Source organism: bacterium (genome assembly GCA_026129405.1).
Classification (GTDB): Bacteria; Desulfobacterota; Binatia; order DP-6; family DP-6; genus JAHCID01.
Genome location: JAHCID010000003.1, coordinates 276,905 through 332,178 on the forward strand (window position 1 = coordinate 276,905; position 55,274 = coordinate 332,178).

Here is a 55,274-nt window from a genome sequence, read left to right on the forward strand (position 1 = left end):
CTCCCGCGAGGAGCGCCTCGCCGAGCGCGACCGGATCGCGGGCGGTGTCGAGCGGGTCGACGATCGCGTAGAGCGGCGGGAGGGTCACCCGACGGAGCCGCCCGGCAGGCGGCGCAGCGCGATGCCGAGCTCGGTGATCTTCTTGCGCAGGGTGTTGCGGTTGATGCCGAGCATGTCGGCGGCGCGCACCTGGTTGCCGCCGGCCCGCTCGAGCACGACCTCGAGCAGGGGCTTCTCCACCGCACCGATCAGCGCCGTGTAGAGGTCGCGCGCGCCGTCGCCGTCTGCGTCGAGCAGCTCGGCGAGGCGCCGGCGGACCGCCTCCTCGAGGGGCAGGATCTCGGTCGGCGCCGGGCGATGCGGCGTGGCGAGGACGAAGTCCTCGGGGACGAGCGTGCGGCCCTTGGCGAGGACCGCGGCGCGCAGGAGGGTGTTCTCGAGCTCACGGACGTTGCCCGGCCAGGAATGGCGAATGAGCATCTCGCGCACCTCGTCGGTGACGCCGACGATGTTGGTGCCGAGGTCGCGGTTGATCTTGTCGAGGAAGAACTCGATCAGCTCCGGAATGTCCGCCTTCCGCTCGCGCAGCGGCGGCACGAGGATGCGCACCACGTTCAGGCGGAAGAAGAGGTCCTCGCGGAAGCGGCCGCCGCGGACGGCGGACTCGAGGTCCTGGTTCGTGGCGGCGACGATGCGCACGTCGGAGCGGATGAGATCGCGGCCGCCCACGCGTGTGAACTCGCGCTCCTGCAGGACCCGCAGGAGCTTCGCCTGGAGGCCGAGCGGCATGTCGGCGATCTCGTCGAGGAAGAGGGTGCCGCCGGCGGCGGCCTCGAATTTGCCGATGCGGCGCTCGACGGCGCCGGTGAAGGCGCCGCGCTCGTAGCCGAAGAGCTCGCTCTCGAGCAGCTCGTTCGGGATCGCCGAGCAGTTGAGGGCGACGAAGGGTCCCCGCCGCTCGGAGTGATAGTGCAGGGTCTGGGCGACGAGCTCCTTGCCGGTGCCGGTTTCGCCCTGGATCAGGACGGTCGCGTCGGTCGGGGCGGCGCGGCCGATGATCTTGTAGACCTCCTGCATGGTCGGCGTCCCGCCGATCACCATCTCGTGGCGCTGGCGGAGCTCGCCGCGCAGGCGCTCCAGATCTTGCGTCAACCGGCGCAGCGAGAGGGCGCGCGTCAGCAGCGCCGCGACCTGCTCGAGGTCGAAGGGTTTCGTCAGGTAGTCGTAGGCCCCGCGCTTGGTCGCTTCGATGGCGTTGCCCATGGTGTTCTGGGCGGTCATCACGATGAAGAGGGTGTCGAGGCCGTCCTCACGCGCGCGGCTGAGCACGTCGAGGCCCGAGAGGTCGGGCATACGGATGTCGACCAGCGCGACGTCGAAGCGTCGTTCGCGAAGCGCGGTGAGCGCCTCGGTGCCGCTGCCGACGCTCACGACGGTATGCCCGCGCTGGGCGCAGGCGCGCTCCAGCACCCAGCGGATGGAGTCCTCGTCGTCGGCGACGAGGATGGTGCCGGTCGGCTCAGGTTCCGGGTTCGACATGATCCTCACTCACGGGGAGGGTGACACGAAAGACGCTGCCGCCGGTCGGTCCGGGCTCGTGGGCGATGGCGCCCCCGTGCTCGCTGATGATCCGGTGGCAGAGGGCGAGACCGAGCCCGGTGCCGCGGGCCTTGGTCGTGAAGAACGGGGCGAACAGGTTGGCACGATGCTCCTCGGCGACGCCGGGCCCGTCGTCCGCGATGCTGACGGCGAGGAACTGGCTGCGACCCTGACGCCGCCGCACGTGGTAGCGGGTGTCGAGCCGCGTGGCGATGACGAGACGTCCGGCCCCGGCGAGCGCCTCGAGGGCGTTGCGCACCAGGTTGAGGAACACCTGGGTCAGCTGGGCGCGGTCGCCCTGCACCGCCGGCAGGCTCGGATCGAACTCGCTGCGCAGTTCCACCGCTCCCCATTCGGGGGCCTGACGCTGGAGCGATACGACGTCGTTCAGGATGCGGTGGATGTTCACGGCCTGCATCTGGAGCCGCGGCGGGGTGGCCAGGCTGCGCAGCTGCTCGACGAGGCCGTCGAGCCGCTCCACCTCGCGGACGATGATCTCCGTACATCGGATCTGCTCGGGGTCGGACAACGACGCCCGCAGGAGCTGCGCGGCACCCTTGATCCCGCCCAGCGGGTTGCGGATCTCGTGGGCCAGGCCGAGGGCGACCGTGCCGAGCGCGGCGAGGCGATCCGCACGCCGGGTCGTCTCGTCGAGCGCCCGCTCGAGGGTCAGGTCGTGGAGGACGAGGACCGCGCCGCTGACCGTCCCGCGCTCGTCGTAGACGGGCGCGCAGGCCCCGCTCACCCGCACCTCGGTGCCGTGGACACGCAGGGTGCCCTCGCTGCGCCGGGCGAAGCCTTCGGCCAGGGTCTGGCGGGCGGTGTCGGCGAGCCACTCGGCCCCCTTCCGACCGCCGAAGAGCGTCGCGACCGCAACGCCGATGCCCTGGGACGCCGCAAGGCCCGTCATCTGCTCGGCGGCGGGGTTCATGTCGCTCAACGTGCCCTCGGCATCGAGGACGATGACCCCGTCGCTGATGCTGGCGAGGACGTCGGCCCAGCGCAGGCGCTCGGCCTCGACCCGCTCGGGGCCGGACGGCGTGGGATGACCGGAAGGGGCCGTCACTCGTCCCCACCGGCGCCGTCGTCGCTCGCTCCGGCGTCGTCGCCCGACTCCATGTCGTCGATCATGGCCTCGACGTCGTCGCCCCCGTCCTCGCCCAGCTCCTGGCCCATCTTGCGCATCCAGCGGGCCACGCTCCGCGGGTCGTTCTCGTCGATCCCACCCAGCGCGGAGTCGTCGGACAAGGCGTCCAGGCGGGCCTCCTCGGATCGCACCATGGCGAAGCGCGACATCAGACGGTGCAGGCGCGGGCTCCCGCAGTGCTCGCAGGTGGCGTCCACGGTCTCGCCGACACGCAGGGTGAGCACGGTCACCTTCCGGCGGCAGTCCTCGCAGCGATACTCGTAGATCGGCACCGGGCGAAATTATAGCGTCCCGCGGGGGGGAGGCCAGTGACGGCTCGGCCGCCAGGGCCGGGGCTACTTCGCGGCCTTCGCGGAGAAGCCCCGCTCGCCGTAGCTGAGGGTCGCCTTCTTGCCGTTCAGGACCGTATCGAGCACCACCTCGCGGCCCCAGAGCCGGTGAACGTAGCTCAGGGTGCGCTCGGCGTACTCGAGCTGGAGGTCGCGGCCGTCGTGGACGTGGCCGAGCAGGAGCGTGCGGCTGCCGGAGAAGTCGGCGTCTTCCACCCGAATGACGGGGGTCGAGCCCATCCCGACGCTCTTCACGAGCAGCTCCTTCACTTCCCGCCAGCCCTGCTCGTCGGAGACGTGGCTGACTACGAGATCGTCGCCGCGCGACTCGTAGCGGATCAGGTCGAGGTCACGCATCTGCTTCTCGCCGAGCCAGCGGCGCAGAAAAGAGACGTCGCGGTCGACCTCGCGGGTATCGAACATGAGCTGGCGGCCGGTCTTGTCGGCGGGGAGGCGCTCACGCTCCTCGGGTGTGGGCTCGTTGCCGCGCCGCTCGATGTCGTCCCAGAGCTTCAGGCCGATGTGATACGGGTTGATACCCCCGGGATGCGGTCGCACCACCTGGTTGTGCCGGACGAGGAACTCGAGGTGCAGCCCCTGCGGTAGCTGGAGGCTCTCGAGGATCGTGCGGTGCCAGTAGGAGGCCCAGCCCTCGTTCATGATCTTCGTCTCGATCTGGGGGATGAAGTACTGGGCCTCCTCGTGGACGATCGTGAGGAGGTCGCGCTCCCAGTTCGTGAGGAAGGGGTTGTGGTCGCGGATGAAGAGCAGCAGGTCTTCGTCCGGCGACGGCGGCACCTTGGCAGGTGGTGGCGGCGGCGCGTCGGGGCGCCTGTGGATCTTCTGGAACGGGTCCGATCGCGGGTGCAGGGCTTCGTCGAGCCGGGCCTGCTCCGCCGGCTCGGAGAGCTTCTTCACCGCCATGTTGCGGCGGCACTGGAGGGAGAGCGCGTGGGCGGCGTCGAGGATTCCCTCGATGCGCTCGTAGCCGATGCTCGGGTCCTCGATGTAGCGGCGGACGCGGTCCGCGTGCGCCTTGAACGTCGTGATGGTGTACTCGGCGCGGGTCGTCTGGAACGTGAAGTTGTTCCGGAAGAAGTCGTTGTGCCCGTAGACGTGCGCGATCGTCAGTATCTGGAGGCACAGCGTGTTGTCCCGCATCAGGTAGGCGAGGGCGGGGCTCGAGTTGATGACCATCTCGTACGGCAGTCCCGAGACGCCGTGGTCGTAGAGCGTCTTCAGCTTCTCGTACGACTTGCCGTACGACCAATGCGGGTAGTGCGACGGCATACCGGAGTAGGCCATGTAGCCGAGCATCGCGGTGTGGTCGCATATCTCGAACTCCTGCGGATAGCAGGTGAGGCCGAACTCCTGGACCTTGTCGCGGATGCGGGCGTCCCAGTACTCGAGGTCGCGGAGGGTGTAGTCGCTCACGCCTGCACTCCCTGCCGCGCGCCGCGGTCCTTGCCGAGGAACGCCTTGAAGGAGGGCCAGATGTCCTCCTTCCGCTCGATCAGCACGGTCTGGAAGTTGTCGTCGTCGAGGCGGCGGAAGATGTTGAGCATCGAGCTCTCGTAGTAGCGCGACCCGAGCGGCTTGATCTCGCCGTAGCCGAACAGGTTGCATACCTGGCAGAGCTCCTTCGCCGCCTTCAGCGCCGCCGGGTTGTCGGAGTCGAAGTTGTCGCCGTCCGAGCAGTGGAAGGCGTAGATGTTCCACAGCGACGGGTGGTAGCGCGCCTGGATGATCTCGAGCGCCTTCGTGTAGGCGGACGAGATGAACGTCCCGCCCGACTCGCCCTTGTGAAAAAACTCCTCCTCGGTGACCTCCTTCGCCTCGGTGTGGTGGGCAACGAAGGCGATCTCGACGTTCTGATACTTCGTGCAGATGAACTGGTAGAGCAGGAAGAAAAAGCTCCGCGCGAGGTACTTCTTCATCGTGTCCATCGAGCCCGAGGTGTCCATCAGGCACAGGACGACGGCATTCGACTCCTTGCGGACGTCGGTGACGATGTGGCGATAGACGAGGTCGTCGTCGTGGAACGGGAAGCGCCCGGCGCGCGGCCCCTGGCCGGCCGCCGGTGAAAACGCCGTCTCCTGCCGGCGGATCGCCGCCATGCGCCGCTTGGCACGCTCGCGTGCCGTGCGCCGCTTGTCGAGACGGATGCGGATGCCGACCTGCCGGTAGCCCTTGCGCTTCGCCGTCCGGTAGGCCTCGATTTCGCGCAACGCCTTGCGCTCGAGGTCGGGCAGCTCGAGATCCTCGAACATGATCTCGATCAGCTCCTCGAGCGTGACGTCCGTCTCGTAGAAGTCGCTACCGGGCGAGTCGCCGGCCTTGTCCTCGCCGCCCTGCTGCCCCTTGGCCTTGCCGACGACCTGGCCCTGCTGGCTGTCGCCGTTGCCCTGGCCGACGCCCGGCGTGTTCTCGCCGTAGACGAAGCGGTACTCGCGGATGCCGCGGATCGGCACCTTGATGATGCGATCGCGGTTCTGCCCTATGATGGATTCCTCCGCGATGATGTCGGCGATGTTCTCGCGGATCGACTCGCGGATCTTGAGACGGTGCCGGGCCCGGTCGCCGGCGGAGCGGTCGCTCCGCTCGGCGTCCGACGGCGTGTAGGGTCGAAAGATGGTGTCGCCCATGCGGCGTCAGGCGGCGCCCGCGGGCCGCCGCGTCAGTCCTTCCAGAGGTTGTTGGCTGCGTACTTGAGCACCACGTCGACGCAGCTCGTGCAGTAGCCGTTCTCGAGCAGGTTCTTCACCATGGCGTCGTACTTCGACGACTGCTCCTCGTCCCGCGTGCGCGCCTTGGTGATGATCCGGCTGATGTCGCGCACCGACGACATGAGCTTCTTCTCGATGGCTTCCTTCAGCGGCTCGTAGCTCTTGTACGAGACCCGCTCGCCGCGGCGGCTGGCCGCCCACAGGTAGGCGATGACCTCCTGCCGGAAGCCCTCGGCGGCGGTGCCGATGATGGCGATCTGCTCCTCGATCGACTTGAGGAAGCCCTCGTCGGGCTGGAGCTCTTCCTTGGTGTTGCGATCCTTCACCTTCGTCTTGTTCACGAAGGCCTCGGCATGGTCGAGGTAGTTCTGGAAGAGGGCCTCGGCCTGCTCCTGATAGGAGTAGACGAAGGCCTTCGTGATCTCCTTCTCGAGCAGCTCGAGGTATTCCTTGTGCAGCACGTCCTGGAGCAGCTCGAGGTAGTGCTTGCGCGTGTCGTCCGGGAGGTCCGTCTCCTTGGTCATGTTGATCAAGGCTTCGCGGACGTTGATCGGGTTGATGCAGTTGCCCTCGACGTTGTCTGAGAGCGCGTTGTCGAGCGCCTTCATGATGAAGCGGGTGGAGATGCCGCTCATGCCCTCACGCTTGGTGTCGTCGCGCAGCTCCTGTACGTCGAGCTTCTTGGTGCGGCCCTTCTCGACGATCTCCTCGCCGTTGTAGAGCTTGAGCTTGGTCATGAGGTCGCACTTGGGCGTCGGCTCGAGGCGCGACAGGAGTGCGAACATCGACGCGACCTCGAGCGTGTGGGGCGCCACGTGCGCGTGGAAGTCCGAGTGGCGGATGATCTTCTGGTAGATCTTCACCTCTTCGGACAAGCGCAGGTTGTAGGGCACCTTCACGACCACGATGCGGTCGAGGATCGCCTCGTTCGTGTGGTCGGCCTTGAACCTCTGCCACTCCGCCTCGTTCGAGTGGGCGACGATGCAGGTGTCGACGTAGACCATGCCGTGGCGGCCGGGCGCGGGGATGACCTTCTCCTGCGTCGCCGTGATCATGGCGTGCAGGTACTCGGTCTCGTTCTTGAAGACCTCGATGAACTCGACCACGCCGCGGTTGCCGACGTTCAGCGCCCCGTTGAGATCGAGCACGCGCGGATCGCCTTCGCTGTAGAGGTCGAGCTTCGAGATGTCCTCGCTGCCGATGAGGACCGAGGTGTCCTGGTTGTTCGGATCGACCGGCGGGACCACCCCGACCCCGACGCGATTGCGCTTCGAGAATTCCTTCGTGACGATGGGGAACTCTTCGTACCGCGTGCCGAATTCCTCCTTCAGACGGAAGCGACACACGGGGCAGAGATCGCCCTCGATGTTCACGCCGAGCATCTTCTCGAACTCCTTGCGCAGGTGGCGCGGGAGGAGATGCAACGGCTCCTCGAACATCGGGCAGCCGTCGATCGCGTAGAACGGCTCGGAGTACTCCAGCCCACGCTGGAGCTTCTCGACGAGCGAGCTCTTCCCGGAGCCCACCGGTCCCATCAGGTAGAGCACCTGGCGGCTCTCCTCGCCCTTCAGCGAGGCAGAGTGGAAGTAGCGGACGATCTGACTGATCGTCTTCTCGATGCCGAAGAACTCGTCGCGGAAGAAGTTGTAGGTCTTCAGCGACTCGTCTTTGTACAGGCGCTTCGTCCGCGCGTCCGCGGACTCGAGCATGTCCTGTGACCCGTCCCGCATCATCATCTCGTACAAGCGGCCGTGCGCGAGACGGGGGAGGGTGGGGTCCTGGCGTACCAGCTCGAGGTATTCGAGGAACGTCCCGCGCCACTTGCGTGATTCGCGGTGAGCGCGGTCCTCTTTGATGATCTGCTCGAATGAGGGCTTGTCCATCGACGTCAGCTCCCTCTCGGCACGCCAGGGTTACGGAAGGTCAGGGCCCTGCTCGGCCGGTCCTCCCGCCCGCGGCAGCCGGGCGGATGTAATGCATGGGGATCATGGTTTCGCGGTGCACGAGGTCGGCGCACTCCGCGGAATGATCAAAGCAAGCCACGTGCCCGGAAAATACGCCGCACTGCGGTCGCCGTCGCGCCGATGCAACGGGAGCGGATGCCTGTCGAGGCAGCAGGGCTCGGTCTCCGAGCGCGTCCGCCATCCTCGTCCACTGCGTCCCTCCACTCACCCCGCACCACCCCGCATCTTCGAGCCGAACACCGAGCCGACCAACTCGCGCAGCTCCGACACGCAATGCGTGGCGACGGTACCGTCGCACCCAGCCGGTGTCAAGTTAATGGCGCCCAAACGAGACGCGCGTCACGTCGACCTACGACGAGACGCGCGTTGGACCGCTGATGGTCCCAGGGGGAATCGAACCCCCGCTACCGACGTGAGAGGCCGGTGTCCTAGCCGCTAGACGATGGGACCGCAGTGTGAGCTGAGGCGGGAGGACTCGAACCTCCAATACCCTGATCCAGAGTCAGGTGCCTTACCAATTAGGCCACGCCTCAACGCCGCGAACGAGGGCGGACCATAGTGACCGGTCCCCAGGGAGTCAAGGCGCGGACGCGGTGCGTGCATGCGCGACAGCGAGGCGCGCGAGCGCACGCTCACGCCCGAGCAACTCGAGGACCTCGAAGATGCCCGGGCTCGCCGTGCCGCCGGTCGACGCGACGCGTACGGGCTGCGCCAGCTTACCGAGTGCGAGCCCGTGCGCCTCGACAACCGCGCGGAAGACCGACTCGATCGCGGCGATCTCCCAGCTGCCGAGGGCGCCGAGTCGCGTGTGCAGATCGTTGAGGGCGGGGGCGATCGCCGGCGTCAGGTGCTTTGCGGCCGCGGCGGCGTCGAGCGCGATCGGATCGACGAGATAGGTGCGCAGCTGCGCGGCGAGCTCGACGAGCGTCCGCGCACGATCGCGCAGCAGCGCCACGGCACGCACGAGCCAGGTGTGGTCGGGCGGGTCGGGCACGCCGGCGGCGGGGAGAAACGCGCGCACCGCTGCCGCGAGGGTCTCCGGCGTCATCCCTTTGAGCCATTGAAAGTTCGTCCACAGGAGCTTCTCCGGATTGAAGACTGCGGGCGAGGCGCCGACGTGCTCGAGGCCGAAGTGCTCGACCAGCTCGGCGCGGGTGAACAGCTCCTGGTCGCCATGCGACCACCCGAGGCGCACGAGGAAGTTCACGAGCGCGTCCGACAGATAGCCGTCGTCGCGGTAGGACGTCACCGAGGTCGCGCCGTGCCGCTTCGAGAGCCGCGTCTTGTCGAGACCCAGGATCAGGGGAACGTGCGCGAAGCGAGGCAGCGGTGCGCCGAGTGCCTGGTAGAGCAGAATCTGGCGCGGGGTGTTGCTCAGGTGATCGTCGCCGCGGATGACGTCGGTCATGCGCATGTCGACGTCGTCGACGACGACGCAGAAGTTGTAGATCGGCGAGCCGTCGGAGCGTTGGATGATGAAGTCGTCGAGCTCGGCGTTGGCGAAGACGACGCGACCCTTGATCGCGTCGTCGACGACCGTCTCGCCGTCGGACGGCGTCTTGAAGCGGACCGTGAAGGTCTCGCGTCCGTCGGGCGCCGTCGGGCGCGTGCGACAGCGCCGGTCGTAGGCGGGCGAGCCGCCGGCTGCGAGCTGCGCCGCGCGCCGAGCCTCTAGCTCGTCCGATGTACACCAGCAGCGATAGGCGTGGTCGTTCGCGAGCAGCTGCGCGGTGGCGTCGGCATACAGCGCGAAGCGCTGCGTCTGGTAGAAAGGCCCCTCGTCCCAGTCGATGCCGAGCCAGCTGAGGCCGTCGAAGATCGCCTGGATCGATTCCGGGGTGGAGCGGGCGCGATCGGTGTCCTCGATGCGCAGGACGAACGTGCCGCCGTGGCGTCGCGCATAGAGCTGGTTGAACAGGGCGGTACGCGCGCCGCCGATGTGGAGAAAGCCCGTGGGGCTCGGCGCGAAGCGCGTGCGGACGGACATCCACGGCACCTATGCGGGGCATTCCTGCAAGTCAAATTCGTGACCCCGCCTTCGCACGATTCGGGTTTGAGACCCGTTGTGCTCCTCTGCATACTCGGCCACACGGCGGAGATGGCGGAGAGCGGGGCGATCGCCATGAGCGCGAGACAGTGCGCCGCGCGTGCGGCCCGGCGCGCGGCGGAGAAGGGGTGACCGGCATGACGCTCAAGAAGATACTGGTCGTGGAGGACAACGAGGACAATCGCCGCATCCTCGTGTACCGCCTGCGCAAGATCGGCCAGTTCGACATCCGCGAGGCGACCAACGGCCAGGAGGCCATCGAAGCCGTCCGCGTCGACCCCCCCGACCTGATCTTCATGGATCTGAAGATGCCGGTGATGGACGGCTGGGAGGCGACGAAGCGCATCCGCCAGATGGACGGGGGCGACACGGTCCGCATCATCGCGCTGACGGCACAGGCGATGGCCGGCGACGAGGAGAAGGCGCTCGCGATCGGATGTGACGACTATCTCGCCAAGCCCGTCGTCGATCCCGCCCTCGTTCGCCAGAAGCTCGAGCGCCTGATCGGCGCCGCGGCCTGAGTGCCTGCGCGGGGCTCGCGCGCCCCGGCTGCCGTGCTAGACGGGATGCATGGCGATCGATGCGTCCCAGATCCGTTCCGCGCTCGAGGCAGGGCGCGCCCACGCCGTGCGCCGCTTGCGCGCGCTCGCGGACGACCTGGAGCGCGTGCCGGTCGACGACGCGGCCGACGCCCTCGCCGGCATCGTTCACCAGCTCGACGACGTCGTGCAGGCACTGCGTCGTGCCATGGGTGCGACGGCGTAGCCCGGCTCACTGCGCCCGGCGGCGGAAGCGCGCCGGATCGCCGAGCACGTCCGTCAGGTCCTCGACACCGACGGGCTTCGTCAGGTGCAGATCGAAGCCGGCCAGGCGGCTGCGCTCCTTGTCCTCGTCCCGTCCGTAGCCGGTCAGCGCGACGAGCAGCGTCTCGGCGCCGCCCGGCTGCGCGCGGATGCGGCGAGCGACCTCGAGTCCGTCGATGCCCGGGAGCCCGATGTCCACGAGCATCACCTCCGGGCGCGCGCGCTCGCGTGCCACCAGCGCGCCGAGGCCGTCATGTGCGACCTCGACCTGGTGCCCGAGCACCTCGACGAGCATCGAGAGCGCGTACGCCGCATCGGTGTTGTCCTCGACCACCACGACGCGGGTCGAGCGCGCGGCCGAGAGCGGCGGCGCGGTTGGCGGCGCCGGGTCCGCGCGCGACTCCGTCGCCGGCGGCGGTAGCGGAAGCCGCACGAGGAATTCCGCGCCCCGGCCGAGGCCGTGGCTCCGCGCCTCGACCCGGCCCCCGTGCAACTCGACCAGAGTACGAACCAGTGCGAGCCCGAGGCCGAGCCCGCCCTGGGCGCGATCGAGGCTCCGATCGGCTTGCGCGAACGTCTCGAAGACGTGCGCGAGCATGGCCGGCTCGATCCCCACGCCGGTGTCGCTGACCGCCAGCACCACCTCGGAGCCGTCGACCTCGGCTCGGACGTCGATGTGGCCACCGGGCGGCGTGTACTTGGCGGCGTTGCTGAGCAGGTTCGCGACGACCTGCTCGAGGCGCCCCGGATCGGCGTCGACGATGATCTCCTCGGCGACCGCCTGTGACAGCGTGTGTCCCTGCTCGGGTATCTGCGCGACCGCCTCGACCGCACGGCGCACGACCTCCCGCAGCGGGATGCGCACCTTGCGCAGCGTGATCTTGCCGTGCTGCACCCGCGCGACGTCGAGGAGATCGTCCACCAGCTGACGCAGCTGCGCCGTCTGGCGGCGGGCGATGTCGAGCGCCTGCTCGCGGCGTTCCGGATCGAGATACGCCGTGATGATCGCGCTCTGCACGGCCGCGAGGGGGTTGCGCAGCTCGTGGCCGAGCAGGGCGAGGAACCGGTCCTTCGCCTCCTCCGCCCGCCGCCGCTCCGAGACGTCACGGGCGATCTTGGACGCGCCGACCACGCGGTCGTCCGCGTCGCGGATGGGCGAGACCGTGAGCGAGACGTGCAGGCGCGTCCCGTCCTTGCGGACGCGCTCCGTTTCGAAATGGTCCACGCGGTTTCCCTGGCGGATCTGATCGAGGATCCGGCGCATGTCGTCGCTGCGCTCGGGCGGGAGGAGGCGCGTGATCGGAGTACCGATCATCTCCTCGGCGGTGTAGCCGAACATGCGCATCGCCGCGGCGTTCCAGCTCGTAACGATCCCGTCGAGCGTCTTGCCGATGATGGCGTCGTCGGATGAGTCGACGATGGCCGCAAGCAGGGCTCTGGCGTGCGCAAACGATAAGTCGCCTTCGACGCCGCGTCGGGTGGACTCGGTGCCGGCCTTCTTGGCACGGCTCATCGCGAGACGAGAGCGGGTTCGAGCATGTCTGCGCGCTGCATCTCGGCTTATCGAGCCCCCTCGCGGGGGTCAAGCCGCATCGGCGTTCCGGCGGCCCGCGAGAATGAGGGTTCCGCTCGCACACGTCCCGTGGCATCTTCGAATTCACGCACGCACTCGGCGCTGGCCATGCGCCTCGTTCGCCTCGCTAACTACTCATGGGGCCGTCTGTGAGGCGAGGTGTCTGTGGATACGCATTGTCTGTTCGGTCAGGCTGGCGCGCGGGACGTGATCGGGGTAGAGGGACCGGGACATGGTTCGGCGCTGGTGCATCGAGTGGAAGACGCTGGCGCTCTACCGCCTCGACGCGGAGTCGCGCTGGAAGACGTTCCGCCTACGCTGCGCCGGATGTGGCCGCATGACCGTCGGCGGCCGGCGACGCTGGTTCGATGGCGTGTGCGGACGATGCCGCGGCGCACGCGTCGGTACGAGGCTCGCGCAGCGGCCGCACGCCGAGGCGTGAGCGGCAGCGCTGGGATCGGGCCACGCGCTCGGCACCGGGGGGCGCCGCGGGGCGCACGAGGCCCTGGAGCGAGGCTGGCGGCGATGGCGTTGCACGCCGCCTTCGGCTTGCCGCCCCTCGACGATCGCTTGCACCGCGCGCGCGTTGCCGATAACGGCGCGTCATCGCACGCCCGAGCCGTTAGCTCAGTCGGTAGAGCAGCTGCCTTTTAAGATTCGACGAAGGGGCGACGGGGTGCCACACGATGTCGCCGACGGACTCGAATCGAGCAGCGATCCGACGACTTGCGGGGCTCTCGCGGCGCGCGCCGACAACGCTCGGACACCCCGCGTGGCAAGGCGTCGCTCCACAGCGCCTCCACATCGGACGGCGGTAAGATCGTGGCCGAGTGTCAGAGCATCCCGGCGCTGGAGGCGGCGTTCATCGGCGCAGCCGGCGGCCTCGTCGTCGCGCTGCTCAACGCGCTCCTCACGCAACGGCGCGAGCACCGACAGTGGCTCCGCGACCAGCGCGTCGAAGTGTACGCGCAGCTCCACCGTGTCGGCCGCGAGCTGGAGGACGCCGGGAACCAGCTCCATGGCGTCGTCACGGGACCGCACGGCGCCTACGACTGGGCCGTCGGTCCGGCCACTGACCGACTACGGACGTCCACCCATGACCTGTTGCAGATGTACGAGCGGCTGGAGCTGGTCGGCTCGCAGAGACTGGTCGACGTGGCGTCTCCGCTGTGGGAGCTGGCGTTCCACCTCAAGGACGACCTGACGCACGGCCCGTTCGATCGCACCGCCTTCGCGGACAGGTGGAATTCGCCAGACGAGGGGGGCGAGAGTCTGGCGTCCCCTGCGTAAGCTCCGAGGGCGGCTCAAGGCGTGGGCGCGCGCGTCTACCCTGGCGCCGCGGAACCGTTGCCTAATTCGCAGCGGGGCTCGGAAAACCGACGCTCCGACGCCACGTTGCCGGGCGCTGTGGAGCCGTTGCGGAGCGCGTGCCACCCACTCACACTGCGCCCGTGGCAGACGAGAGCAACGCGATACCTTCCGGTGCAGCGTCGAAGGGCGGTGCATCGAAGCGCCGTCGCGGCCGGCCGACGCAGCATGGACTCAAAGCCATGCGCCGCGCGCTCGCCGTGCTCGGCACCGATCGGCTCGACGGCCGCAGCGCCATCGCGCAGGCGGCTCGCCGCTTCAAGCTCGACCTCGTGCGCGACCTCGGAGGCGACCCGTCGGCGCAGCAGCTCGCGATCATCGAGGTTGCGGCGCGCACCATGCTGCTGCTCTCGTCGGTGGACGACTGGATCATGCGCCAGCCGTCGCTGGTGAACGCGCGCAAGAAAGCGCTGCTGCCGGCCGTGCGCGAGCGCCAGCAGCTCGCCGACTCACTGGCCCGGATGCTCGGCCAGCTCGGCCTGGCGCGAAAGGCGGCGCCCGTCGAGAGCCTGGACGCCTACCTTGCCCGCCGCGCTGCGGAGACGGCCGCGCAGAATGCGCAGAACCCCGGGTAAGGTCGTCCAGGTCGTCCACCTCGTCCAGAACGTCCGCCCCGCGGGCCTTATTCGCGGACGAGGTCTGGACGAGAGGTCGTCCGAGGTCGTCCGAGGTCGTCCAGGGAGCGGCCGTCCTGCGCGCGTAGCCGGCTCGTGCGCCTCGCGCCGTCGAGACGTGCACCGTCGGAGAGGCCGCATCGACACGGGCCGTCTCTGGCGCCGCATCACATGACCGGTCATCCCGTCACGGGGATCTAGCTCCACGGGAAGCAACGTGACGAGCGCCGGCCATCCGCGCACGATCGCGCCATGCAGCTTCTCGCCGCGCTCGACGATCCCAAGCTGTTTGCGCCGTTCTTCCCGAGCCCGGCGTGGGATCGGTGGCGGACGTTCTTGCGCGTGCTCACCGGACAGCCGTTGTCGGGCGACGAGCTGGCGGTGTTCACGCAGGCGACCGGGCGCACCACGGCGCCGACGGTGCCGGCGGCGGAAGCGTGGGTCGTGTGCGGCCGGCGTGCCGGCAAGTCGCGGGTCGCGAGCGTCGTCGCCGCCTACACGGCCGCGCTCGCCGATCTGTCCAAGCTCGCGCCCGGCGAAACCGGCGTCGTGCTCTGCTGCGCCGTCGACAAGGCGCAGGCCGGCGTCATCCTCGGCTACATCCGGGCGCTCTTCTCGGACGTGCCGTTGCTGCGGTCGCTGGTGAGCAACGAGACGGCCGAGAGCATCGAGCTGCGGCGCCGGGTGCGGATCGAGGTGAAGAGCAGCAACTATCGGGCCGTCCGTGGCGTGACGCTGCTCGCCGCGGTGCTGGACGAGTGCGCGTTTCTCCGCGACGAGGCGAGCGCGCTGCCCGACGTCGAGCTGTACCGGGCGCTGAAGCCCGCGTTGGCCACGACCGGCGGGCTCATGCTCGGGCTCTCGTCGCCGTGGGCGCGTCGCGGGTTGCTCTGGACGAAGTACCGGAAGCACTGGGCGCAGGACGGGTCGGTGCTGGTGTGGCAGGCGCCGTCGACCACGATGCACCCCGGGCTCGATGCGGAGCTGATCGCCGAAGCGCGGGAAGACGACCCGGAGGCGGCGGCGGCCGAATGGGATGCCTGTTTCAGAGCCGACCTCGAAAGCTACTGCTCGGCCGACGTGCTCGACGCCTGCACGGCCAACGGCGTGACGGAGCGCCCGCCGATCGACGGCGTGGCCTACGTGGGCTTTCTCGATGCCGCGGCGGGCAGCGGGCGCGATAGTTTCACGGCCTGCGTGGCGCATGCCGAGCTGCGCGGCAGCGGACCGCCCTTCGTGCTGGTCGACGCCGTGCGCGAGTGGCGACCGCCCTTCGATCCGCTGGCCGTGGCCGAAGAGGCGGCCACCTTCCTGCGCGGGTACCGGATCGAGGTGGCGCAGAGCGATGGCTACGCCGGTGCATGGGTCTCCGAGGCCATCGCCCGGCACGGCGTGCACGTCCTGCAAGACGCGGAGCCGCGCTCGTCGCTGTACCTCGCGGCGTTGCCGTTGCTCACGGGCAGACAGTGCGAGCTGTTGGACCTGCCGCGAATGCGCACACAGTTCGCGCAGCTCGAACGGCGCCGCCGCGCCGGAGGCCGGGACGTCGTCGACCATCCGCCGGGCGGGCACGACGACCTGTGCAACGCGGTCGCGGGTGCCATGGTCCGCGCCGTCGCCTTCGCCGACGAGGGTCGGGCGCTCCCCGAGCTGGTCCGCCACCACGGCACCGACGACGCGACCGAGACGATGCGCGAGCACCTGGCGACGTTGCCGAGCTGGGTGGCACACGGCGACCCGCCCTGAGGCGTGACCACCTTTGCCCATCCACGTAACCACGACGGTGGATGGACACCGCCTGCACCGTCGTCGCTCCCGCTGCGATCGAGCCGCGCGCCCTCGTGCCGGACGGGAGTGGGCCGCGCCGCCATCGCCGTGCCGTTTCGGAGCCGGCGCTGGTCGTGGCGCTCGTGCCGGACGTGGAGCGCCGCCGGGCGCTCGCCGCGCGCTTCTGGCGCTACGTGCGGCGCGGCGACCTGCGGGCGTGCTGGCCGTGGGTGGCATCGACGAACCTGCACGGGACGGCGCGCTTCAAGATCGACGGCTCGCGCGAGGTGCCGGCGCCGCGCGTGGCGTGGCTGCTCGTCCACGGTGGCGTCCCGCTCGGCTGCATCGTGAAGCACCTGTGCGCCGATGCGACGTGCTGCAATCCGTCGCACCTGACGCTCGACCCTCCGGTGCGCCCGGCGCGGCTCCGGGAGCTGCCGTGACGCTCTCGCCCTGCGGCGCGTGGATCGCGACCGCATGGCGCCGGCTCGGCGAGCTGGCCGAGGCCGTCGCCGTCCCGCCGAGCTTCCGGCCCGACGTCGCGCTCATGGCGAGCGAGGAGCTGCGGCGCCGCCTCTACGTCGCCGAGCACACGGCCGCGGGCCGCTTCTGGTGGCGCGAGCTGGAGCGCGCGTGCGTCGACCTCTCCGAAGGCACCTGGGACCGCCCCGCGTGGGGGCTCTCGTGATCGATCTCCGCATCGCCAGCGGCACGCCGGAGGAGCTGGCCGCGATCGTCGATCGCTTCGAGCGGTTGCGCGGCGTGATTCAACCGCCGTTGACCGTGCCGGGCGCGATCATCGACCAGCCCGACGGCCAGCCTGCTCTGGGCTGGGTGTCCGCGCTGCGCCGCCTGGGCGACACGCTCGTGGCGACAATCACCGGGGCGCCGCGCCTGGTCGCGGACGTGCTCCGCGCCGGCGCCTACGAGGCCGTTCGCGCCGGGTTCTATCCGCACTGGGAAGAGACGACCGCGGAGACGAACGTGCAGAGCGGCGTGCGCGGCAAGGTGCTCGCGGGCGTGACGCTCGTGGGCGCCGCGCTGCCGACCGCCGCGACGCTCGACGACCTCGCCCGCATCCTGGCCGCCCGCGAGCTGCGCACCGTGCCGCTCGGCGGGCTCACCTTCACCGACTACCGTCCGAAGGAGGACGACATGCCCTTGCGTTTCGATGCCGAGGCCGCGCAGCGCGCGCTCGACGGCTACGCCGAGCAGATCATGGATAAGCACCACTGGCCCCGCAGCTCCTCCGCCTGTTGGCGCCGCGCCTTCGCGGTCGCGCTGCACGAGCATCCGGAGCTGGACGTGCGGCTGGCCGAGGAGGTGCAGCTTCGCGAGGCCGTGCGCGTCATCTGCCGCGAGAACGGCCTGAACGCGAGCGATCCGAAGGACCGGGCGCAGGCGCTCGGGATGCTGAACGAGCTGGCCGAGTACGAAGCCCTGATGCCGGCGTCGCTGCTCGCCGAGAAGCGTGCCCGCCGGAAGCGGCGTGAGGGGCCGCCGGGTACGGTGCAGACGCGCTACAGCGAGCGGGCGCCGGTCGTGCCGCCCGAGGTGCGCGACCTCGTGCAGCGCTTCGCCGACGAGCTCGGCGTCACGTGGGACGACCGCGCCGGGCGCGAGTGCATCGTGCGGTGCATCGAGCGCCAGTACCCCGAGCGCGCCACGGCGCTGCCGCCGGAGCTGCGTCGTCCGGATCCGCGTGGGTACAGCGTCGGGCTCGCCCCTCGCCTGCCGGGCGGCGGCGCGACCGGCGTGCCGCGGATGATGGGCTGATGCCGCGCGATCCGCACCTGCGCGCCGCGCTCGACACGTTGACCGGCGCGACCTGCACCTTGCCGCGCCCGGCCCGCCAGACGCTCGCGGAGGAGCTGCGGCAGGCACGCATCGCGCTCGCGAAGTTCGACGAAACGACGGAGGACACGACCCATGCGGTATGACCAGAACGCGGTGGACGCCCACGGCAAGCTGACCGAGGCGCTGCGGTTCCTCGACGCCGCCTGTACCCACACGGACGCCGACGAGGCGGTGCGCGCCGCGCGGACGAAGGCGCAGGAGGCCGCGGCGCTCCTCGCGACGAACGGCTACTGCGGGTGACGCCGTGTCCGTGATCTTCGCGCCGATCGCGGCCGGGCAGAGCGTCAGTTCGGCGTACGCGATCGAAGAGTTCGCGTGACGGGCGAGGCGGCGGCGTTCAGCGCGGAAGCCGTGCTGCCGGTGCAGCTCGTGGCGGGCCGCGCCGATAGCCCCGAACGGGCGCTCGCCCGGGCGGTGCTCGGCCAGGCGGTCGAAGATGCGGCCCGGGGCGATCGGGCGGCGCTCCGGTGGATCCACTCGGAGAGCCGCGCGTGGCCGTTCGCGTTCCTGAATCTGTGCGATGGGCTCGCCGTCGAGGCGCAGGCGCTCCGACGGCGGGTCGGACGGGCGACGCGGGCGCGGCGCTCGCGCCTGCGGGCGTGACGGCGGGGCGGCAGCGCTCGTACCACTAGAACGGCAGCGCGTCCTCGTCGGCGTCGCCGCCGATGTCCCACTCGACGACGTGCAGGGGCGGCGCTTCGCGAGCCGTGCGCCAGTCGCCCCCCGGCGCGCGGGTCGGGGCCGGCGGGTCAGGCTCGCCCGGCGCGACGAAGACGACGGTGGCGCGGCGAGGATGGGACGGACCGCCGCGCTTCGCCTGCATCGCGGCCGTCTTGCGCTCGCGGCGGGCACGGCGCCCGCAGTCCGCCGAGCACGACTCGGGCGGGCGCCCACGGCCGCCGGTGCGGGGCTGAAGGAAGATCGCTCCGCAGGCGGGACACTCGCGCAGCCGGCGGCGCAGGCTCTCGTCGCGCGCGAGGAGCTGCACGGTGCTCCACTCGGCGGACGCGCGTTCGCCAGCGATCTCGGCCAGCTCGGCGGCGTCGTGCGGATCGTTCGGGACGAGCGTCACGGCGGCGTCGGAAAGGAGGCTTGCGAGCGCCCAGCGCAGGCGCCGGCGCGTGGTCGCGGCCGTGAGGAGCGCCGTCACGGCGGCGTCGGAATTATCGACCACCATTTTTCTCATTTTGTGACCACCACTTTCCGGGTCGGCGCTCTCGACCTCCGGCACCCATCCACACACCATCTCGTCGCATGGCAACCGACGAGAGCAACAGCAGCACGGTGCTCCGCATCCGTGACGTCTGCAACCGGCTCGGGATCTGCCGCCAGACGCTCCAGCGCTGGCGCGATAACGGCAGCTTCCCTGCGCCCATCATCCTGGGGCCGCGCACCGTTGGCTGGACGGTCGCTGCCCTCGACGAGTGGATTCGCAACCGTCCGCACGGCAACGCGGCCGTGACGCCGCCGATGAAGCGGGAGCCGACGCCGTGACCACGTACCGGGTGCCGCTCGCGACCGACAGCGCGGAGGACGCCGAGCGCGAGGAGCACGCCGACCTCGACCGGATGGGGCTCGACGACCTCGAACACGAGCTGTGTCGCGTCGTCGTCGCGCTCGCTGCCATCGACCGCCGCGACCCCGCCCGTCCCTGGCTTCTGGAGCGGCTGCGCCGCGTGCGGGCGGCCATCCGGGAGCTGAACACCGAGATTGCGACGGCCCGGCGTGCAAGGCCGGGCGTCGCTCGAAGGACTGACCGCTATGACCGCCTCCGCTCTACCGGCTCCTGAGCCCGTCGACAACGTGATGCACGCGCCGCCGCGCAGTGACCTCGTGGCGCTCGTCGATGACTGGCAGCTCTGGCACACGCCGGCTGGCGTGCCATTCGCGAGCATCCCCGTGGGCGACCACTGGGAGCATCATCCGCTGCTGTCGCGGGCGGCGCGCTCGGCGTTGGCGCGCACGGCCTACGAAGCGACGGGCCGCCCCCCTCGGAGCGCCGCGCGTGCAGAAGCGCTCGACGTGCTCGCCGGAACCGCGCTGTTCGCGGGGCCGACGCATGACGTGCACGTGCGCGTCGCGGCGCATGGGAGCGCGGTCTACCTCGACCTCGGCGACCCCGACTGGCGGGCCGTGGAGGTGACGGCGGACGGCTGGCGCGTCGTGAGCGACCCGCCGGTGCGTTTCCGCCGCCCGCGGGCGCTGGCGGCGCTGCCGGTGCCGGTGGCGGGCACGGTCGATGCGCTCCGTGCCGTCCTGCCCGTCGCCAGCGACGACGACTGGCACGTGCTCGTCGCGTGGCTGCTCGCGAGCCTCAGGCCGCGCGGCCCGTACCCGCTGCTCGCGCTCCACGGCGAGGCCGGCTCCGGCAAGAGCACCGCGGCGAGGGTGCTGCGCGCCGTGCTCGACCCCTCGACGGTGCCGCTGCGCTCGGCGCCGCACGATGATCGCGACCTCGTCATCGCGGCCCAGCATTCGTGGGTGCTCGCGGTCGACAACGTCTCGACCGTGCCGCCGTGGCTCTCGGACGCGCTGTGCCGCATCGCGACCGGCGGGGGCTATGGCGCGCGCGAACTCTATTCGGACGCCGAAGAGGTTGTGCTGGAGGCGCAGCGCCCGGTGTTGCTCACGGGCATCGAGGAGCTGGCGACCCGCGGCGACCTCGCCGACCGCACGTTGTCGGTTGTGCTGCCGCCGATCGCCGATGCGGAGCGCCGCACCGAAGCGGAAGTGTGGGCGGCCGTCGATGCGATGCGCCCCGGTGTGCTCGGCGCGCTCCTCGACGGCGTGGCGTGCGGGCTGCGCACGGAGGCGGCCGTCCAGCTCGCGCACCTGCCGCGGATGGCGGACGCGGGCCGCTGGGTCTACGCGGCGGCGCCGGCCGTCGGGTTGGATCCCGCCTGGGTGCTCGCGATCTGGGAGCGCCAGCGCGAGGAGGCCGCGACGACGACCCTGGAGGCGTCTGCCGTCGGTGCCGCCGTGCGAACGCTCATGGACGACGTGCCGATGTGGCGAGGTTCGATGGCGGCGCTTCTCGCGGCGCTCGCGGCCGGCCAGCCGGAGGCCGTCACGCGGGATCGCACGCGTTGGCCGCAGTCGACGCAGGCTCTCTCGGGTGCGTTGCGGCGCCTCGGGTCGGCCCTGCGCGCGGTCGGGATCATCGTGGCGACGGGGCGCGAGGCGAAGGCCAGCCGCGCGCGGTGGGTGTCGCTGTGCCGGGAAGGTCGTCCACCTCGTCCACCTCGTCCGGATCTGAGCGCCGACGGGGCGGATCCTGGACGACCTCGGACGACCTTGGACGACCTCACCTCGTCCACCTCGTCCACGAATGAGGCCCGCCGGCCGGAGGTTTTGGACGACCTGGACGACATGGACGACGTCGCCCGGGGTTCTACACACTGCCGGCACTGCCACGAGCCGACGCTGAATACCGGCGACGCCGGCCCGGAGTGCGCGCCCGGTCACGGGTGCGCCGGGGATGTGGAGGCGCCGCGATGACGCCCGAGCTGGCCGAGCTGCTGCGCCTCATCACGAACCCGGCGACCGTCCGCACCGTGCCGCCGGAGCGCATCGCGTCTTTGCGGGCGGCGGCGCGTGAGATGCACGCGGCGCTCGGCCGCGTAGAGGGGCAGCTCGATGCCCGATGGGAGCCCGCGAAGCCGGCCCCGGACGTCCTGCTCGACATGGAGGCGGTCGCCGCGCTCACGGGCTACTCGCCGAGCTGGCTCCGCAAGCGCGGGCACCAGCTCGCCGGCTTTCACCAGCCGCGCGGCCGGGGCGGGAAGGTCGGTTGGTGGCGGGCGCCCCTGCGGGCGGCGCTTGGACTTGCTAGCGATACATGATCGGGGATAGACGAGACGCGTATGCCGAAGCCGAGAAAGCCCGGGGCGCCGCTGGTGCGCACCACGTTGGAGCTGCCGCCTGCACTGTGGCGGGCGGCGAAGATCCGCGCCATGGACGAGCGGCGCGACCTGCGCGCCGTCATCATCGACGCCCTCCGGGCCTACCTCGCGACACCCAAAGGAGGCAGCGCATGAAGACGCAACGGACCTTGGAACCGGGGATATTCCAACGCGTCGATCCTCGCACCGGGAAGTGGCTCCCGAAGCTCTGGATCCACTATCCGAAGGCGACCGGCGGCACGCAGGACGAGCCGACCGGCACGACCAGCCGCGTGCAGGCGCGCAAGCTGCGCGCGCAGCGCATGGCGGAGCAGTCGAGGGGCGAACCGGGCCGCGCCGCCGAGAAGGTGCGCGTCGGCGAGCTGCTCGCCGCGCTGCTCACCAACTACGAGGTGAACGACCGCGGCTCGCTGCGCACGCTCCGGTCGCATCTCAAGGTGCTCCTGCCGACGTTCGGCCACCTGCGCGCGATCGACTGCACGACGGACACCATCGAGCGCGCGCAGCTCCGATGGCAGCAAGCCGGCACGTCCAACGCGACGATCAACCGCCGCGCGAACATGCTGCGGCGGGCCTTCAACCTTGGCCGGCGGGCGCGGCGCGTGCACGTCGTGCCCTACGTGCCGCGGCTCGACGAGCACAGCACGCCGGGCCGCTACATCCCGGCGGCGGACGCCGCGGCGCTGCGGGCCGCACTGCCGCCCTACCTGCGCGAGTTTTTCATGTTCGCCTACGACCACGGCACGCGCCGCGGGCAGCTCTCCCGCACGCAGCGCCGCTTCGTCGACCTGGCGCGGGGCGTGATCGCGTGGCCGGCGGCCGAGTGCAAGGCGCGCGAGGCGCACACGGTCCCGTTGGAGGGCGACGGCCTGGCGATCGTGGAGCGGCTGATGGAGCGCCCGCCGCTCTGGTGCCCGTACCTGTTCCACGGCCCGAAGTGCCGCCCGGGGCAGGCGCCCTCGAAGGAATACGGCTGCATCGGCGACTTCAAGAAGGCGTGGGCGTCGGCCTGCGAGCGCGCGGGCCTCCCGGCCGGCCGGAAGGCGGGGGGTTTCACGTTCCACGGAACGCGGCACAGCGCGGCGACGAACCTCCGGGCCGGCGGCATGGACGAGGCCGACGCCATGCAGATCACCGGGCACCAGACGGCGCACGTCTTCCGGCACTACAACATCGGCGACGTGGAGACGCTGCGCGCGCGCCTCGCGGCCGCTCGCACCGGGCAGCGCGGCACCGTGACGCCGCTGCGGGCGCGCGGCGGCAACGCGCGGCAGCCCGTTTCAACCTGACACCCGGCCCGTTTCTCCACAGCAACTCCACAGCGCTGGCTTGCCACGCGGGCCCCGAGCGGATAACTGCGCGCAAACACACGCGAGAGCCGTTAGCTCAGTCGGTAGAGCAGCTGCCTTTTAAGCAGCGGGTCGCTGGTTCGATCCCAGCACGGCTCATCGGCGCGATTCGACGTGCAGCGGGCGACGGGCGCAGCCGGGGTTCAGCCCGTGGCGTCGTCGTGGTCGGGGCGCGGTGAGGGGGCAGGGCTGTCGCGCAGCGCCGTCGCCGTCGCGCGGACGATCGACAGCAGCTGGTCGCGGAGACGATCGGGGACGGAGCGGTAGAGCTTCAGCAGCTCTTCGGAGCGCGGGTCGGCGGCCGGTGTGTAGGAGGCGAAGTCCCCACTGTCGGAGGCCAGGCCGGCGGTCAGCTCGACGACGCGGCGGGCTTCCGGGGAGAGGTGCGCGGGATCGAGTCGCGACAAGCCGGCACGAAGCGCTTCGTTCACCTTCAGCACGACCAGTAGCGGCGTGGCGAGACCACGGCCGTTCTCCAGGCGGCTGATCGCGCCCTGGCTGACGCCCGCGAGCCGCGCGAGCTGTTCCTGCGAGAGGCCGAGGAACTCGCGTAGCCGTTGTACCTGCCGGCCGAGACCGCGCATCCAGCGCGCCCAATCGAGCGGGCGGCGCTCCCGATCCGGCGGGGTGGTCACGCCGAGCGCCGCTCCGGTGGCGCCGCCGGGAAGCGGACGTACTCGTCGATGAGCATGAGCGCGAGGTCGGTGTCCGTGGGGCGCTCGTCGCCGAGCCGGCCGCGGGCGCGGAGGTCGGCCCTCAGGCGATCGAGGATGGTGTCGAGGGTGAGGTCGTCGGTGTGCTCGCGCCAGGCGGTACGCTCGGCCTCGTCGGCGAAGCAGTACGCCTTCCAGGACACCGAGAAGCGCAGATCGTTCCAGCGGTAGCGGGCCACGACGGTGTCGCCGTCGCGCACGCTCCAGCGATCGTCCCCGTCGTGGACGAGGAGCATGCCCGTATGGAGGTCGGGGAGGGGGACCACCTCCTCGACGAGGTCGACGCCGTGGAAGACGGAGTCGGTATCGAGGAGGATGGCCGTGTTCGGCCGCGCCGGCAGGATATCGACGGCGCCTCCGGCGCCGTCCGGATAGAACGCGAAGCCGCCGCCCCCGCACGCACTGAACCAGGATACGCCCGTAACGATCGGCATGCGCCACGACGCGAACAGCCCGGAGTGGTGCATCACCACCATGAGCCACTGCGGGAAGCGCAGCCGATTCGCGCCGCGGAACTCGGGGACGTCGGTATGGACCGCGAGCTCCTGGCCGGGCAGCAGCACGTTGGCGTAGACGATCGCGGGCTCGATCACGGGGCGGTCGTGGATCTCGCGAGCACGCGCGACGAAGCCTTCGTGGTGCAGAAACGGCTCGATCCCCGGAATCAGCACGCGGTCGCCGTAGGCGTAGGACTCGCGGAAGTAGTGGGTGCGCGAGGCGAGCCGCGCCAGCGGCTCGTCGCGGCGCCCACGGCCGCCCGTGCACAGGAAGTTCAGCACCGCGTCGTGACGCTGGGCGAGGCCGTCGCCGATCTCGATCTCGGCCTTCTCCTGCGAGTAGAGGCCGTAGCGTCCGAAGCGGGCCGCGAGCGTGCTCATGCCGGCTGCGTCCACGTCCGAGAGCAGGGGATCGAACAGCGCGAAGCGGTGCCGGGCCACGTGCGGGGTATAGGCGGGGTCCCGGCGGAAGGCCAGAGGGCGCGTCCCCTGCCGCAGGCGCCCTCGCAGCCGCGCATGCGCCTGCTTCGGCACACAAGCGCGGGCTCGTGTGCTACGGTTGGCGTCTGCACATGCCGCGCCGGTCCCGTCTCTCCCTCCTCCTGCTGGCGCTCCTCGTCCTGGGATCGCGCGGGCCGCTTCGGGCAGCCACCTGTCCGGGGACGGCGACCGTGTCGCTCGCCATAGACAACCAGAGCAGCGACCAGAGCGTCTCGCTCGAGCTCGAGGGCGAGCTGCTGGACGCCGCGGCCACCTGCGACGGTGCTGGCGCCACGACCTACACCCGTGTCGTCGAATGCAGCGGGCGCGGCGAAACGCGCTGCGGGCAGATCGACGGGCTGCGCCCGGGCGCGTGGGTGCATCGGCTGCGCGTGCACGTGAGCGAGTCGGCGTCGCCGCAGGTGCAGAGCCGGCGTACGGTCGTCCTCACCGGCGGCATCGGGGTGTCGAACCTCGTCGCCTGGACGATCTACCCGCGGAGCTTCCTCGTCACCGAAGTGCAGTTCGACGGGATGGGCGCGGGCGGCGACGTCCTCAGTCAGATCGCGGCGGCCGCCAGCTTCACCAGCGGCGGGCTCGACCGGCGTGCGTTCGTCGGCTTCGATCCCGACGTCTTCCCCGGTGCGCACGCGCCGAAGGTGGTGAACGTCTGGTTCGTGCCCGGGGGCGGCGGCACGGGGAATCAGTGTCTCACCTCGGGCCCGCTCTGTCCGGACGGGCGTGCCAGCGCGTTCTGCTTCACCGGCTCACGCGTCGTCGTCGACGGGCTGGATCGACTCGGGCGTCGGGGGGCAGTGGTACTGCGCACCGGCACGTGCCGGCGCTCGCTGATGCGTGTCTACGGCAGCGACAACGTCCTGCGCGGGCTCGAGCTGCTCGGCAGCGAGTACGTCGGCTCGACGATCCCCCTCGACACCATCGCCTTCACGGGCGAGGGCGCCCAGGGCAACCTCCTCGACCAGACGCTCGTCGTGGGTCCGACGCGCGGGGACGGCATAAGCGTCGAGGCGGAGGCGGGGCAGTCCGCCGCGAACGTCGTCCTCGCCACCGAGGTCCGCGGCGCCGAGGACAAGGGCATCAAGGTCACGACGCTCGCACGGGCGCAGGTGCGCGACAGCTGCGTGCACGACAACCAGAGCGGCGGCATCCAGGTCGTCGACGGCGCCAGCGTCACCGCCGTGCGCAACGTCGTGCAGCGCAACTTCAAGACCACCTCGGGCAGCGGCTTCGCGGAGCACGGGCTGCTGGTCGGGGTTCCGGAGCGTCTCGGCCAGCGTAGCTTCCTCACCACCGACGGCAACGTCGTGCGCTTCCAAGGCGCGCGCGGCATCTCCGTCGTCAACAGCGCCACGGCCACGCTGCGCCACGACGTCGTCACCGAGAACCGTGCCGCGGGCGCTCGCATCGAGACGACGCTCGCGGGGGTGCAGTCGCAGGCGAGCCTGCGCGGCCTGACGCTCGCCTGCAACCACCTCGGGAACTGCATGGCCGAGCCGGGACGCCCCTGCACGGCCAACGCCGACTGCGTCCTCACGTGCACGCTGCCGGTGGCCGAGCTCGGATTCGGAGCGGTGTTGTCGTCCTGCAGCGGCGAGGGGTGTCTCCTGCCCGGCGTCGACCTGGGCGCCGGCGGCGCCGATCCGGGGCGCAACGCCTTCGCCTACAATCCCAATCCGAACGGCCAGGCGCCCGGCGGCATCAACCTGAACCTGCTCCTCCCGTCGAGCGTCTTCCCGCTGCTCGCGCGCGGCAATCAGTGGGAGCACTGCGACGTCACCGCCAGCACCTGCCCGCCGGAGCCCATCCTCGCGCTCGACGTGCGGCCGCTGGCGCCGCCCGCGCCCGTCGACCTCGGCACCCCGACCGGCCACCGCAACGGGCCGGCGCCGCAGATCGCGCGCGTCTCGAACCCGCGTCCCCGCAAGGGCGACGTGGTGCACGTCTACAACGGCAGCCTGCAGGGCACGGGCGGACCGTTCAACGCCATCGACGGCACGCTCAACATGAGCGATCCGGCGAAGCCGCGGCGGTGCTCCTTCGGCGACCTCGCCAACATCGCGGACCCGTCGGCCGGCATGCCGGACGATCCGTGCTCGCTCGACAGCGAGGGGGTCGCCCTCGCGAACGCCGGGCCCCGCGGCAATGGCGTCCGCATCGAGATGGGCGGCCTGTCGTACGTTCCGGCCGTCCAGGCCGTGACGCCGACGATGCTCGTCTTCCGTATGCCCGTCGACTGCCTCGCGCCGGCGACCCTGACCGTGGCGCGCGGCAACGCCGCGAGTGTGCCGGTGCCCTTCTGCGACCCCGGCGGCTGCGCGGGACGCCCGGCCGGCAGCCTGTGCGACGACGGCAACGCCTGCACGGGCGACGACCGCTGTAACGCCGCCGGGGCCTGCGTGCCGGGCGCGCCGGTGCGCTGCACCGGCACCTGTCGCACCGGCGTCTGCGACCCGACCTACGGATGCGCGATCGCGGAGGCGGGAACGCCCTGCCAGGACGGTGACGCGTGCACGGTGGGCGACGCCTGCAGCGGCGTCGACACCACGTGTCTCTCGGGCAGCCCCCGCAACTGCGCCGGGCCGTGCTCCACCGGCGCCTGCAATCCCGGAACCGGCTGCGATCCTCTCCCGGCGACGGTGGTCTGCAACGACGGCAGCGTCTGTACGCAGGGCGACCATTGCAGCGGCGTCGACGAGACCTGCGTCGGCACCACGAGCCTCGATTGCAGCGGCCAGTGCTTCCTCCCCGGTTGCGATGCGCAGGACGGCTGCATTCCGGCAGGGTCCGATACGCCGTGCGACGACGGCGATGCCTGCACCATCGACGAGCGCTGCACGGGCGTCGACGGCACGTGCGCCGGCGGCACGCCGATCACCTGCGCGGGACAGTGTCGAACGGGCGCGTGCGATCCGGCGTCCGGCTGCACGCCGTCGCCCGTGGGCACGCCCTGCGACGACGGCGACGCCTGCACGGCCGCGGACGCGTGTACCGCGGACGGCAGCTGCGCCGCGTCGCCGCGCGACTGCGACGACGGCGACGCCTGCACGGCCGATAGCTGCGACAGCAGCATCGGGTGCGTCCACATCCCGCTCGTCGAAGGCAGCGCCTGCGCCGCACCGGACCGCTGTCAGGCGCCGGGGACGTGTCGGAGCGGCGTCTGCGAGCCCGGCCCGAGCCTCGCCTGCGACGACGGCGACGCCTGCACCGAAGACGGCTGCAACTCGGACGTCGGCTGCGTCAACACGCCCCGCAGAGGCATCGAGAGCGTGAGCTGCCGCCTTACGGGGATGCAGAACCTGCTCGACGGGGTCGTCGGAGAGCCGGGTCCGCGCCAGAAGCGCCTGCGCAAGCGGCTGGCCCGCGCGGCCCGCGCGCTCGGCCGGGCGGCGACCGCCACCGCGCCTGGCAAGCAGCGCCGCGAGCTCAAGAAGGCGAAGGCGGCCCTCAAGCAGGTGACGGTCGCGCTGCACGGCACGCGGCGCGAGCTGCCGTCGTTCGTTCAGCGCGCGCTCGAGGAGCTGGCCGCCGCCGCGCGCGCGGCCCTCGGCGATCTGCGGCGCTGAGCTGCCCCCGAGATCAGGACGAGCACTCGTCCTTCGAGGGCGGCGTGCGCTCGCAGGCCATCGTCTGGGTGACGCCGGAGGCGAGGAACGCGCAGGTGTTGTTGATCGCCGATTGACGCGCCTCGCCCGCGGAGGCGCCGTCGACGGCCCGGCATGCCTGCCGGCCCTCGAACACGATACAGATCTCGCAGCGTACGCTGCCGACGTGCAGGCTCGACCAGACGACGAGGCCGACCACGAGGGAGAGCGCGATCGCCGTCACCCACGACGTCCACTTCATGGGCGCAGTGCCTACGCGAGGGCCCCCGCCGGTACAACCGCGGCGACGTGGTCGCCGGACGGGACGACGCGTGCTAGCAGACGGACGCGGATGGCCCCGTCGGTCTTCGTCGCGTCGGGATTCACCGCGCAATACCCGGAGGGGGGCGGCAGCCTGTGGGTGCCGCTCCAGTACGTGCGCGGGCTGCGCGATCTCGGCGTCGACGCGTGGTGGCTGGAGGTCCTCTGGCCGCACGGCGACGAGGCGCGCGACCGCGCCTACGTGGCGACGTTCCTGCGCACGATGACCGCCCTCGGGCTCGGCGATCGCACGGTCCTGCTCTATGCCCCGCGCGGCTCGCGCGACGACGTCCCCGACGTGATGGAGCACTACGGGCTCACGCCCGAGGCGTTGCGGGCGCGGGCGCGCGACGGCCTGCTCCTGAACCTCGCCCACAGCGTGCCGAAGCCCCTCCGCGGCGACTTCGCCCGCACCGTGCTCTTCGACATCGACCCGGGCGCGTTTCAGCTCTGGGCGCGCGAGTGGGACATGGGCGTCGGCAGCCACGACGTCCACCTGACGATCGGCCAGAACCTCGGCGGCGCGGACTCTCCCGTACCGCTCGGCGATGTGACCTGGCACCGCACGTGGCCCGCGGTGCATCTGCCGAGCTGGCCGGCGCAGCCGCCGCCCGCGCCCGACGCCGCGTACACGACGGTGACGCAGTGGTGGAGCGGGCACTACGCCTTCCTCGACGGCGACGCCTACGACTGCAACAAACGCAGCGGCTTCGTGCCGCTGCTGCCGCTCGCGCGCCGCGTATCGGTGCCGCTCGAGCTGGCTGCGAACCTGCATGCGGACGAGCGCGAGGACCGTGCGCTGATCGCGGCCGCGGGGTGGCGTCTCGTCGATCCCGCGGAGGTGGCCGGCACGCCCGAGACGTTCCGCCGCTACGTGCAGGCGTCGCGCGGCGAGCTCAGCGCGGCGAAGCCGGCATACGTGAAGGCGCGCCCCGGATGGATCAGCGATCGTACGGTCTGCTACCTCGCGAGCGGCCGTCCCGCCGTGGTCGAGGAGACCGGAGTGTCCGCGCACCTGCCGGCGTCGTCCGGGCTGCGCTTCTTCCGCGGCGCCGACGAGGCGGCCGAGGCGATCCGCGCCATCGAGGCCGATCCCGTCGCGGCCGGCCGTGCGGCGCGGCGGCTGGCCGAGGAGGTGTTCGCCACGCGGGCCGTCCTGCCGCGCCTGCTGCGACTCGTCGGCGCTTGACAGCCGGGGTGGCCGCGCGCCAGACCGCCGCGCATGGCGACGGTCGACGGCGAAGCGCCGTTGCGCATCGGGGTTCTCGGGGCGGCGCGCATCACGCCGATGGCGCTGCTGACGCCGGCGCGGCGCACGGCCGACGCGGAGGTCGTCGCGATCGCGGCCCGCGACCCGGCGCGTGCCGGCGCCTTCGCCGCACGCCACGGCATCCCGCGGGTGCACGCAGACTACGACGCCCTCATCGACGATCCGGCGATCGACGCCGTCTACAACCCCCTGCCGAACTCGCACCACGGCGTGTGGACGATTCGCGCCCTGGAAGCCGGAAAGCACGTCCTGTGCGAGAAGCCGTTCGCGGTCGACGCGGTGGAGGCGGAGGGCATGGCGACGGCGGGACGCCGCAGCGGTCGCGTGCTGATGGAGGCGTTCCACTACCGCTACCACCCGCTCTTCGCGCGGCTGCTCGCGATCATCGACGCGGGCGAGATCGGACAGGTGCGGCATCTCGAGGCGCACTTCTGCATCCCACTGCCGCGCCCGAGCGACATCCGCTACCGCGCCGACCTCGCAGGCGGTGCGCTCATGGACACGGGCTGCTACACGATCTCGATCCTGCGGCACCTCGCGCGCGCCGAGCCCACCGTCGTCTCGGCACGCGCCCGCTGGACGCGCGGGGGCGTCGATCGCTGGTGCGCGGCGGAGCTCGCCTTCCCGGGCGGACGCACGGCGCGGCTCACGTGTGCGCTGTGGTCGGCGGTGGGCGTGCGCATGTCCGCGCGCGTCGTCGGGAGCGCGGGCACGCTCGGCGTGATCAACCCGATCGCACCGCAGTTCTGGCACCGCCTGTCGGTGCGCACGGCGCGCGAGCGGCGCGCGGAGCGCGTTGCCGGACCGTCGAGCTACGCCGGCCAGCTCCGCGCCTTCGTCGATGCCATCCGCCGGGGGACGCCGTTCCCGACCACGCCGGAGGACGCCGTCGCGAACATGCGCGTGATCGACGCGATCTACGCCGCGGCCGGGCGGCCTCAGAGGTAGCGCTTCTCGCGCACGGCTCCGTCGGGGCCGAGCACGTACGCGAGCGGCGCACCGGTCGGGATCTCGAGCTTCAGGACCTCGTCGCGCGTGAGCCCGTCGAGGTGCATCACGAGCGCGCGCAACGAGTTGCCGTGCGCGGCGACGAGGACGTTCTTCCCCGCGCGCAGGTCGGGGAGGATGTGCCCCTCCCAGTAGGGGATGACGCGCGCCGCCGTGTCCTTCAGGCTCTCGCCGCCGGGCGGCGGGACGTCGAAGCTGCGGCGCCAGATGTGCACCTGATCGGCCCCGAACTGCTTCGCTGCCTCGGCCTTGTCGAGCCCCTGGAGGTCGCCGTACATGCGCTCGTTGAGCGCTGCGTCGCGCTCGACGAGCGGCACGGTGATCGCGGCGGCCGCGAGGGCGAGGTCGGCGGTGTGGATCGCCCGCTGCAGCGTCGACGTGTAGAGCTTGTCGACGGTACGCCCGCGCAGCTTCACGCCGGCGGCGCGGGCCTCCTCCTCGCCCTTCGGGGACAGCGGCACGTCGACCCACCCGGTGAAGCGGTTCTCGAGGTTCCACTGCGACTGGCCGTGGCGGAGGAGGATGAGATCGGGCATCGCGAGCACCATAGCGCGGCGCGGCGCGGGCCGCCAAGCAACGCCGTCCTCGTGGCGCGAACGGGTGGTTGCGCGGGTGCCGGACCGCTGCTACCACCGCCCCCCGATGGCGATCATCGCGCTCTTCGTCGTCCATTGGTTCGCGAGCATCTTCTTCCAGTCGAGCTTCCTGCATCGCTACGCGGCGCACCGGATGTTCACCATGGACCGCCTCACCGAGCGCGTGTTCCACTTCCTCACCTGGGCTTCCCAGGGGTCGTCGTATCTGCCACCGCGGGCCTATGCGATCCTCCACCGGGAGCATCATGCCTTCAGCGACACCGCGAAGGATCCGCACTCGCCGTCGTACTCACCGAACGTGATGGCGATGATGTGGAAGACGGCGAAGCGGTTCACCGCGCACGTCGACGGGATCTCGAAGCCGGAGGCGCGCTTCCTCGGCGGCTACCCCGAGTGGCGCATCCTCGATCGCGTCGGCTCCTGGTGGACGACGCGGCTCGCGTGGGGCGGCGTCTACGTCGGGCTCTACTGGTGGCTCGCGACGGAGTGGTGGATGTTCCTGCTCCTCCCGTTCCACTTCGGCATGGGGCCGATCCATGGCGCGATCGTGAACTGGTGCGGGCACCGTTACGGCTACCGCAACTTCGCGACCCGGGATCAGTCGCGCAACTCGCTGCCGATCGATCTGATCACGTGGGGCGAGCTGTTCCAGAACAACCACCACCACTACGCCGGCCGGGTGAACTTCGCGTTCCGCCGCTACGAGCTCGACGTCACCTACCACATCCTCCGCGTCCTCGATCGCCTGCGCGTCATCCGCCTCCGACCCGAGGCGATCCGCGCCGCGGCCTGAGGCCGTCTCTCAGGGGTCGATCAGCACGCCGGGGTTCAGAACCCCGGCCGCATCGAGCGTCGTCTTCGCGGCGCGCAGCACGGCCCCGAACAGCTCGGGTCGCTGGCGGTCGTACCAGCGCCGATGGTCGCGGCCGACCGCGTGGTGATGGGTGATCGTCCCGCCCTCATGCAGGATGGCTTCGGCCGCCGCCTGCTTCACCTCGGCCCACTGCGCAAGCTCGCTCCCGCGGCACGCCGGCGCCAGCACGGTGTAGTAGGGCGCAGGACCATCGGGATAGACGTGCGTGAAGCGGCACGTCACCTGGCCGGCACCGCACACACGCCGTACGGCATCCGTCGTCGCTGCCATGACGGCGGCGTGGAACGCCGGGAACCGATCCCAGGTGACGGCGGTCTCGAACGTCTCGGAGACGAGCCCGAGACGCACGAGTGCGTCGCGCAGATACGGGGCTTCGAGGAAGGCGCGGCGCCAGGCGCCGGCGGCGCCGTCGCGCGCCCCGGCGGCGTCGACGCGGGTGCGCCCCGCGTCCGCCGGCGCCGTACCGCCGTGCGCTCGTGCGCACGCGAGCGCGGCGTCCATCGCGTCGTCGAGGTCGCGGCTGGCGGACTCGAAGCCGACCAGGAGCACGGCGTGGGAGCCGTCGCCCGCCCCGGACGTCAGGGCCTCGAGCGCATCGAGCAGGCGGCAGTTCGTCGGATGGAGCCCCGCCTGCACGATGGCGCGTGCGGCGGTCGCACCGGCCGCGAAGTCGGTGAACGTGATGCTCGCCGAGGCCCGCCGGGTGGGGCGGTCCTGCAGCCGCATCCACGCCTCTACGATGACGCCCAGGGTGCCCTCGGAGCCGAGGAAGAGCCGGTCGGGGCTCGGGCCGGCGCCCGAGCCGGGCAGGCGGCGCGTCTCCAGCGTTCCCGCCGGCGTCACGACGCGCAGGCCCTCGACGAAGTCGTCGATGTGCGTGTGCAGGGTCGCGTAGTGGCCGCCCGAGCGGGTTGCGAGCCATCCGCCGAGCGTCGAGAACTCGAACGACTGCGGGAAGTGCCGCAGCGTCAGTCCGTGCGGGCGAAGCTGCTCCTCGAGAGCCGGACCGTAGATGCCGCCCTGGATGCGCGCGGCGCGACTCGTGGCGTCGACCTCGACGACGCGATCGAGCCGCGCCAGATCGATGGTGACCACGCCGGGCCAGGCGTCACGCGCAGGCGGCTCCACGCCGCCGACGACGGAAGACCCACCGCCGTAGGGAATTGCGGCGAGGCCGGTGTCGGCGCACCACGCGAGGATGGCCGCGACGTCGGCCTCGTCGGCCGGGTACGCGACCAGGTCCGGCGGGTTCGGAAACTCGCCGCGCGCCCCGCGCACGACGTCGCGGAACGACTTGCCGTACGCATGGCCGGCGCGGGCCGCCGCATCGGTGCGGCACAGCGCCGCCAGGCGCGGCGGCGGCGTCACGCGCACCGGCGGCAGCGTGACGGCATCGAGACGTGGCCGCGGCAGCGCCTCCGGGAGGACGATGCCGAAGCGTGCCTCTATCAGCCGCGCGAGGGCGGAGCCGTGTTCGTCGGAGGGGCCGGCGTCGGACCAGCCCCAGCCCCAGAAGCTCCGCTCGCGCGGCGCGGGCGCCGCGCTCACGGTGGTCGAGTCGCGCGGCTCAGTAGCGCGGCCGGGCGCCGCCGCCACCACCGCCGCGGTCGTGGGCCTCGCTGACGTTGAGCTTGCGGCCGTCGAAGTCCTGACCGTTCAGCTCCTCTACGGCGCGCCGCGCTTCGTCTTCGGAGCTCATCTCGACGAACCCGAACCCGCGCGACTGTCCCGTGGCCCGATCCATGATCACGGCTGCCGACTGGATCGTGCCGACCTTCGCGAACAGATCCCCGAGCTGCTCGCTGGTCACACGAAACGGCAGGTTGCCCACGAAGAGCTTCTTGCCCATCACCGAACTCTCCTTACCCCTGTAGGGCGCTCTCGACGACGCCTATCCGGCGCTCGCAGGACGAACGCGCTCGGAATGTCTCCCACGGTACGAAGAGGGCGACCGTTGGCGTGCGCGGGCATCCGGCAGCCCGTCTAGCAGGGGGATTGCCGGGCATGCAAGCCTGCATGAGGGGCGTTTCGGTGGGGGGCTTACCAGCGCAGGCTGCGTTTCCGAGCGCGGAGGCCGCGCCGGCTTCCGCCGCCCTTCTTGTTCGGCGGGCCACCCCCGCCACCCCATTCACCGCCGCCGGCGTCAGGGGGCATGAAGCCGCTTCCACCCCCGCCGCCCGCAGGAGCGGCCCACGGCGGCGGGCTGCTGAAGCCGCCTCCCGGACGGGAAGGTCCACCGGGGCGGGGGCCGGCGCCCATGGGCGGGCGAGGTGCGCGCGGCGGCGGCTTCTGCTCGGCGTCGTTGACGCGCAGGCGCCGACCGCGGAGCTCGTAGCTGTCGAAGCGGCGGATCGCGTCCGCCGCCTTGGCCTCGTCAGAGAACTCTGCGAAGGCGAAGCCTCGAGGGCGATTGGTCATGCGGTCCATGCCGATGCGGACACGCACGCGGGGATCGAGCTCGCCGAGAATAGTGCGCAGCTCGTCCTCCGTTGCCTCGAAGCTGAGATTGCCGATGAAGATCGTGGCCGAAATGGGACTCCTCCTTGACCGTCCGGGTCGGGGGGACCATAGCAGCTCCCTCCGCAGGTGGCGAGTCAGTTCCTGGTCAGGATAGCTCCTGCGTGCAGTGGATGTTGGCTCGCCGCATCCCGTCGAGCACGCTCTCGACGCCACCGTCGGGCGGCGGCATTCGGATGTTCACCTCCTGCGCGTGCGCGAGGGCGGTGCTTCCGCGGGACCGGCATGGGGGCGGCTTAGAGCACAGGCACCGGGACGCCACCAGGCCGCTCAGACGGAGACGGACGCGGGTCCCAGGGCCTCGAAGGTCCCCCAGATCGACCGCTCGTCGAACAGGAACGGGTGCACCATCGGCGTCGTCACGCCGACGTCGGCGAAGGCGCGGAGCCGAGCCCGGCATTCGGCCGCCGTCCCGATGACGGCAATACGATCGATCATCTCGTCGGTGACCGCGGCGAGATTGCGGGCGCGGTCCTTCGCCTGCCAGCCGGCGAGGATGGCCTCCGCCTCGGCGGCGAAGCCGCACCAGGCCACGAAGCGGTTGTAGACCGAGGTGGCGAAGTACGGGCCCATCATGTGACGGAGCGCCGCGCGCGCCGCCGCCGGATCGTCGGTGACGATCACCTGGAAGCGGCTCACGATCTCGAGCGTGCGCGGGTCGCGCCCGGCGCGCTCGGCACCCCGTCGCACGTGCTCGAGCATGCGCGGCACCGCATCGACGGGCATGAAGTTCAGGATGACGCCGTCCGCGATCTCCCCCGCGAGCTCGAGCATGGGTGGCATCAGGGCCGCGAGGTAGATGGGAACCGGCTGCGGTGGGAGCGACACCAGACGAAAGCCGCGCGTGCGGATCGTGCGGCCGGTGAAGGAGACGCGCTCGCCCGCCAGCATCTGCCGCAGGACGCCCACCGACTCGCGGATGCGCGTCAACGGTCGCTCGAAGGGCACGCCGCCCCAGGCGTCGACGATGGTGTCGCTCGAGGCGCCGAGTCCGAGGACGAAGCGGCCCGGCAGGATCTGCGCCACCGAGCCCGACTGCGCCGCCATCACCGACGGGGTACGCGTGTAGACCGGGACGACCGCGGTGCCGATGCGCAGGCGGCTCGTGACGCCGGCCAGGGCGGCGGCGAGGACGAAGGCGTCCGGGCCGGCGCCGGTGTCCGCGAGCCAGACGCTCTCGTAGCCCAGCTCCTCGACCCGGCGGGCGACGCGCTGGCACATGGCGATGTCCGGTGGGACGGGCAGGCTCGCGGCGAGGGGCATGGCGCCCCTTCGCACGCCGTCGCCGGTCGGAACAAGCGGAGGCGGCTCACCACTTCTCGTATTGGACGGCGCGGCGAGCATAGCCCGCGGCGCGCAGCCGATCGCGCAGGCGCGTGACGACGGCGCCGACCCCACAGATGAAGAAGTGGCGCGTGCGGTCCTCGTCGGCGTCGAGGTAGCGCGCCGCGACGGTCGGCTCGAGCGCGTCGGTCGGCACGAACGAGGTGTCGATGCCGGCAAGGCGCGTGAGCTCGTCGCGGTAGATGGGATGGTCGGCCGCGCAGACGAGGCGCAGCGGATGGCGGGCGGTAGCGAGCGCGCGGCACAACATCGGACGTATCGCGGCGATGCCGGTGTCCTGCGCCAGGAACACGGCCTCGGCGTCGGGCGCGGCGTCGAGCACGAACGTCCCCCAGGGACCGGTGAAGGCGAGGGCGTCGCCGGGGCGGCGGGCGAAGAGCCACGTCGAGCCGGGGCCGTGCGGGACGCGGTTCAGAAGCAGCTCGAGCCGCTCCGGCTCCTCGGGGCTCGAGGCGATCGTGTAGGGGCGTACGAGGCGCTGCGCGCCGGCCGGGATGAGGCAGGAGAGGAACTGTCCGGGGCGAAAGGCGAAGGGCACGTCGGGACGGAAGACGAGCGAGCGCGTGTCGTGCCCGTGGTCGTGCACCGCCTCGAGCACGGCGCGGCGCTCGTCAGCCATGCGAGCCCGCGATCTGGTTGATGGTGTAGCGCGGCACGACGACGACGATCTCGGCGTCGTCGCCGTCGAGGACCGCCTGGCAGCCGAGACGCGAGGTCGGGGTGAGTCCGGGGGCCTTGTCGAGCAGATCCTCCTCGGTCTCCTCTGCGGTGCCGAGCCGGTCGAAGCCCTGCTTCACGATGACGTGACAGGTGGTGCACGCGCAGACTCCGCCGCAGGCGTGCTCCAGCGGCACGCCGTGCGCGAGCAGGACGTCGAGGATCGACCCCGGCTTGCCGTCGTGCCCGAAGGGCGCTTGGGCGAGATCGACGTCGATCACCCGCTCGGGGTCCCCGTTCTCGAAGCGCACGATCACCCGGGCCATCGCCTCGGCTTTAGCAGGGCGGTTTCGACGGGGCGAACGCCGCCCGAGCGGTGGCACGCCGCGGGCGCTTCGGTGTAAGCCACCGCGCGATGGCGATCCACTATGCGAAGGACGGGCACGTCGTCACCATCACGATCGACCGGCCCGAGGCGCGCAACTCTCTCGACATCGAGCATTTCGGGCAGCTCGCCGACGGCTGGGTGCGCTTCCGCGACGATGCCGACGCCTACGTCGCCATCCTCACCGGCGTCGGCGACGTCTACTGCGTGGGTGCCGACCTGAAGCGCTTCGTCCCGATCGTCACCGAGCGCGCCGACAAGCTGGCGGCGGGCGAGTCCGTCCTGCCGGTCGGCGAGTCGCGCTACTCGATGGCGCACTCGCTGGTCGCGGTCCTGCGCGACGGCGCGATCCTGCCCGAGACCGGCGAGGAGTTCCGCCTCTACAAGCCGGTCATCGCCGCCATCAACGGCATCTGCGCCGCCGGCGGGCTCGAGATGATGTGGAACACCGACCTGCGCGTCGTCGCCGACGACGCCTGGTTCCAGCTCGCCGAGCCCCGCCGGGGCCTCTTTCCGGGCGGCGGCTCGACGGTGCACAGCGCCCGGCAGCTGTCGTGGTGCAACGCCATGGAGGTCGTGCTCCTCGCCGACCGCATCACGCCGCAGCGCGCGCTCGAGATGGGGCTCGTCAACCGGGTGGTTCCGCGCGACCGCGTCATGACGGAAGCGCGCGCGCTGGCCGACACGATCTGCTCGAACGGCCCGCTCGCCGTCCGCGCCTGCAAGGAATCGGCGAAGCAGTCGACGTTCCTGCCGCTGCGCGAGGCGCTCGAGAACGAGATGAGCTTCTCCGCGTCCGTCTTCATGAGCGACGACGCGAAGGAGGGCATCGCCGCCTTCAAGGAGAAGCGCCCCCCGGTGTGGAAGGGCCGTTGACGCCGCGGGCGCGCGCCGCGGTCGCCCTCGCGGTGGCCCTCGGCGCCACGCTGGTCGTCTGGGCGCCGGTCGTCCACAGCTGCTTCTACGCGGACGACATCGTGCTCCTCTACGACGCGCGCAACGGCGCGCCGCTCGAGTTCGTGCTGACGCCGTACGGCGGGCACCTCTACTGGACCCGCAACCTGCTCTTCCTCGGGATCGAGCGCATCTTCGGCCCCGACCCGCGGCCGTTCTTCACGCTCTCGCTCGCCAACCAGCTCTTGAACGTCGCGCTCCTGTTCGCCGTGCTGCACACGTGGACCCGGCGCCCCGTGCTGGCCGGGTTCTGGAGCACGCTGTGGGGCACGTGTCCGCTCAACATGGGGACGCTCAACTGGTTCGCGACCCATGGCCAGATGATGGTCGCGTCCCTGGTGCTCGCGCTCTTGTGGCGGGCTGCCGTGCTCGAGCGTCGCGGCACGATCCCGGGAGCGCGCGACGCCTGGGTGATCGTCGCCGCGCTCGTCGTCGGCGCGACGTGCTACGGCGTCGGCGTCGGCGCGGCGATGGCGTTTCCGGTCGCCGCACTGCTGCTCTTTCCGCGCATGACCTCGCGGACACGGCTGCTCGTCTGCCTGCCGATCCTGGTGGTGCCGCTGCTCTACGTCGTCGGCCAGCAGCTCCACGCGCTCGTGTCCGTGCGTCCGACCGGCGCGCAGGTTCCGGGCGTGCGCCTGCTCGCCTACGTGCCGGACCAGCTGATCCTCACCGGCCATCTCGTGGCACACGGGTTCGCGGGACTGCTGACCGGGTTCCTCGCTCCCGAGCGCGACTTCCCGCCGGCGCTCGTCGTCGGCGCCGGAGCGCTGCTCGGGCTCGCCGTCGTCGCCGGGCTCGCCGCGGCCGACGGGCCGATGCGGCGGCGCCTCGTCGCCGTGATCCTGCTCATCGGCGCGGTGTGCGGCATCATCGCCGTGGGGCGCGCGCACATGCTGTGGTTCATGGGCGGAACCTTCGCGAAGGTGGCCGCGACGCCGCGCTACCAGTACCTCGGCCCGCTCTTCCTCGCGCTGCTGGCCGGGCTTCTCTGTGCCCAGGCGGCGCAGCGTCGCGGCCGTGCGGCGGTGGGCCTCGTCGCCGCCGTCCTGATCCTCACGATCGACGCCCGGGCCTGGGCCCGCACCGCCTGGCACGTCGACACGCACGCCTGGGCCGGCCGCGAGGTCGCCGGCCTGTTGCAGCGCGTGCGCGACGCGGCGGCCGCCGTGCCGCCGGGAACGACGGTCGTCCTGCCGAACAAGCGCTTCCAGAGCGTCGGGCCGGTCTTCTCGCAGACGCCGCTCCTCTTCCCGCGCGCGGCAGCGGCGTTCATCGCCTTCGTCGACGGCGATGTCGTGGACGGCCGCCCGGTGCGCTTCGCGGAGGAGGACCCGGGCATCTACGCCGCGCTCACCGAGCAGCCCGGCAAGCGCATCGCCGGGCTGCTGGTCCCGGCGACACCGGCCCCGTGACGCCGCCGCCCGCGCGGCGAGGCGAAGTGTCCCCGGCGGGATTCGAACCCACGTTATCGGCGTGAAAGGCCGACGTCCTAGGCCAGACTAGACGACGGGGACCCGTGCGTCGCGGCGCGAAGGCGAGGTAGTACACGCGCTGGGGGCAGTCAAACCGCGCAGGCCGCTGGCGCTTGCGCGGCGGGGCCGCGCTGATGTTCACTCCCCGCCGCCGTGGAGATCCGATTCACGCCCGAGGAGGAGCGCTTCCGAGCCGAGGCCCGTCGCTGGCTCGAAGCCAACGTTCCGCGCGACCAGCGCCCCGAGATCGCCGACATCCGTGGGCGCCGCGACTGGGACATGGCCTGGCAGCGGCGCATGCACGACGCCGGATGGGCGGGAATCAACTGGCCCAGCGAATACGGCGGACGCGGCGCCACGGTGATGGAGCAGCTCGTCTGGTACGAGGAGTACGCCCGCGTCGGCGCACCCGACGTGACCACGGGCTTCGTGGGCTTGAAGCACGCGGGCCCGACGCTCATCGCCTGCGGCACCGAGGAGCAGAAGGCCTACCACCTGCCGCGCATCTTGCGCGGCGACACCGTGTGGTGCCAGGGCTTCTCCGAGCCGAACGCCGGCTCCGACCTCGCGAGCCTGCAGACGAAGGCCGTCGTCGAGGGCGACGAGCTGGTGGTCACCGGCCAGAAGATATGGACCAGCTTCGGGCAGATCGCGGAGTGGCAGGAGCTGCTCGTGCGCACCGACCCGAATGCGCCGAAGCACAAGGGCATCACCTGGGTGATCTGCCCGATGGGTGCGCCCGGCATGGACATCCGGCCGATCAAGACGCTCGCCGGCAACAGCGACTTCTGCGAGGTCTTCTACGACGGCGTGCGCATCCCGCTGCGCAACGTCGTCGGCAGGCTGAACGACGGCTGGCGGGTCGCCATGGCCACGCTCAGCTTCGAGCGCGGCACCGCGTTCATGTCCGAGCAGGTGCGGCAGGCACGCCGGGTCGACGAGCTGGTGCGCGTCGCCCAGCACGTCCCGGGGCCTTCGGGACGTGCCCGCGCGATCGACGACGACGAGCTGGCGCGCCGTCTCGCGACCGTGCGCGCGGAGGTCGAGGCGATGCGCGCCATGACCTACCGCAGCCTGTCGCTGGCCGCGCGCACGGGCATGCCGGGCGCCGAGGCGTCGATGATCCGGCTCTTCTTCTCAGAGCTGGTGCAGCGCATCGACGCGCTCGCGATGGAGATCATCGGCCCCGCCTGCCTCGACGACTTCGACGCGCACGGCGCGCCGGTCGAGGGCTGGTCCGAGCGCTACCTCACCGGGCTGTCGCAGACGATCGGCGGCGGCACCAAGGAGATCCAGCGCAACATCATCGGCGAGCGCGTGCTCGGCCTGCCGCGCTGACGCGGCCCCAACCCGACTCCGGGAGACCCCGATGGACCTGACCCTCAGTGCCGAGCAGGAGGCGGTGCGCGACGCGATCCGCGGCCTGCTCCGCGACCGCCTGCCGTCGGCGCGCGTGCGCGCCGTCATGGAGACGCCCGACGGCGTCGACGCCGAGGTCTGGCGGACCGCCGCCGAGCTCGGCTGGTTCGGGCTGGCCGTGCCCGAGGCCGCAGGCGGCGCCGGCTACGGGCTCGCCGAGGCGATGCTGCTCTTCGTCGAGCTCGGGCGCAGCCTCGCCCCGGGACCGTGGCTCGGGACCGTGGTCGGTGCGCTCGCCCTTGCCTCCACGCCGGCGGCGGCCGCGCCGCTGGGCGACGTGCTCGCCGGCCGCACCCGTGTCGCGCTGGTCGACGATCCGGGCGACCGCCTCGGCCACGGCGCAGGGGCCGACGGTGAGGTCGACGGCGTCTTCGACGCGGGCGCGGCGCAGGCGTTGCTCGTCGTCGGGCAGGCCGCGGCACGCTTCGTCGCCGTGGGGCCGGAGGCCCGCGTGGAGAGCCGTGCGGGCATGGATCCGACGCGCCGCCTCGGCCGGGTCGCGTGCCGGGGCGCCGCGGCGCTCGTGCTCGAGGGCGACGCCGCGCACTGGCGCCGGGTGGCAACCGTGCTGGCGGCGGCCGAGGCGACGGGCGTCGCCGAGCGGACGCTGGAAGCGTCCGTCGAGTACGCCAAGGTGCGCCAGCAATTCGGCCAGCCGATCGGCGCGTTCCAGGCGATCAAGCATCGCTGCGCCGACATGGCGGTGCGCGCCGAGGTCGCGCGCTCGGCCGTCACCTACGCCACCGTGGGGCTCGACGAGGGCGCCGGGGACGCGCCCCTCCACGTGCACGTCGCCAAGACGCTCGCCGGCGGCGCGGCGCTCCAGAACGCGACGGACAACGTCCAGAACCACGGCGGCATGGGCTACACCTGGGAGGCCGACGCGCATCTCTTCCTCAAGCGAGCCCGCGTGCTCGAGCACACCATGGGCTCGCGCACGGCGCACCTCGACGCGCTCGTCGCGCCCTGGCGCGCGGCCTCCTGACCGCGCCGCGGACACCGTCGCCCGGCGCGCCGCCGCCGGGGATGCCGCCCGATCGCGGCGGGGGCTTCCCCGCGCTCCGCCATCGCATCTTCCGGCGTTACGTCCTCGGACAGGGCGTCTCGCTGATCGGCTTCTGGATGCAGAGCGTGGCGCAGGCCTGGCTCGTCTATCGCCTCTCGGGCTCGACGGTCGCCCTCGGGGTGGTGTCGGCGTGCGCGTTCGCGCCGATCGCCTTGCTCGCGCCGGTGGCCGGCGTGATCGCCGACCGCGTGTCGAAGCGGAACCTCATCGTGCTGACGCAGACGGCGGCGATGCTGCTCGCGTTCACCCTCGGCACGCTGGTCGCGTTCGACCTGGCGACGGTACCGCTGGTGGCAGTGATGGCGGCTGGGCTCGGCGTCATCGGCGCCTTCGACCTGCCGACGCGCCAGGCGTTCCTCGTCGAGATGGTCGGGCCGCAGGATCTCGCCAGCGCGATCGCGCTGAACGCCTCCATCTTCAACACCGCGCGGGTGGTCGGGCCGGCGATCGCGGGCAGCCTGGTCGGTACCATCGGCGAGGCGCCGTGCTTCTTCCTGAACGGCATCAGCTACCTCGGCGTCCTCTGGGCGCTCGCCGGCATTCCGGCGCGCGCCCCGGGGGCGGGCGCGGCGAGCGATCGCGGCGATCTCTTCTCCGGCCTGCGCTACGTGCGCCGGCACCGCGCCCTCGGCGCGCTCCTGATCGCGCTCGGCGTGGTCTCCGCCCTCGCGCTCCAGGCGAACGTGCTCATGCCTGCCTTCGCCGAGCGCACGTTCGCGGGCGGGCCGACGGCGTACGGGCTCCTCCTCACGGCGTTCGGGACCGGCGCGGTGCTGTCGGCGCTGCGCCTCGCGTGGCGGCGCTGGACGCGCTCCCAGCACCGCGCCAACCTGCTCCTCGGGCTGGGCGTCTTCGCGCTCGGGCTGCTCGGCGTCGCGGCCAGCCCGCGGCTCGAGGTCGCGCTCGCCTGTCAGCTCCTCGCCGGCCTCGGCATGATCCGCTTCACCGCGACCACCAACACGCTGATCCAGCTGCTCGTCGACGACCGCTACCGCGGCCGCGTCATGGGCCTGCACACGGTGATGTTCATGGGCACGGCGCCGATCGGCAGCCTCGTCCTCGGCGTGACCGCAGACGCCCTCGGGCTGCGGGCCGCGCTCGGCGTGGCGGGGGCGGCGCCGCTGGTCGCGCTGGCGTTCCTGTTCGCCGCGCTCCCGCCGGAGCGGGCGCACACCCACGGCGCGTGAGCTACTGGATGCCGGGGCCGGGCGCCAGGGTCATCGGATCGACGCCGAGGGTGCGGATGGCGGCGTCCCACATGGTCTCGGGGTCGTGCGCGAAGACGAGGTCCGGATCGGCGGGGGCGCTCAGCCACGCGGAGGCGGCGAGCTCGGAGTCGAGCTGTCCCGGCCCCCAGCCGGCGTAGCCGAGGAGGACGCGGCAGCGGAAGCGCTCGACGTCGTCCGGGTCGGCCTCGAGCAGCTGGCGCAGCACGTCCGCCGACGCCGTGAGGTGCAGGCCCGCGCCGATCTCCTCGGTGCCCTCGAGCCCCTCGCCGCCGACCAGGACGAAGCCGCGATGGGTCTCGACCGGGCCGCCGGTCCAGAGCGTCAGGCGGCTCTCGCTGCGGACGGGCGGATCGAGCGAGACCGCGGCGCTGGCGAGGACGTCGGTGGGACGGTTGACGACGAAGCCCATGGCGCCGTCGGGTCCGTGCTCGCAGAGGAGGACGACGCTGCGGGCAAAGTTCGGATCCTGGAGCTGCGGCATCGCCACCAGCAGCGTCGGGGCCAGGAAGTCACCAGACCGCATGCTCGGATGCTCTGTGTCGATTCCGACGTTGTCAACCCGCGCCGGACGGATCGTCGTCGGGACGCAGGCGGTGATCGATCGGTCGCGCGCCGTGGCCGACCGCAGGGGCGGCGGCGAGGGCACGGCCGAGCCAGCGCTTGGCGCGCACGGCGGCGTCCTCGAGGGTGCGCCCCTGCGCGAGCCCCGCGGCGATCGCGGCCGACAGGCTGCATCCGGTGCCATGCGTGAGCGCGGCCCCGACGCGCGGCGCGTCCAGCTCGACGACGCCGGTCGCCGTCGCCAGCACGTCGACGGCGCGGCCGGGCAGGTGGCCGCCCTTCACCAGCACCGCCGCCGCCCCGAGATCGCGCAGGGCGCGGCCCGCATCGCGCATCGCCGGCAGATCGTCGACGCGACGTCCGGTGAGCGCCGCCGCCTCGGGCAGGTTCGGCGTCACGAGGGTCGCGAGCGGCAGGAGCGCGCGCAGCGCCGCCGCCGTCGCCGGCGTCGCGAGGGCGTCGCCGCTGGTCGCCACCAGCACCGGGTCGACGACCAGCGCGGGCAGCGGGCGCGCACGCAGATGGGCGGCGAGGGCGGCGATCACCTCGGGGGTCGGCAGCATGCCCGTCTTCGCAGCCGCGATCACGAGGTCGTCCTGCACCGCGGCGAGCTGGGCTACGACGAAGCCGGCGTCGACGTCCCGGCGGCCGCGCACGCCGGTCGTGTTCTGCACCGTGAGGCTCGTCAGCACGGCGCCACCGTAGACGTCGAAGGCGTGGAAGGTCTTCAGGTCGGCCTGGATGCCGGCACCGCCGCTCGGGTCGGAGCCGGCGATCGTCATGGCGACGGGTGGCCCGGCGCCGGCGCCTCCGCTATGGACCGAACCCATGGCGGTCCAGGTCTACCAGACGGATGCGGAGGCCTTCGAGGCCGCCGCCAACCTCGTCGTGACCCAGCTCCAGGCCGCGCTCGCCCGCGGCCGCGCCCGCTTCGCGCTGACCGGCGGGCACAGCGGCCGTGCGCTGCTGACGCGCTTCGCGCAGCGCGCCGACGTGGCGTGGGACCGCATCGACTACACGCTCACCGACGACCGCTGGGTGCCGGGCGACGATCCGGACTCGAACCTGCGCCTCGCACGGGAGCTGCTGTTCGGGCCGTGCGGCGTCCCGGCGGCGCGCATCCACCCGCCGCCGACCGAGCGCGCGACGCCCGCCGCCACCGCGGCGGCGTGGGCCGCCGACCTCGAGGGCTTCGCCGGACGGCCACCGGTGCTCGACGTGGTCGTCCTGGCCCTCGCGCCCGACGGCCACATCGCCTCGCTGATGCCCGGATCGGCGGCGCTCGCCGCGACCGCCTGGGCGGCAGGGGTAGCCGCCGACGAGGTCGGCGTCGAGCCCCGCGTCGCCCGCGTCACGCTGACCGCGCCGGTGCTCACGGGCGCAGGCCACGTCGTCATGACCGCCATCGGCGCGGAGCGGGCGGCGGCCCTGAAGGCGGCCGTCGAAGCGCCGGTCGACCCGACGCGCCGGCCGTCGCAGCTGCTGCTGCCGTCGGCGCGCTGCACGTGGATCGCGGATCGCGCGGCGGCGGCGACGCTCGCACGTCAGTAGCGCCGGCCCCAGAGCAGGTCGATCGCGCTCGAGCCGCGGCTCGAGGTGGAGACCTTCACCGACACGCGCGGCAGCAGCTGATACTCGACGCCCACGATCTGCGTCGGCTGGGCGCCGAAGTCGGCCGAGATCGACAGGAAGATGTCCTGCGTCAGGTAGCGGCCCGCGCTCACCTCGGTGGCGCCGAGGTCGAGCGTGTCGAGCCCGAAGGCGTCCATGACGGAGCGGCGCAGCTCCGGGGCGACGTAGCCTGCGGCGAGCGCGACGGCCTGGCGCTGGAGATCGACGCTCTGCTCGCGGCGGAGGTCGTGCGCCGGGCGGCCGAAGAGCAGCACGGCGAGGATGTCGGCCTGGTCGAGCGGCGGCTCGGAGGTGAGCGTCAGGGTGGGATGGGTCGCCGTTCCGCCGAGCGCGACCACCACGCGATAGTCGCCGGCGCGGTGCGTGGCCTCCACCTGAAGGGCGGGATCGGGCGGGTTCTCGCCGTCGAAGATCACGACGCCGCGCTCGAGCGTGAAGCGCCGGCCCTGGAAGGCGTACGACCCGCGCACGAGCCGGATGCGGCCGCGCAGCAGCGTCGGCGCCTGCGGCGTCTTCGTCACCTGCAGGTCGCCGGCGAGCTCGATGTCGGCGTCGTCACGACGGATCCACGCGTCGCGCTCGATGCGTACGCGCAGGCCGAGCGTGAGGGCATCGAGCAGGTCCGGGCCGGGCGGCGCCGGCTCCACCGCCGCGGGCGGCAGGCCGACCACCTCGATGGTCGGATCGGCCTCCAGCGACGGTGCCGACGTCGGCAGGACGCTCGGGCGGATGACGGCGTCGGCGACGTCGATGTCGCCCTCGATGACCGGTGCGGGCACGCTGCCGGCGAGGCGCAGCGTGCCGCTGACGTGCGCGCGATAGGCGGCGAGGTTCACCGCGAGGAAGCGGTCGAGGCGGATCGTCGCCGCGACGCCGCCCGCCGCGCCCTCACGCAGGCCGAGCCGCCCGCTGGCGTGCAGCGTGCCGTTGCCGGCGCGCGCGTCGAGCTGCTCGATGAGCAGCGTGTCGCCGTCGAGGCGCACGCGTCCCTCGACCCCTTCGTAGGTGACGGCCGTCGCCGAGAGCGTGATCGCGGACGCCGAGAGCGCGGCGGTGCCGCTGCCGCGCAGCGCCCCCCAGGGGCCGGCGAGGCGGAGGTCGGCGGTGAGGCGGCCGTCGAGACGCCGCAGCGTGCGCGGCACGAGCAGCGGCACGAAGCCGAGATCGAGGCCGGCGGTTCGCAGCCCGATCTGCACGGGCTGCATGCGCAGGTCCGGATGCGAGCCGTGCCAGGCGAGATCGAGGGGGATCGTGGCGTCGGCGTCGAGGCGGCCCGCGTCGGCGTGGACGAGCTGGGCACGCAGCCCGAGACGCTGGCCGGCATAGCGCACGTCGAGCGTGACGTCGCCATAGGTCTCGCGCTCGACGCGGACGGCCGCGGCGCGCAGGGCGCCGTCGAGCGTGGGGGCCGCCGCCGTCCCGCCGAGGGTCAGCGTGCCGGCCACCGTGCCGCCGCAGGGTCGCTCGCCGAGCTGGCGGCAGATCGGGCCCAGCTCGAGTGCGGCGATGGCGACGCGCGCCGCGTTGCGCCCCGGCACGCCGAGGCTTCCCTCGATCATGACGCGCTGGCTCCCGGCCGTGAGCGCCAGGCGGTCGGCGGACACGACGCCATCGGCGAGCCGCCAGCGTGCCGGCGCAACGAGCGCCCAGGCGGTCTCGCCCGGCAGACCGACACGCAGGGTCGAGAGCCGCCCGGCGAAGCGCTCGCCCGCACCCGCACCGTCGAGCGCGAGCGCGGCCACGGCGCCGTCCGCACGGCTCGCACGCACGGACACGGTGCCGCGGTCCTCGCTAGCGGCCCGGCGCCAGCCGGCGGCGCCGTCGGCGCGCCACGGCGGCTGTCCGCTCTGCACGATGCCCGTGCCGCCGAACCATGCGCGCGCCCAGGGCGCGCTGCCGCCGAGGCCGTCGAGGCGCACGGTGGCGTCGAGCCGGCGCGCGGAGACCGCCTCGCTGCGCAGGTCCCTGGCCCCGAGGCTGGCGTCGACGGTCAGCGCGTCGAGCCGGCCGACGGCGCTCGCCAGCAACGTCGCCTGACCGTCGACGCGGCGCTGCGCGCCGAGCGCGCCGAGGCTGCCGCGCGCGTCGAGCCGGAGGTCGAGCCGGCCGCCGGCGAGGTCGACGCCTCCGTGCGCGTGCGCCGCGAAGCCGAGGGCCTCGCCCCCGCGGCCTCGAGCGTGAGGCGGTCGCCGGCCAGCGCCGCGCGCGCCACGACCGAGTCCAGCCGCACGCCGGCGAGCGCCAGCGGGGCCGCGTGCAGCGACGCCGTCGCGCGCCGGGTCGCGTCCTCGAAGCCCGTGCCGCGGGCGGCGGCGCGCAGCACCCCGGCTCCGCTCGGGGCGGCGGAAACGGCTGCGAGGTCGTCGACGCGCGCCGCGAGCCGTCCGCCAGCGTGGCGTCTCGGCCAGGGTGAGCGGCCCGTACACGCGCGGCGCCCGCAGCCTGGGCCACGCTGCCGTGGGCGACGGCGTGGCCGCCCGCGAGGCGCGCAGCGAGACGCACGCGGTCGAACGGGACCGAGGCCACGTGCGAGCCGTCCAGACGGACGCGGGCGGCGAGCGTCGCCGCCGCGTCGGCGCCGCGACCGGGCCGCCGCGCCGCTGAGACGCCCCGCCGGCAGCGCCGCGACCACGCCGCCCGGGTCGAGGGCGGCGAGCGGGGCCGTCGCCTCCCAGGCGAGGGCGTCCGCATCGAGGCGGCCCGGACCGCGAGGGCACCGGCGTGCGGGGTCGCGGCGCGCAGCCCCACCGCGAGCGCGTCCCACGGTCCCTCGATGCGCGCCGCGGCGCGGAGGTCGCTCTCGAGCGCGACCTCCGGCAGCAGCGCGCGCAGCTCGCGTGCGGAGAGCGGCGCCAGGCGGGCACGCAGCCCGGCACGGTGCCCCGGCGTCAGGCCGCCGTCGGCGCGCAGCACGGAGCGCTGCGTGGCGAGCCGGAACCCGTCCAGCGTGATGCGCCCGTCCGCCGTGACGGCGACCCGGCCCGTGGCCTCGAGCGGCGACACGTCGACACCGGCAGGGCGGGCGGCCAGCCGCCCGACGTCGAGGGTGAGGTCGCCGCGCACGAGGAGCAGCGACGCGGCGACGTCCAGGTCGGTGAGGCCCTGCCAGCCGGCTTGGCGGCGGAGCGCGACGCGGGCGTCGTGCACCCGCACCTCGGGGAGGGCGATCGGCGGCGGATGCGAGCCGTCGTGCGCGTCGCCGTCCGCGGTGAGCCGCGCCCACGCGGCGGCGGGGTCGGGCACGCGCACCCGCGGCGACCACGCCGTGACGCCGCCGAGGAGCACCCGGCCGCGCGCCAGCGCCGCGAGCGACCAGCTGACGGCGATCCGCGGCACGCGCACCCGCGTGCCATCGGGGAAGTCGAGTCGCACGCCGCGCAGCTCGACGCCGTGGAGGAGCCGCGCGTCGAGACCGCCGATGCGCACCTCGGCCCCCGTGGCGGCGGCGACGACGGTGGTGAGCGTGCGGCGCAGGAACGCGCGGCCGCCGTCGGTGCGCAGCGCGAGCGCGACGCCGGCCAGGACGACGGCGACGAGCGCCGCCAGCGCGACCAGCGTGCGTCCGAGGAGGCGCAGCATCCATCCCATGGCTCAGAAGGTCTGTCCGACGCTCACGTACACCTGCCAGGCGGCGTCGTCGCCCCGCGGGTCGAGGGGGAAGCCGAGGTCGAGGCGGATCGGACCGACCGGGGAGATGTAGCGCGCCCCGACGCCGACGCCCACCTGCATGTCGTCGATGGGGAAATCGCCGCTCGCGCGGGTGACCTGGCCGGCGTCGACGAAGCCGGCCGCGCCGATCGTCTCGGTGATCGCGTGGCGGAGCTCGACCGAGGTGACGACGATGCTCTTGCCGCCGATGGGCTCGTCGCGCACGAGCGGGCCGACGCGCCGTCGCGCGTAGCCCCGGACCGAGCCCAGGCCGCCGGCGTAGAAGCGCTCCCAGATCGGCACCGCGGTGCCGCCGTACGGCTCGATGCTGCCGAGCCCGACGCGACTCGCGCCGACGAAGCTCCACGGCATCGGCAGGTAGCCGCGCACCTCTCCCCACAGGCGCACGAAGTCGGCGTCGCCGCCGAGGAAGCCGCCCACCGGCTCGACCACCGCGCTCATCGACACGCCGCGCGAGGGGTCGAGCAGGTCGTCGACGGCGTTCCAGTCGAGGCCGAAGCCGAGGGCGGAGATCACGGCCTGGTCGGGGGTCGCCCGCGGCAACGCCTTTTCGACGGGGAACGGCACGTCGGAAAGGAAGTCGAGCTCGGCGCGATAGAAGCCGAACACGGACAGCTTCGGCGTGACGTCCCATTCGAGGCGGGGCAGGCCGCGGGTCTGCAGGAGCGTGTAGGTGTCCTCGTCGAGCTGCTCCTGGGAGAGCGCCAGCCGCACGCGGCTGTTCTGCGTCGGGAAGTGCGGTTGGAGGAAGTCGGCGGTGATGGTGCGCCGCAGGAACGAGGCCCGCGCGGCGAAGCCGAGCTGGCGGGCGCCGCCGTAGAAGTTGTAGTCGCGCCAGGCGGCCAGCCCGCGCACCTCCTCGACGGTGTCGTAGCCGATGCCGAAGCGTACCTCGTGCTGCGGCGCCTCCATCAGGCGGACGTCCATGCCGACCTCGCGCGCCGTGCCGGCGTCCTCGACCAGTCGGACGCTCTGGAAGAGGCGCAGCGCCTCGAGCTGCCGCCGCGTCTTCTCGACGGCGACCTCGCTGAACGGCTCGCCGGGCGCGAAGCTGATCTCGCGGCGAACGACCTCCTCCTCGACGTCGCCGAGCCCGCTGACGGTGATCGGCCCGAAGACGCAGGCCGGACCCATGACGACGGTGTAGGCGACGCTCGCCTCGTTGGTCCGCACGTCGACGCGGGCTTTCTTGTCGACGGCGACGCGCGCGCGCGCATGGGTGCGATACCAGGCACGGAGCTGCGCGCGCATGCGGTCGTAGCGCTCCTCGGTGAAGACGTCGCCGGGCTCGAGGGCGAGGTCGGTCGGTTGCGGGCGCGGGACGGCGCCGTCCGGGTCGTCGGTGACGCGCACCGAGACGTCGGCGACGCGCACCGGCGGGCCCTCGTCGACGTAGATCACGATGCGCAGGACGTCGCCCTCGGCGGGCAGCTCCACGTCGTGTCCCACCTTGGCGTGGTAGTAGCCGCGGCTGCGATAGGTCGCGCGCAGGTTCTCGATGTCGTGCTCGAAGGCGGCCGGATCGAACGGCGGCCGCGGGCGCCAGAATGCGAACCAGCGCCGGGGCTGGGTCTGCATGACCGCACGCAGGTCCTTCGCCGAGACCTCGCCGGCGCCGTCGATGTCGAGCGAGCCGACGACCCAGTCCCGGCGCGGATCGAGCGCCTCGACCTGCACCGCGAACGCCGGACGCGGACCCAGAAGGAGGGCGAGCAGCCCCCCGGCGACGAGGAGCGCGCGCACGGGGCTCCTCTGCTAGCACCCGGGCTCCGGGGCGCAAGGGCCGACACGACTTGACCGCCTGCGCCGGAACCAAGACACTGCCGCTCGATCGGGACCCGTATGCCCAACGACACGCTGACCATCACCGACAACCGTACTGGCGCCACCTACGAGGTGCCGATCGAGGACGGCGCGATCCGCGCCACCGACCTGGCGAGGATCCGCGCGGCCGACGACGGCCCCGGCCTCGTCAGCTACGACCCGGCGTTCCAGAACACCGCGTCCTGCCGGAGCCGCATCACCTACATCGACGGCGACCGCGGCGTGCTGCTCTACCGCGGCTACCCGATCGAGCAGCTGGCCGAGCGCAGCACCTTCCTCGAGACGGCCTACCTGCTCCTGAAGGGCGAGCTTCCGACCACCGAGGCCCTGCGGGCGTTCACGCGCAACATCACGCTGCACACCATCGTCCACGAGAACATCAAGAGCTTCATCGACGGCTTCCGCTACGACGCGCACCCGATGGGCATGCTGGTCGCGACCGTCGGCGCGCTCTCGACGTTCTACCCGGACGCGAAGCTGATCCACGACCAGGAGAGCCGGCGCGTCCAGTCGCACCGCCTGCTCGCGAAGCTGCCGACGATCGCGGCGTTCTCGCACCGCCACGCCACCGGAATGCCCTACGCGTACCCCGACAACGACCTCTCGTACGCGGGCAACTTCCTCAACATGATGTTCAAGCGCACCGAGCTGAAGTACCGGCCCGACCCGGTGCTGGAGCGCGCGCTCGACGTTTTGTTCATCCTGCACGCCGACCACGAGCAGAACTGCTCGACCAGCGCGCTGCGCTGCATCGGCAGCTCGCAGGCCGATCCGTTCTCGGCCGTCGCCGGCGCGATCGCCGCCCTCTACGGGCCGCTGCACGGCGGCGCCAACGAGGCGGTCATCCGCATGCTGGAGCAGATCGGCTCGATCGACCGGGTGCCCGACTTCGTGCGCCGCGTGCGCGAGGGCGAGACGAAGCTCATGGGCTTCGGTCACCGCGTCTACAAGAACTTCGATCCGCGCGGCCAGATCATCAAGCGGCTCGCGCACCAGGTTTTCGCGGTGACCGGCACCAACCCGCTGCTCGACATCGCCCTCGAGCTCGAGCGGATCGCGCTCGAGGACGAGTACTTCCAGAAGCGTCGCCTCTACCCGAACGTCGACTTCTATTCCGGCATCATCTACCAGGCGATGGGCTTCCCCACGGACATGTTCCCGGTTCTGTTCGCGATCCCGCGCACGGCGGGATGGCTCGCGCAGTGGCTCGAGCTGGTGCAGGACGACGAGCAGAAGATCTCGCGCCCGCGTCAGCTCTACGTCGGCGCGGACCGCCGCGACTACCAGGCGATCGAGGGCCGGCGGCCGAAGGCCGCCTGAGCCCGGCACGCGGCGCGGCGCGGCCGTGCCGGCGTCGCGCCGGCGCTCACGGGAACCCGGCCCGGTAGTCGGCGAGCGCGCTCTCGATCACCTCGCGCGCCGTCTCGGCGCCGTAGACGTGGGTGATCTCGCACGGGTTCGGCGCACCCGTCGCGGGTAGCGCCTTGTAGGTGAGGAAGTAGTGCCGCAGGCGGTCGACCAGCGCCGGCGGCACCTCGGCGAGCTCGCGGATGTCGCCGTAGGCGGGGTCGTCGACCAGCACGGCGACCAGCTTGTCGTCGATCTCGTGGCGGTCGAAGAGCCGCAGCCCGCCGATCGGCCGCGCGCGCAGGATGATGCCGGCGTGGTTGATCGTGTGCTCGGTGAGGACGCAGATGTCGATCGGGTCGCCGTCGCCGGCGACGCCGGTGCGTCCGGTGGCCGCCATCGCCAGCTCGGCGACGCGCTCGCGGCACCACGTGCGCGGGATGAAGCCGTAGGGCGCCGGGCAGACGCTCGAGAACTTCTGCGGCCGGTCGAGCTTCAGGTGCCCGGTGATCTTGTCGACCTCGTACTTGACCGTGTCGGCGGGGACGAGCTCGATGAAGACGTTGACGATCTCGGGCGCCGTGTCGCCGGGGGCGATGCCGTGCCAGGGGTGGGCCTGCAGCTCGTTCGTGGTTCGCATGGGACTTTCAGGAGACGCTGCGGATGGTTGGCGGCGCCCCGGCGCGCGCCGCTTCGAGGCGGGCGCGCTCGGCCAGCGCCCGCTTCGCGTCGCGATAGCCGTGGGCCATCAGCATCCGGTTCTTGCGCGGGTGCGCGTGGAAGACGGCGAGCGGGCCGAAGCCGCTCCACTGCTCGGTCGGCTCGATGATGGTGACCGGCACGCCGTGGAAGCGGCCGTGCTCCATGAGCGCGTACAGGTAGCCCATGTTGCCGATCGTGCGCCACATGACGTCCATCACCCGCTGGACGAAGTCGACGATGGTGGAGAAGCGGCCCTGGTAGGGGAGCTGACTCGCGATCGGCGCCAGCAGGTAGATCTCCGTGGCCCCGAGCTGGAGCGCGCGCTCGAGCGGGATGTTCCACGCGAAGCCGCCGTCGACGTACCAATCGCCGCGCCACTCGATGGGCGGGAAGAGGAAGGGAATCGCGTAGCCCGCGCGCACCAGCGTGCGTAGCTCGCGCCAGTCGGCGCACTGGGCCTTGCTCACCATCTCGCCCTGGCCGCGCGAGAGGTTCAGCACGATGAACTCGAGCTCGAGCGGGCTGGCCAGCACCTCGCGGAAGTCGACGTGCTCCTCGATCGCCTCGGAGAGCGCGTCCATCGAGAAGAGCGACAGCCCCAAGAGCGGATTGTGGCGCAGGCTCGGGGACACGATGCGCGGCAGCGAGCGGAATCCGTGCCAGGCGCGCTCGAGCGCCGCGACGCCGCCCGAGGCGTACGCACAGGCGTTGATGACGCCGATCGAGCTGGCGACGATGGCGTCGGGGCGTATGCCCTGCTCGGCGAGGTAGCGCAGCGCGCCCACCTGATGGGCACCGAGCGCGGCGCCGCCGCCGAGGATGAACACGCGCTTGGTCACGCCACGACGCCGGCGTCCTTCCAGCGCCCGATGTCCTCCCAGCTGCAGCCCAGCTCGAGCAGGACCTCCTCGGTGTGGGCACCGGCGTCGGCGGCGGCGCTGCGGACCGCGGGCGGCTGGCCGCCGAACTGTACCGGGTTCGCGCACACCCGCACCGGGCCGTCGGCCTGCGGCGCTTCGAGCAGGTAGCCGTTGGCCTGCACCTGCGGATCGTCGGGCAGATCGAGCGGGGTCTGGAACGGACCCCAGATGCATTCCGTCGGCGCCAGGAGCTGGGTCCAGGCCGCCCGAGGGCGGGTCGCGAAATGGGCGACCAGCTCGGCGCGGATCGCCGCGTGCTCGCGGCTGCGCACCTCCGGCGTCGGCCAGCGCTCGAGGAGATCGGGACGCTCGATGGTGGCCGCGAAGAGCGGCCAGAAGCGCTCGGCCTGGAGCATCATGAGAACGATCGCCCTGCCGTCGGCGCACGGGTAGGTGCCGACGAGGGGGTTCGGCGCGCCCGGCATGTCGCCCGCCGACGGCAGCATGAAGCCGTAGAGCAGGGCGGCGGTGATGTCGGGCGACAGCACCCACATCGCGGTGCCGAGCAGCGAGACGTCGACCTCGCCGCCGACGCCGGTCCGCTCGCGCCGGAAGAGGGCGGCGGCAACGCCGCCGGCGATCGCCATGCCGCCGATGAAGTCGCCGAACGCCGGCCGTTGCTGGAGCGGCGGCTGGCCGGTCGTCGAGTAGCGGTCGGCGATGCCGCCCCGGGCCCAGAACGAGACGCCGTCGTAGCCGCCACGACGGGCGTCCGGGCCGCGGCGCCCCTGGCCGCTGCCGCGCGCATAGACGAGGCGCGGGTTCACCGCCCGCAGATCGTCCCACGTGAGGCGCAGGCGCTCGCGGGCGTCGTCGAGGAAGCTGGTGACGAACACGTCGGCGTCGGCGAGCAGCCGGTCGAGCAGGGCGCGTCCTTCCGGATGCCCGAGATCGATGCCGACGCTGCGCTTGTTGCGGCCGAGGTGCTCGACGAAGAAGTTACGCCCGGACGCACCGGGGATCAGCCCGGCGGTGACCAGCCCGCGGATCGGGTCGCCGAAGCGGGGGTGCTCGATCTTGACGACGTCGGCGCCCCAGTCGCCGAGGACGGTCGCCGCCGACGGCACGAAGCCCCAGTCGGCGACCTCGATCACCCGCACTCCGTCGAGCACCGCCGAGCCGGCATCAGGCATCGCAGCGACAGTAGAAGCGGCGGCCGGCGATGAC

Annotated in this window: 57 protein-coding genes and 4 tRNA genes (1 of these 61 cut by a window edge); 30 read left to right on the forward strand and 31 right to left on the reverse strand. The window is 72.1% G+C overall.

Features of this window, described 5'->3' with window-relative positions; translation table 11 throughout:
- The 10 genes from thiE to gltX all read right to left on the reverse strand — a co-directional run.
- A protein-coding gene (thiE, locus tag KIT14_13900) for a thiamine phosphate synthase (GenBank protein MCW5891627.1) crosses the window boundary here: on the reverse strand, window positions 1-88 show its 5' end (the start). 533 nt of this gene lie to the left of the window's left edge; the window shows 88 of its 621 coding nt (coding positions 1-88); the start codon lies at window positions 86-88; its stop codon lies beyond the left edge, outside the window.
- Entirely contained in the window at window positions 85-1,539 is a 1,455-nt protein-coding gene (locus KIT14_13905) for a sigma-54-dependent Fis family transcriptional regulator (protein ID MCW5891628.1), read from the reverse strand. Before KIT14_13905 ends, thiE begins: the two co-directional genes overlap by 4 nt.
- Window positions 1,520-2,665, reverse strand: coding sequence for a PAS domain-containing protein (locus KIT14_13910; protein MCW5891629.1), 1,146 nt, complete (start codon window positions 2,663-2,665; stop codon window positions 1,520-1,522). The genes KIT14_13905 and KIT14_13910 overlap by 20 nt, the downstream gene beginning before the upstream one ends.
- On the reverse strand, window positions 2,662-3,018 hold the full coding sequence (locus KIT14_13915) for a zinc ribbon domain-containing protein (protein MCW5891630.1): 357 nt from the start codon (window positions 3,016-3,018) through the stop codon (window positions 2,662-2,664). The genes KIT14_13910 and KIT14_13915 overlap by 4 nt, the downstream gene beginning before the upstream one ends.
- Window positions 3,019-3,081: 63 nt before the next feature.
- A complete protein-coding gene (locus tag KIT14_13920) occupies window positions 3,082-4,509 on the reverse strand; it encodes a SpoVR family protein (GenBank protein ID MCW5891631.1) in 1,428 nt (475 codons plus the stop codon).
- On the reverse strand, window positions 4,506-5,720 hold the full coding sequence (gene yhbH / locus KIT14_13925) for a sporulation protein YhbH (protein ID MCW5891632.1): 1,215 nt from the start codon (window positions 5,718-5,720) through the stop codon (window positions 4,506-4,508). The genes KIT14_13920 and yhbH overlap by 4 nt, the downstream gene beginning before the upstream one ends.
- A gap of 32 nt (window positions 5,721-5,752) precedes the next feature.
- On the reverse strand, window positions 5,753-7,684 hold the full coding sequence (locus KIT14_13930) for a serine protein kinase (GenBank protein MCW5891633.1): 1,932 nt from the start codon (window positions 7,682-7,684) through the stop codon (window positions 5,753-5,755).
- A 459-nt stretch (window positions 7,685-8,143) separates the two neighbouring features.
- Window positions 8,144-8,215 (reverse strand) — tRNA-Glu (locus KIT14_13935).
- A 10-nt stretch (window positions 8,216-8,225) separates the two neighbouring features.
- Window positions 8,226-8,298: transfer RNA gene (locus tag KIT14_13940), tRNA-Gln, on the reverse strand.
- Window positions 8,299-8,342: 44 nt separating this feature from the next.
- Complete coding sequence (gene gltX / locus KIT14_13945; protein MCW5891634.1) at window positions 8,343-9,752, reverse strand: glutamate--tRNA ligase; 1,410 nt, start codon at window positions 9,750-9,752, stop codon at window positions 8,343-8,345.
- Between the two features lie 197 nt (window positions 9,753-9,949).
- On the opposite strand from gltX, the gene KIT14_13950 reads away from it, so the two are divergent.
- On the forward strand, window positions 9,950-10,333 hold the full coding sequence (locus tag KIT14_13950) for a response regulator (protein MCW5891635.1): 384 nt from the start codon (window positions 9,950-9,952) through the stop codon (window positions 10,331-10,333).
- 49 nt (window positions 10,334-10,382) lie between these two features.
- Window positions 10,383-10,577, forward strand: coding sequence for a hypothetical protein (locus KIT14_13955; GenBank protein MCW5891636.1), 195 nt, complete (start codon window positions 10,383-10,385; stop codon window positions 10,575-10,577).
- Between the two features lie 6 nt (window positions 10,578-10,583).
- Here KIT14_13955 and KIT14_13960 read toward each other — a convergent pair whose 3' ends face one another.
- Window positions 10,584-12,128, reverse strand: a complete 1,545-nt coding sequence (locus tag KIT14_13960; protein ID MCW5891637.1) for an MEKHLA domain-containing protein — start codon at window positions 12,126-12,128, stop codon at window positions 10,584-10,586.
- A 292-nt stretch (window positions 12,129-12,420) separates the two neighbouring features.
- Between KIT14_13960 and KIT14_13965 the strand changes: the two genes are divergently transcribed.
- The 10 genes from KIT14_13965 (at window position 12,421) to KIT14_14010 (ending at window position 18,397) form a co-directional block, all read left to right on the forward strand.
- A complete protein-coding gene (locus tag KIT14_13965) occupies window positions 12,421-12,630 on the forward strand; it encodes a hypothetical protein (GenBank protein ID MCW5891638.1) in 210 nt (69 codons plus the stop codon).
- A gap of 380 nt (window positions 12,631-13,010) precedes the next feature.
- The gene (locus tag KIT14_13970) at window positions 13,011-13,478 is read left to right on the forward strand and encodes a hypothetical protein (protein MCW5891639.1); all 468 of its coding nucleotides are present in this window, start codon (window positions 13,011-13,013) and stop codon (window positions 13,476-13,478) included.
- Window positions 13,479-13,738: 260 nt separating this feature from the next.
- On the forward strand, window positions 13,739-14,131 hold the full coding sequence (locus KIT14_13975; GenBank protein MCW5891640.1) for a hypothetical protein: 393 nt from the start codon (window positions 13,739-13,741) through the stop codon (window positions 14,129-14,131).
- A 291-nt stretch (window positions 14,132-14,422) separates the two neighbouring features.
- Window positions 14,423-15,916 (forward strand): hypothetical protein, encoded by a 1,494-nt coding sequence (locus KIT14_13980; protein MCW5891641.1) that lies wholly within the window; start codon window positions 14,423-14,425, stop codon window positions 15,914-15,916.
- Between the two features lie 41 nt (window positions 15,917-15,957).
- Complete coding sequence (locus KIT14_13985) at window positions 15,958-16,380, forward strand: HNH endonuclease (protein MCW5891642.1); 423 nt, start codon at window positions 15,958-15,960, stop codon at window positions 16,378-16,380.
- Entirely contained in the window at window positions 16,377-16,625 is a 249-nt protein-coding gene (locus KIT14_13990; protein MCW5891643.1) for a hypothetical protein, read from the forward strand. The genes KIT14_13985 and KIT14_13990 overlap by 4 nt, the downstream gene beginning before the upstream one ends.
- Entirely contained in the window at window positions 16,610-17,713 is a 1,104-nt protein-coding gene (locus tag KIT14_13995; GenBank protein MCW5891644.1) for a hypothetical protein, read from the forward strand. The genes KIT14_13990 and KIT14_13995 overlap by 16 nt, the downstream gene beginning before the upstream one ends.
- The gene (locus KIT14_14000; protein ID MCW5891645.1) at window positions 17,713-17,877 is read left to right on the forward strand and encodes a hypothetical protein; all 165 of its coding nucleotides are present in this window, start codon (window positions 17,713-17,715) and stop codon (window positions 17,875-17,877) included. The genes KIT14_13995 and KIT14_14000 overlap by 1 nt, the downstream gene beginning before the upstream one ends.
- Window positions 17,867-18,034: a hypothetical protein gene (locus tag KIT14_14005; protein MCW5891646.1), complete on the forward strand. Its 168-nt coding sequence runs from the start codon at window positions 17,867-17,869 to the stop codon at window positions 18,032-18,034. Before KIT14_14000 ends, KIT14_14005 begins: the two co-directional genes overlap by 11 nt.
- A 75-nt stretch (window positions 18,035-18,109) precedes the next feature.
- Window positions 18,110-18,397: a hypothetical protein gene (locus KIT14_14010; protein MCW5891647.1), complete on the forward strand. Its 288-nt coding sequence runs from the start codon at window positions 18,110-18,112 to the stop codon at window positions 18,395-18,397.
- Window positions 18,398-18,422: 25 nt separating this feature from the next.
- Here KIT14_14010 and KIT14_14015 read toward each other — a convergent pair whose 3' ends face one another.
- Window positions 18,423-18,980: a hypothetical protein gene (locus KIT14_14015; protein MCW5891648.1), complete on the reverse strand. Its 558-nt coding sequence runs from the start codon at window positions 18,978-18,980 to the stop codon at window positions 18,423-18,425.
- Between the two features lie 68 nt (window positions 18,981-19,048).
- On the opposite strand from KIT14_14015, the gene KIT14_14020 reads away from it, so the two are divergent.
- The 7 genes from KIT14_14020 to KIT14_14050 all read left to right on the forward strand — a co-directional run bounded on the left by KIT14_14020 (window position 19,049) and on the right by KIT14_14050 (window position 23,144).
- On the forward strand, window positions 19,049-19,288 hold the full coding sequence (locus KIT14_14020; protein MCW5891649.1) for an AlpA family phage regulatory protein: 240 nt from the start codon (window positions 19,049-19,051) through the stop codon (window positions 19,286-19,288).
- Complete coding sequence (locus KIT14_14025; protein MCW5891650.1) at window positions 19,285-19,584, forward strand: hypothetical protein; 300 nt, start codon at window positions 19,285-19,287, stop codon at window positions 19,582-19,584. Before KIT14_14020 ends, KIT14_14025 begins: the two co-directional genes overlap by 4 nt.
- A gap of 43 nt (window positions 19,585-19,627) precedes the next feature.
- Window positions 19,628-21,292, forward strand: coding sequence for a hypothetical protein (locus tag KIT14_14030; GenBank protein ID MCW5891651.1), 1,665 nt, complete (start codon window positions 19,628-19,630; stop codon window positions 21,290-21,292).
- Window positions 21,289-21,636, forward strand: a complete 348-nt coding sequence (locus KIT14_14035; GenBank protein ID MCW5891652.1) for a hypothetical protein — start codon at window positions 21,289-21,291, stop codon at window positions 21,634-21,636. The genes KIT14_14030 and KIT14_14035 overlap by 4 nt, the downstream gene beginning before the upstream one ends.
- Window positions 21,637-21,657: 21 nt before the next feature.
- Window positions 21,658-21,831 (forward strand): CopG family transcriptional regulator, encoded by a 174-nt coding sequence (locus KIT14_14040; GenBank protein ID MCW5891653.1) that lies wholly within the window; start codon window positions 21,658-21,660, stop codon window positions 21,829-21,831.
- Entirely contained in the window at window positions 21,828-22,985 is a 1,158-nt protein-coding gene (locus tag KIT14_14045) for a tyrosine-type recombinase/integrase (protein MCW5891654.1), read from the forward strand. The genes KIT14_14040 and KIT14_14045 overlap by 4 nt, the downstream gene beginning before the upstream one ends.
- Window positions 22,986-23,071: 86 nt before the next feature.
- A tRNA-Lys gene (locus KIT14_14050) sits at window positions 23,072-23,144 on the forward strand.
- 44 nt (window positions 23,145-23,188) lie between these two features.
- Here the strand turns inward: KIT14_14050 and KIT14_14055 are convergent.
- Window positions 23,189-23,680, reverse strand: a complete 492-nt coding sequence (locus KIT14_14055; GenBank protein MCW5891655.1) for a helix-turn-helix transcriptional regulator — start codon at window positions 23,678-23,680, stop codon at window positions 23,189-23,191.
- Window positions 23,677-24,696 carry a hypothetical protein gene (locus tag KIT14_14060; protein ID MCW5891656.1) on the reverse strand — a complete coding sequence of 340 codons (1,020 nt, stop codon included), beginning with the start codon at window positions 24,694-24,696 and terminating at the stop codon, window positions 23,677-23,679. Before KIT14_14060 ends, KIT14_14055 begins: the two co-directional genes overlap by 4 nt.
- Window positions 24,697-24,827: 131 nt before the next feature.
- On the opposite strand from KIT14_14060, the gene KIT14_14065 reads away from it, so the two are divergent.
- Window positions 24,828-28,319, forward strand: a complete 3,492-nt coding sequence (locus KIT14_14065) for a right-handed parallel beta-helix repeat-containing protein (GenBank protein ID MCW5891657.1) — start codon at window positions 24,828-24,830, stop codon at window positions 28,317-28,319.
- A gap of 13 nt (window positions 28,320-28,332) precedes the next feature.
- Here KIT14_14065 and KIT14_14070 read toward each other — a convergent pair whose 3' ends face one another.
- Window positions 28,333-28,599, reverse strand: a complete 267-nt coding sequence (locus KIT14_14070; protein MCW5891658.1) for a hypothetical protein — start codon at window positions 28,597-28,599, stop codon at window positions 28,333-28,335.
- A 90-nt stretch (window positions 28,600-28,689) separates the two neighbouring features.
- Here KIT14_14070 and KIT14_14075 point away from each other — a divergent pair, with 90 nt between their 5' ends.
- Window positions 28,690-29,847, forward strand: a complete 1,158-nt coding sequence (locus KIT14_14075; GenBank protein ID MCW5891659.1) for a hypothetical protein — start codon at window positions 28,690-28,692, stop codon at window positions 29,845-29,847.
- A gap of 33 nt (window positions 29,848-29,880) precedes the next feature.
- Window positions 29,881-30,876, forward strand: coding sequence for a Gfo/Idh/MocA family oxidoreductase (locus KIT14_14080; protein MCW5891660.1), 996 nt, complete (start codon window positions 29,881-29,883; stop codon window positions 30,874-30,876).
- Here KIT14_14080 and KIT14_14085 read toward each other — a convergent pair.
- The gene (locus KIT14_14085; protein ID MCW5891661.1) at window positions 30,867-31,472 is read right to left on the reverse strand and encodes a 2,3-diphosphoglycerate-dependent phosphoglycerate mutase; all 606 of its coding nucleotides are present in this window, start codon (window positions 31,470-31,472) and stop codon (window positions 30,867-30,869) included. The genes KIT14_14080 and KIT14_14085 overlap by 10 nt on opposite strands.
- A 106-nt stretch (window positions 31,473-31,578) precedes the next feature.
- On the opposite strand from KIT14_14085, the gene KIT14_14090 reads away from it, so the two are divergent.
- Window positions 31,579-32,325: an acyl-CoA desaturase gene (locus KIT14_14090; protein ID MCW5891662.1), complete on the forward strand. Its 747-nt coding sequence runs from the start codon at window positions 31,579-31,581 to the stop codon at window positions 32,323-32,325.
- A gap of 9 nt (window positions 32,326-32,334) precedes the next feature.
- Here the strand turns inward: KIT14_14090 and KIT14_14095 are convergent, their stop codons facing one another.
- The 6 genes from KIT14_14095 to KIT14_14120 form a co-directional block, all read right to left on the reverse strand.
- Window positions 32,335-33,954, reverse strand: coding sequence for an FAD-binding oxidoreductase (locus KIT14_14095; GenBank protein MCW5891663.1), 1,620 nt, complete (start codon window positions 33,952-33,954; stop codon window positions 32,335-32,337).
- Window positions 33,955-33,973: 19 nt separating this feature from the next.
- Window positions 33,974-34,255, reverse strand: coding sequence for an RNA-binding protein (locus tag KIT14_14100; GenBank protein MCW5891664.1), 282 nt, complete (start codon window positions 34,253-34,255; stop codon window positions 33,974-33,976).
- Window positions 34,256-34,446: 191 nt separating this feature from the next.
- Complete coding sequence (locus KIT14_14105) at window positions 34,447-35,079, reverse strand: hypothetical protein (GenBank protein ID MCW5891665.1); 633 nt, start codon at window positions 35,077-35,079, stop codon at window positions 34,447-34,449.
- Between the two features lie 114 nt (window positions 35,080-35,193).
- On the reverse strand, window positions 35,194-36,186 hold the full coding sequence (locus KIT14_14110; protein MCW5891666.1) for an LLM class flavin-dependent oxidoreductase: 993 nt from the start codon (window positions 36,184-36,186) through the stop codon (window positions 35,194-35,196).
- Window positions 36,187-36,232: 46 nt separating this feature from the next.
- Window positions 36,233-36,886: an FAD-dependent oxidoreductase gene (locus KIT14_14115; protein MCW5891667.1), complete on the reverse strand. Its 654-nt coding sequence runs from the start codon at window positions 36,884-36,886 to the stop codon at window positions 36,233-36,235.
- Window positions 36,879-37,250 (reverse strand): 2Fe-2S iron-sulfur cluster binding domain-containing protein, encoded by a 372-nt coding sequence (locus KIT14_14120; protein MCW5891668.1) that lies wholly within the window; start codon window positions 37,248-37,250, stop codon window positions 36,879-36,881. The genes KIT14_14115 and KIT14_14120 overlap by 8 nt, the downstream gene beginning before the upstream one ends.
- Window positions 37,251-37,339: 89 nt before the next feature.
- Between KIT14_14120 and KIT14_14125 the strand changes: the two genes are divergently transcribed.
- A complete protein-coding gene (locus KIT14_14125) occupies window positions 37,340-38,185 on the forward strand; it encodes an enoyl-CoA hydratase/isomerase family protein (GenBank protein ID MCW5891669.1) in 846 nt (281 codons plus the stop codon).
- Between the two features lie 32 nt (window positions 38,186-38,217).
- Window positions 38,218-39,678 (forward strand): hypothetical protein, encoded by a 1,461-nt coding sequence (locus KIT14_14130; protein MCW5891670.1) that lies wholly within the window; start codon window positions 38,218-38,220, stop codon window positions 39,676-39,678.
- Between the two features lie 27 nt (window positions 39,679-39,705).
- On the opposite strand, the gene KIT14_14135 is transcribed toward KIT14_14130, so the two are convergent.
- A tRNA-Glu gene (locus KIT14_14135) sits at window positions 39,706-39,780 on the reverse strand.
- Between the two features lie 111 nt (window positions 39,781-39,891).
- Here KIT14_14135 and KIT14_14140 point away from each other — a divergent pair.
- The 3 genes from KIT14_14140 to KIT14_14150 are packed head-to-tail and all read left to right on the forward strand — an operon-like array spanning window position 39,892 to window position 43,410.
- Complete coding sequence (locus KIT14_14140) at window positions 39,892-41,076, forward strand: acyl-CoA dehydrogenase family protein (GenBank protein MCW5891671.1); 1,185 nt, start codon at window positions 39,892-39,894, stop codon at window positions 41,074-41,076.
- Between the two features lie 31 nt (window positions 41,077-41,107).
- Window positions 41,108-42,142: an acyl-CoA/acyl-ACP dehydrogenase gene (locus tag KIT14_14145; protein ID MCW5891672.1), complete on the forward strand. Its 1,035-nt coding sequence runs from the start codon at window positions 41,108-41,110 to the stop codon at window positions 42,140-42,142.
- Between the two features lie 41 nt (window positions 42,143-42,183).
- The gene (locus KIT14_14150; GenBank protein ID MCW5891673.1) at window positions 42,184-43,410 is read left to right on the forward strand and encodes an MFS transporter; all 1,227 of its coding nucleotides are present in this window, start codon (window positions 42,184-42,186) and stop codon (window positions 43,408-43,410) included.
- Window position 43,411: 1 nt separating this feature from the next.
- Here KIT14_14150 and KIT14_14155 read toward each other — a convergent pair whose 3' ends face one another.
- Both KIT14_14155 and thiD read right to left on the reverse strand, forming a co-directional pair.
- On the reverse strand, window positions 43,412-43,975 hold the full coding sequence (locus tag KIT14_14155; GenBank protein MCW5891674.1) for a YqgE/AlgH family protein: 564 nt from the start codon (window positions 43,973-43,975) through the stop codon (window positions 43,412-43,414).
- Between the two features lie 31 nt (window positions 43,976-44,006).
- Window positions 44,007-44,843 carry a bifunctional hydroxymethylpyrimidine kinase/phosphomethylpyrimidine kinase gene (gene thiD / locus KIT14_14160; GenBank protein ID MCW5891675.1) on the reverse strand — a complete coding sequence of 279 codons (837 nt, stop codon included), beginning with the start codon at window positions 44,841-44,843 and terminating at the stop codon, window positions 44,007-44,009.
- Between thiD and pgl the strand changes: the two genes are divergently transcribed.
- Complete coding sequence (pgl, locus tag KIT14_14165) at window positions 44,842-45,564, forward strand: 6-phosphogluconolactonase (GenBank protein MCW5891676.1); 723 nt, start codon at window positions 44,842-44,844, stop codon at window positions 45,562-45,564. The genes thiD and pgl overlap by 2 nt on opposite strands.
- Here the strand turns inward: pgl and KIT14_14170 are convergent.
- From KIT14_14170 to KIT14_14180, 3 genes are all read right to left on the reverse strand, one after another.
- The gene (locus tag KIT14_14170) at window positions 45,558-47,672 is read right to left on the reverse strand and encodes a translocation/assembly module TamB (protein MCW5891677.1); all 2,115 of its coding nucleotides are present in this window, start codon (window positions 47,670-47,672) and stop codon (window positions 45,558-45,560) included. The genes pgl and KIT14_14170 overlap by 7 nt on opposite strands.
- A complete protein-coding gene (locus tag KIT14_14175) occupies window positions 47,636-47,968 on the reverse strand; it encodes a hypothetical protein (GenBank protein ID MCW5891678.1) in 333 nt (110 codons plus the stop codon). The genes KIT14_14170 and KIT14_14175 overlap by 37 nt, the downstream gene beginning before the upstream one ends.
- Window positions 47,969-49,236: 1,268 nt before the next feature.
- Window positions 49,237-51,057, reverse strand: a complete 1,821-nt coding sequence (locus KIT14_14180) for a BamA/TamA family outer membrane protein (GenBank protein MCW5891679.1) — start codon at window positions 51,055-51,057, stop codon at window positions 49,237-49,239.
- A 99-nt stretch (window positions 51,058-51,156) separates the two neighbouring features.
- Here KIT14_14180 and KIT14_14185 point away from each other — a divergent pair, with 99 nt between their 5' ends.
- A complete protein-coding gene (locus KIT14_14185; protein MCW5891680.1) occupies window positions 51,157-52,458 on the forward strand; it encodes a citrate synthase in 1,302 nt (433 codons plus the stop codon).
- Window positions 52,459-52,504: 46 nt separating this feature from the next.
- Here the strand turns inward: KIT14_14185 and KIT14_14190 are convergent, their stop codons facing one another.
- From KIT14_14190 to KIT14_14200, 3 genes are read right to left on the reverse strand one after another with little or no spacing between them, the layout of a single operon-like run.
- Complete coding sequence (locus KIT14_14190; protein ID MCW5891681.1) at window positions 52,505-53,125, reverse strand: inorganic pyrophosphatase; 621 nt, start codon at window positions 53,123-53,125, stop codon at window positions 52,505-52,507.
- Between the two features lie 7 nt (window positions 53,126-53,132).
- Window positions 53,133-54,026, reverse strand: coding sequence for a patatin-like phospholipase family protein (locus KIT14_14195; protein ID MCW5891682.1), 894 nt, complete (start codon window positions 54,024-54,026; stop codon window positions 53,133-53,135).
- Complete coding sequence (locus KIT14_14200) at window positions 54,023-55,240, reverse strand: CoA transferase (protein ID MCW5891683.1); 1,218 nt, start codon at window positions 55,238-55,240, stop codon at window positions 54,023-54,025. Before KIT14_14200 ends, KIT14_14195 begins: the two co-directional genes overlap by 4 nt.
- Window positions 55,241-55,274: the final 34 nt, after the last annotated feature.

What these genes read in the sequence shown, in the direction of transcription:
- KIT14_13905 (MCW5891628.1), bottom strand. Translation starts at nt 1,539, where the DNA reads ATGTCGAACCCGGAACCTGAGCCGACCGGCACCATCCTCGTCGCCGAC.
- yhbH (MCW5891632.1), bottom strand. Translation starts at nt 5,720, where the DNA reads ATGGGCGACACCATCTTTCGACCCTACACGCCGTCGGACGCCGAGCGG.
- KIT14_13930 (MCW5891633.1), bottom strand. Translation starts at nt 7,684, where the DNA reads ATGGACAAGCCCTCATTCGAGCAGATCATCAAAGAGGACCGCGCTCAC.
- gltX (MCW5891634.1), bottom strand. Translation starts at nt 9,752, where the DNA reads ATGTCCGTCCGCACGCGCTTCGCGCCGAGCCCCACGGGCTTTCTCCAC.
- KIT14_13950 (MCW5891635.1), top strand. Translation starts at nt 9,950, where the DNA reads ATGACGCTCAAGAAGATACTGGTCGTGGAGGACAACGAGGACAATCGC.
- KIT14_13955 (MCW5891636.1), top strand. Translation starts at nt 10,383, where the DNA reads ATGGCGATCGATGCGTCCCAGATCCGTTCCGCGCTCGAGGCAGGGCGC.
- KIT14_13960 (MCW5891637.1), bottom strand. Translation starts at nt 12,128, where the DNA reads ATGAGCCGTGCCAAGAAGGCCGGCACCGAGTCCACCCGACGCGGCGTC.
- KIT14_13965 (MCW5891638.1), top strand. Translation starts at nt 12,421, where the DNA reads ATGGTTCGGCGCTGGTGCATCGAGTGGAAGACGCTGGCGCTCTACCGC.
- KIT14_13975 (MCW5891640.1), top strand. Translation starts at nt 13,739, where the DNA reads ATGCGCCGCGCGCTCGCCGTGCTCGGCACCGATCGGCTCGACGGCCGC.
- KIT14_13980 (MCW5891641.1), top strand. Translation starts at nt 14,423, where the DNA reads ATGCAGCTTCTCGCCGCGCTCGACGATCCCAAGCTGTTTGCGCCGTTC.
- KIT14_13985 (MCW5891642.1), top strand. Translation starts at nt 15,958, where the DNA reads ATGGACACCGCCTGCACCGTCGTCGCTCCCGCTGCGATCGAGCCGCGC.
- KIT14_14000 (MCW5891645.1), top strand. Translation starts at nt 17,713, where the DNA reads ATGCCGCGCGATCCGCACCTGCGCGCCGCGCTCGACACGTTGACCGGC.
- KIT14_14005 (MCW5891646.1), top strand. Translation starts at nt 17,867, where the DNA reads ATGCGGTATGACCAGAACGCGGTGGACGCCCACGGCAAGCTGACCGAG.
- KIT14_14015 (MCW5891648.1), bottom strand. Translation starts at nt 18,980, where the DNA reads ATGAGAAAAATGGTGGTCGATAATTCCGACGCCGCCGTGACGGCGCTC.
- KIT14_14020 (MCW5891649.1), top strand. Translation starts at nt 19,049, where the DNA reads ATGGCAACCGACGAGAGCAACAGCAGCACGGTGCTCCGCATCCGTGAC.
- KIT14_14035 (MCW5891652.1), top strand. Translation starts at nt 21,289, where the DNA reads ATGACGCCCGAGCTGGCCGAGCTGCTGCGCCTCATCACGAACCCGGCG.
- KIT14_14040 (MCW5891653.1), top strand. Translation starts at nt 21,658, where the DNA reads ATGCCGAAGCCGAGAAAGCCCGGGGCGCCGCTGGTGCGCACCACGTTG.
- KIT14_14045 (MCW5891654.1), top strand. Translation starts at nt 21,828, where the DNA reads ATGAAGACGCAACGGACCTTGGAACCGGGGATATTCCAACGCGTCGAT.
- KIT14_14065 (MCW5891657.1), top strand. Translation starts at nt 24,828, where the DNA reads ATGCCGCGCCGGTCCCGTCTCTCCCTCCTCCTGCTGGCGCTCCTCGTC.
- KIT14_14070 (MCW5891658.1), bottom strand. Translation starts at nt 28,599, where the DNA reads ATGAAGTGGACGTCGTGGGTGACGGCGATCGCGCTCTCCCTCGTGGTC.
- KIT14_14075 (MCW5891659.1), top strand. Translation starts at nt 28,690, where the DNA reads ATGGCCCCGTCGGTCTTCGTCGCGTCGGGATTCACCGCGCAATACCCG.
- KIT14_14080 (MCW5891660.1), top strand. Translation starts at nt 29,881, where the DNA reads ATGGCGACGGTCGACGGCGAAGCGCCGTTGCGCATCGGGGTTCTCGGG.
- KIT14_14085 (MCW5891661.1), bottom strand. Translation starts at nt 31,472, where the DNA reads ATGCCCGATCTCATCCTCCTCCGCCACGGCCAGTCGCAGTGGAACCTC.
- KIT14_14090 (MCW5891662.1), top strand. Translation starts at nt 31,579, where the DNA reads ATGGCGATCATCGCGCTCTTCGTCGTCCATTGGTTCGCGAGCATCTTC.
- KIT14_14100 (MCW5891664.1), bottom strand. Translation starts at nt 34,255, where the DNA reads ATGGGCAAGAAGCTCTTCGTGGGCAACCTGCCGTTTCGTGTGACCAGC.
- KIT14_14110 (MCW5891666.1), bottom strand. Translation starts at nt 36,186, where the DNA reads ATGCCCCTCGCCGCGAGCCTGCCCGTCCCACCGGACATCGCCATGTGC.
- KIT14_14115 (MCW5891667.1), bottom strand. Translation starts at nt 36,886, where the DNA reads ATGGCTGACGAGCGCCGCGCCGTGCTCGAGGCGGTGCACGACCACGGG.
- KIT14_14120 (MCW5891668.1), bottom strand. Translation starts at nt 37,250, where the DNA reads ATGGCCCGGGTGATCGTGCGCTTCGAGAACGGGGACCCCGAGCGGGTG.
- KIT14_14125 (MCW5891669.1), top strand. Translation starts at nt 37,340, where the DNA reads ATGGCGATCCACTATGCGAAGGACGGGCACGTCGTCACCATCACGATC.
- KIT14_14145 (MCW5891672.1), top strand. Translation starts at nt 41,108, where the DNA reads ATGGACCTGACCCTCAGTGCCGAGCAGGAGGCGGTGCGCGACGCGATC.
- KIT14_14150 (MCW5891673.1), top strand. Translation starts at nt 42,184, where the DNA reads ATGCCGCCCGATCGCGGCGGGGGCTTCCCCGCGCTCCGCCATCGCATC.
- KIT14_14155 (MCW5891674.1), bottom strand. Translation starts at nt 43,975, where the DNA reads ATGCGGTCTGGTGACTTCCTGGCCCCGACGCTGCTGGTGGCGATGCCG.
- pgl (MCW5891676.1), top strand. Translation starts at nt 44,842, where the DNA reads ATGGCGGTCCAGGTCTACCAGACGGATGCGGAGGCCTTCGAGGCCGCC.
- thiD (MCW5891675.1), bottom strand. Translation starts at nt 44,843, where the DNA reads ATGGGTTCGGTCCATAGCGGAGGCGCCGGCGCCGGGCCACCCGTCGCC.
- KIT14_14185 (MCW5891680.1), top strand. Translation starts at nt 51,157, where the DNA reads ATGCCCAACGACACGCTGACCATCACCGACAACCGTACTGGCGCCACC.
- KIT14_14190 (MCW5891681.1), bottom strand. Translation starts at nt 53,125, where the DNA reads ATGCGAACCACGAACGAGCTGCAGGCCCACCCCTGGCACGGCATCGCC.
- KIT14_14200 (MCW5891683.1), bottom strand. Translation starts at nt 55,240, where the DNA reads ATGCCTGATGCCGGCTCGGCGGTGCTCGACGGAGTGCGGGTGATCGAG.